Origin of the sequence: Streptomyces tendae, assembly GCF_014650435.1 — a bacterium.
GTDB classification, from domain to species: Bacteria; Actinomycetota; Actinomycetes; order Streptomycetales; family Streptomycetaceae; genus Streptomyces; species Streptomyces tendae.
On sequence record NZ_BMUY01000014.1, the window covers coordinates 57672 to 114010 of the forward strand.

At 71.8% G+C, this 56339-nt stretch carries 50 protein-coding genes, 1 pseudogene and 1 riboswitch (2 of these 52 cut by a window edge); of the genes and pseudogenes, 18 read left to right on the forward strand and 33 right to left on the reverse strand.

Going from position 1 to position 56339, the window contains the following annotated elements:
• On the forward strand, window positions 1-1350 hold the final stretch of the coding sequence (locus IE258_RS31125; RefSeq protein WP_189749086.1) for a glycoside hydrolase family 3 C-terminal domain-containing protein. Its footprint begins 1494 nt before the window's first position; 1350 of the gene's 2844 nt are visible here — the last part of the coding sequence; the start codon falls outside the window, past its left edge; its stop codon occupies window positions 1348-1350.
• A 114-nt stretch (window positions 1351-1464) separates the two neighbouring features.
• Here IE258_RS31125 and IE258_RS31130 read toward each other — a convergent pair whose 3' ends face one another.
• Window positions 1465-2133, reverse strand: coding sequence for a hypothetical protein (locus IE258_RS31130; RefSeq protein WP_189749087.1), 669 nt, complete (start codon window positions 2131-2133; stop codon window positions 1465-1467).
• A 289-nt stretch (window positions 2134-2422) separates the two neighbouring features.
• Here IE258_RS31130 and IE258_RS31135 point away from each other — a divergent pair, with 289 nt between their 5' ends.
• On the forward strand, window positions 2423-2836 hold the full coding sequence (locus IE258_RS31135) for a cytidine/deoxycytidylate deaminase family protein (protein WP_189749089.1): 414 nt from the start codon (window positions 2423-2425) through the stop codon (window positions 2834-2836).
• A gap of 10 nt (window positions 2837-2846) precedes the next feature.
• Here the strand turns inward: IE258_RS31135 and IE258_RS31140 are convergent, their stop codons facing one another.
• From IE258_RS31140 to IE258_RS31150, 3 genes are all read right to left on the reverse strand, one after another.
• On the reverse strand, window positions 2847-4292 hold the full coding sequence (locus IE258_RS31140; RefSeq protein WP_189749090.1) for an aldehyde dehydrogenase family protein: 1446 nt from the start codon (window positions 4290-4292) through the stop codon (window positions 2847-2849).
• Between the two features lie 306 nt (window positions 4293-4598).
• Complete coding sequence (locus IE258_RS31145) at window positions 4599-6263, reverse strand: PucR family transcriptional regulator (protein WP_189749092.1); 1665 nt, start codon at window positions 6261-6263, stop codon at window positions 4599-4601.
• Between the two features lie 152 nt (window positions 6264-6415).
• Window positions 6416-8551 (reverse strand): ATP-binding protein, encoded by a 2136-nt coding sequence (locus IE258_RS31150; RefSeq protein WP_159329313.1) that lies wholly within the window; start codon window positions 8549-8551, stop codon window positions 6416-6418.
• A 294-nt stretch (window positions 8552-8845) separates the two neighbouring features.
• Here IE258_RS31150 and gabT point away from each other — a divergent pair, with 294 nt between their 5' ends.
• Window positions 8846-10180, forward strand: coding sequence for a 4-aminobutyrate--2-oxoglutarate transaminase (gene gabT / locus IE258_RS31155; RefSeq protein WP_189749093.1), 1335 nt, complete (start codon window positions 8846-8848; stop codon window positions 10178-10180).
• Window positions 10181-10622: 442 nt separating this feature from the next.
• On the opposite strand, the gene IE258_RS31160 is transcribed toward gabT, so the two are convergent.
• Window positions 10623-11456, reverse strand: coding sequence for a tetratricopeptide repeat protein (locus IE258_RS31160; protein WP_229892521.1), 834 nt, complete (start codon window positions 11454-11456; stop codon window positions 10623-10625).
• A gap of 44 nt (window positions 11457-11500) precedes the next feature.
• Between IE258_RS31160 and IE258_RS31165 the strand changes: the two genes are divergently transcribed.
• Complete coding sequence (locus IE258_RS31165) at window positions 11501-12205, forward strand: phosphatase PAP2 family protein (RefSeq protein WP_189749094.1); 705 nt, start codon at window positions 11501-11503, stop codon at window positions 12203-12205.
• Here IE258_RS31165 and IE258_RS31170 read toward each other — a convergent pair.
• From IE258_RS31170 to IE258_RS31205, 8 genes are all read right to left on the reverse strand, one after another.
• Window positions 12144-13961 carry a chitinase gene (locus IE258_RS31170; RefSeq protein WP_189749202.1) on the reverse strand — a complete coding sequence of 606 codons (1818 nt, stop codon included), beginning with the start codon at window positions 13959-13961 and terminating at the stop codon, window positions 12144-12146. The genes IE258_RS31165 and IE258_RS31170 overlap by 62 nt on opposite strands.
• A 112-nt stretch (window positions 13962-14073) precedes the next feature.
• Entirely contained in the window at window positions 14074-14532 is a 459-nt protein-coding gene (locus IE258_RS31175; RefSeq protein ID WP_189749095.1) for a hypothetical protein, read from the reverse strand.
• A 122-nt stretch (window positions 14533-14654) separates the two neighbouring features.
• Window positions 14655-16082 (reverse strand): NAD(P)/FAD-dependent oxidoreductase, encoded by a 1428-nt coding sequence (locus IE258_RS31180; RefSeq protein WP_189749097.1) that lies wholly within the window; start codon window positions 16080-16082, stop codon window positions 14655-14657.
• A 35-nt stretch (window positions 16083-16117) separates the two neighbouring features.
• On the reverse strand, window positions 16118-16930 hold the full coding sequence (locus IE258_RS31185) for an ABC transporter permease (RefSeq protein ID WP_189749098.1): 813 nt from the start codon (window positions 16928-16930) through the stop codon (window positions 16118-16120).
• Window positions 16931-17860: an ABC transporter permease gene (locus IE258_RS31190; protein ID WP_189749100.1), complete on the reverse strand. Its 930-nt coding sequence runs from the start codon at window positions 17858-17860 to the stop codon at window positions 16931-16933. It abuts the gene before it with no gap.
• Window positions 17860-19044 (reverse strand): ABC transporter ATP-binding protein, encoded by a 1185-nt coding sequence (locus IE258_RS31195; RefSeq protein WP_189749102.1) that lies wholly within the window; start codon window positions 19042-19044, stop codon window positions 17860-17862. Before IE258_RS31195 ends, IE258_RS31190 begins: the two co-directional genes overlap by 1 nt.
• Window positions 19045-19049: 5 nt before the next feature.
• Window positions 19050-20297, reverse strand: a complete 1248-nt coding sequence (locus IE258_RS31200; RefSeq protein ID WP_189749103.1) for an ABC transporter substrate-binding protein — start codon at window positions 20295-20297, stop codon at window positions 19050-19052.
• 55 nt (window positions 20298-20352) lie between these two features.
• Window positions 20353-21888 (reverse strand): gamma-aminobutyraldehyde dehydrogenase, encoded by a 1536-nt coding sequence (locus IE258_RS31205; protein WP_189749105.1) that lies wholly within the window; start codon window positions 21886-21888, stop codon window positions 20353-20355.
• A gap of 178 nt (window positions 21889-22066) precedes the next feature.
• On the opposite strand from IE258_RS31205, the gene ybiA reads away from it, so the two are divergent.
• Window positions 22067-22708 carry a riboflavin biosynthesis intermediates N-glycosidase gene (ybiA, locus tag IE258_RS31210; RefSeq protein ID WP_373309957.1) on the forward strand — a complete coding sequence of 214 codons (642 nt, stop codon included), beginning with the start codon at window positions 22067-22069 and terminating at the stop codon, window positions 22706-22708.
• A gap of 81 nt (window positions 22709-22789) precedes the next feature.
• Here ybiA and IE258_RS31215 read toward each other — a convergent pair whose 3' ends face one another.
• Window positions 22790-23239 (reverse strand): DUF4190 domain-containing protein, encoded by a 450-nt coding sequence (locus IE258_RS31215; RefSeq protein WP_159329325.1) that lies wholly within the window; start codon window positions 23237-23239, stop codon window positions 22790-22792.
• Between the two features lie 58 nt (window positions 23240-23297).
• The gene (locus tag IE258_RS31220; RefSeq protein WP_189749108.1) at window positions 23298-23978 is read right to left on the reverse strand and encodes a DUF4190 domain-containing protein; all 681 of its coding nucleotides are present in this window, start codon (window positions 23976-23978) and stop codon (window positions 23298-23300) included.
• 161 nt (window positions 23979-24139) lie between these two features.
• On the opposite strand from IE258_RS31220, the gene IE258_RS31225 reads away from it, so the two are divergent.
• From IE258_RS31225 to IE258_RS31235, 3 genes are all read left to right on the forward strand, one after another.
• Window positions 24140-25201, forward strand: a complete 1062-nt coding sequence (locus IE258_RS31225; protein ID WP_229892522.1) for an adenosine deaminase — start codon at window positions 24140-24142, stop codon at window positions 25199-25201.
• A 29-nt stretch (window positions 25202-25230) separates the two neighbouring features.
• Complete coding sequence (locus IE258_RS31230) at window positions 25231-25941, forward strand: glycerophosphodiester phosphodiesterase (protein ID WP_189749109.1); 711 nt, start codon at window positions 25231-25233, stop codon at window positions 25939-25941.
• 171 nt (window positions 25942-26112) lie between these two features.
• Entirely contained in the window at window positions 26113-27273 is a 1161-nt protein-coding gene (locus tag IE258_RS31235) for a serine hydrolase domain-containing protein (RefSeq protein WP_189749110.1), read from the forward strand.
• On the opposite strand, the gene IE258_RS31240 is transcribed toward IE258_RS31235, so the two are convergent.
• The 3 genes from IE258_RS31240 to IE258_RS31250 form a co-directional block, all read right to left on the reverse strand.
• Window positions 27251-27808 (reverse strand): HXXEE domain-containing protein, encoded by a 558-nt coding sequence (locus IE258_RS31240; protein ID WP_189749112.1) that lies wholly within the window; start codon window positions 27806-27808, stop codon window positions 27251-27253. The genes IE258_RS31235 and IE258_RS31240 overlap by 23 nt on opposite strands.
• A gap of 12 nt (window positions 27809-27820) precedes the next feature.
• Window positions 27821-29020 (reverse strand): polyamine ABC transporter substrate-binding protein, encoded by a 1200-nt coding sequence (locus IE258_RS31245; RefSeq protein ID WP_189749113.1) that lies wholly within the window; start codon window positions 29018-29020, stop codon window positions 27821-27823.
• Window positions 29021-29192: 172 nt separating this feature from the next.
• On the reverse strand, window positions 29193-30632 hold the full coding sequence (locus IE258_RS31250; RefSeq protein ID WP_159329331.1) for a gamma-aminobutyraldehyde dehydrogenase: 1440 nt from the start codon (window positions 30630-30632) through the stop codon (window positions 29193-29195).
• A gap of 165 nt (window positions 30633-30797) precedes the next feature.
• Between IE258_RS31250 and IE258_RS31255 the strand changes: the two genes are divergently transcribed.
• From IE258_RS31255 to IE258_RS31285, 7 genes are all read left to right on the forward strand, one after another.
• Window positions 30798-31313: an Lrp/AsnC family transcriptional regulator gene (locus IE258_RS31255; RefSeq protein WP_123626431.1), complete on the forward strand. Its 516-nt coding sequence runs from the start codon at window positions 30798-30800 to the stop codon at window positions 31311-31313.
• A 2-nt stretch (window positions 31314-31315) separates the two neighbouring features.
• Window positions 31316-32689 (forward strand): aspartate aminotransferase family protein, encoded by a 1374-nt coding sequence (locus IE258_RS31260; RefSeq protein WP_189749115.1) that lies wholly within the window; start codon window positions 31316-31318, stop codon window positions 32687-32689.
• A gap of 205 nt (window positions 32690-32894) precedes the next feature.
• A complete protein-coding gene (locus IE258_RS31265) occupies window positions 32895-33671 on the forward strand; it encodes an ABC transporter ATP-binding protein (RefSeq protein ID WP_159329333.1) in 777 nt (258 codons plus the stop codon).
• Window positions 33653-35104 carry a hypothetical protein gene (locus tag IE258_RS31270; protein WP_189749117.1) on the forward strand — a complete coding sequence of 484 codons (1452 nt, stop codon included), beginning with the start codon at window positions 33653-33655 and terminating at the stop codon, window positions 35102-35104. Before IE258_RS31265 ends, IE258_RS31270 begins: the two co-directional genes overlap by 19 nt.
• A gap of 107 nt (window positions 35105-35211) precedes the next feature.
• Window positions 35212-35619, forward strand: a complete 408-nt coding sequence (locus IE258_RS31275) for a VOC family protein (protein ID WP_189749119.1) — start codon at window positions 35212-35214, stop codon at window positions 35617-35619.
• A gap of 26 nt (window positions 35620-35645) precedes the next feature.
• On the forward strand, window positions 35646-36830 hold the full coding sequence (locus tag IE258_RS31280; RefSeq protein WP_189749121.1) for an LOG family protein: 1185 nt from the start codon (window positions 35646-35648) through the stop codon (window positions 36828-36830).
• Between the two features lie 156 nt (window positions 36831-36986).
• Complete coding sequence (locus IE258_RS31285) at window positions 36987-37691, forward strand: LAETG motif-containing sortase-dependent surface protein (protein ID WP_189749122.1); 705 nt, start codon at window positions 36987-36989, stop codon at window positions 37689-37691.
• A gap of 63 nt (window positions 37692-37754) precedes the next feature.
• Here the strand turns inward: IE258_RS31285 and IE258_RS31290 are convergent, their stop codons facing one another.
• The 10 genes from IE258_RS31290 to rpsB all read right to left on the reverse strand — a co-directional run bounded on the left by IE258_RS31290 (window position 37755) and on the right by rpsB (window position 48659).
• Window positions 37755-38555, reverse strand: a complete 801-nt coding sequence (locus tag IE258_RS31290) for a maleylpyruvate isomerase N-terminal domain-containing protein (protein ID WP_189749123.1) — start codon at window positions 38553-38555, stop codon at window positions 37755-37757.
• Between the two features lie 24 nt (window positions 38556-38579).
• A complete protein-coding gene (locus IE258_RS31295; RefSeq protein WP_189749125.1) occupies window positions 38580-39626 on the reverse strand; it encodes an ABC transporter ATP-binding protein in 1047 nt (348 codons plus the stop codon).
• A 55-nt stretch (window positions 39627-39681) separates the two neighbouring features.
• A complete protein-coding gene (locus IE258_RS31300) occupies window positions 39682-41283 on the reverse strand; it encodes an ABC transporter permease (protein WP_189749203.1) in 1602 nt (533 codons plus the stop codon).
• A gap of 92 nt (window positions 41284-41375) precedes the next feature.
• Entirely contained in the window at window positions 41376-42461 is a 1086-nt protein-coding gene (locus tag IE258_RS31305; RefSeq protein WP_189749126.1) for a thiamine ABC transporter substrate-binding protein, read from the reverse strand.
• A gap of 79 nt (window positions 42462-42540) precedes the next feature.
• Window positions 42541-42646, reverse strand: a riboswitch (TPP riboswitch).
• A gap of 68 nt (window positions 42647-42714) precedes the next feature.
• The gene (gene rlmN / locus IE258_RS31310) at window positions 42715-43821 is read right to left on the reverse strand and encodes a dual-specificity RNA methyltransferase RlmN (RefSeq protein WP_127894606.1); all 1107 of its coding nucleotides are present in this window, start codon (window positions 43819-43821) and stop codon (window positions 42715-42717) included.
• Window positions 43822-43933: 112 nt separating this feature from the next.
• Window positions 43934-45112 carry a phosphatidate cytidylyltransferase gene (locus tag IE258_RS31315; protein ID WP_159329340.1) on the reverse strand — a complete coding sequence of 393 codons (1179 nt, stop codon included), beginning with the start codon at window positions 45110-45112 and terminating at the stop codon, window positions 43934-43936.
• Window positions 45112-45669, reverse strand: coding sequence for a ribosome recycling factor (gene frr, locus IE258_RS31320; protein WP_059300879.1), 558 nt, complete (start codon window positions 45667-45669; stop codon window positions 45112-45114). The genes IE258_RS31315 and frr overlap by 1 nt, the downstream gene beginning before the upstream one ends.
• A gap of 178 nt (window positions 45670-45847) precedes the next feature.
• Window positions 45848-46606, reverse strand: a complete 759-nt coding sequence (gene pyrH, locus IE258_RS31325) for a UMP kinase (RefSeq protein WP_054100839.1) — start codon at window positions 46604-46606, stop codon at window positions 45848-45850.
• A 206-nt stretch (window positions 46607-46812) separates the two neighbouring features.
• Entirely contained in the window at window positions 46813-47649 is an 837-nt protein-coding gene (gene tsf / locus IE258_RS31330) for a translation elongation factor Ts (RefSeq protein ID WP_189749127.1), read from the reverse strand.
• A gap of 95 nt (window positions 47650-47744) precedes the next feature.
• Window positions 47745-48659, reverse strand: a complete 915-nt coding sequence (gene rpsB / locus IE258_RS31335) for a 30S ribosomal protein S2 (protein WP_127894602.1) — start codon at window positions 48657-48659, stop codon at window positions 47745-47747.
• 270 nt (window positions 48660-48929) lie between these two features.
• Here rpsB and IE258_RS31340 point away from each other — a divergent pair, with 270 nt between their 5' ends.
• A complete protein-coding gene (locus IE258_RS31340) occupies window positions 48930-49601 on the forward strand; it encodes a murein hydrolase activator EnvC family protein (RefSeq protein ID WP_189749128.1) in 672 nt (223 codons plus the stop codon).
• Here the strand turns inward: IE258_RS31340 and IE258_RS31345 are convergent.
• From IE258_RS31345 to IE258_RS31360, 4 genes and pseudogenes are all read right to left on the reverse strand, one after another.
• A complete protein-coding gene (locus IE258_RS31345) occupies window positions 49555-50112 on the reverse strand; it encodes a TetR/AcrR family transcriptional regulator (RefSeq protein ID WP_159329367.1) in 558 nt (185 codons plus the stop codon). The two genes, IE258_RS31340 and IE258_RS31345, sit on opposite strands and share 47 nt — an antisense overlap.
• A gap of 129 nt (window positions 50113-50241) precedes the next feature.
• Entirely contained in the window at window positions 50242-51084 is an 843-nt protein-coding gene (gene whiG / locus IE258_RS31350; RefSeq protein WP_087807011.1) for an RNA polymerase sigma factor WhiG, read from the reverse strand.
• Between the two features lie 282 nt (window positions 51085-51366).
• Window positions 51367-52659 carry a DNA-processing protein DprA gene (gene dprA, locus IE258_RS31355; RefSeq protein WP_373309958.1) on the reverse strand — a complete coding sequence of 431 codons (1293 nt, stop codon included), beginning with the start codon at window positions 52657-52659 and terminating at the stop codon, window positions 51367-51369.
• Window positions 52656-53300: pseudogene (locus tag IE258_RS31360) on the reverse strand (ATP-binding protein); the annotation flags it as partial. The gene dprA and the pseudogene IE258_RS31360, both read right to left, overlap by 4 nt.
• 37 nt (window positions 53301-53337) lie before the next feature.
• Between IE258_RS31360 and IE258_RS31365 the strand changes: the two are divergent.
• Both IE258_RS31365 and IE258_RS31370 read left to right on the forward strand, forming a co-directional pair.
• The gene (locus IE258_RS31365) at window positions 53338-54405 is read left to right on the forward strand and encodes a hypothetical protein (protein ID WP_189749129.1); all 1068 of its coding nucleotides are present in this window, start codon (window positions 53338-53340) and stop codon (window positions 54403-54405) included.
• A 78-nt stretch (window positions 54406-54483) separates the two neighbouring features.
• Window positions 54484-56124 (forward strand): recombinase family protein, encoded by a 1641-nt coding sequence (locus IE258_RS31370; protein WP_189749130.1) that lies wholly within the window; start codon window positions 54484-54486, stop codon window positions 56122-56124.
• Between the two features lie 92 nt (window positions 56125-56216).
• Here IE258_RS31370 and IE258_RS42200 read toward each other — a convergent pair whose 3' ends face one another.
• Window positions 56217-56339 carry the 3' portion of a DUF7848 domain-containing protein gene (locus IE258_RS42200; RefSeq protein ID WP_444545805.1) on the reverse strand. The gene runs 84 nt beyond the window's last position, so 123 of the gene's 207 nt are visible here — the last part of the coding sequence; its start codon lies beyond the right edge, outside the window — the gene reads right to left on this strand; its stop codon occupies window positions 56217-56219.

Genomic DNA, 56339 nt, shown 5'->3' on the forward strand with positions numbered 1-56339 from the left:
GGGGGCTGGATCGTGCAGGAGTCCTTCCGGCTGGAGCCCCATGACGACGGTCACCTCCTGAGGCACGTGGGAACGGGTCGTCCCGTCCAGGTCGCCGCCGACGGCGTGAAGGTTGCCGCTCCGGACGCCGGGGACACGGAGGCCGAGGTCTTCGAACTGGTCGTCGCCGAGCGCGGCGGGGACGCGGTGGCACGGGTGGCGGCAGGGGCGGACGTGGTCGTCGTGGTCGCGGGCAACGACCCGCACATCAACGGCCGGGAGACCGAGGACCGTACGACGCTGCGGCTGCCCGCCCACCAGGAACGGCTGCTGCGCGCGGCCCGCGCCGCCAACCCGGCGACCGTGCTGGCGCTGGTGTCCGCCTACCCGTACGCGGTCGATGCCGAGACGCTCCCGGCGGTGCTGTGGACCGCGCACGGCGGGCAGGCGGCCGGCACCGCGCTGGCCCGGGTCCTCGCCGGGGACGTCTCCCCCGCGGGCCGGCTCCCGCAGACCTGGTACGCGGACGACGCCGACCTGCCCGACCTGCTCGACTACGACGTGATCGGCGGCCGCCAGACCTACCTGTACTTCGAGGGGACGCCGCTGTTCCCGTTCGGGCACGGCCTGTCCTACGCGTCGTTCGGGTACGGGGACCTCACGGCTCAGGTGCGGGACGGAGCGGTGGCCGTGTCCTTCACGGTCACCAACACCGGGGAGGTGACCGCCGACGAGGTGGCCCAGCTCTACGTCCGCGCCGAGACCCCGTCGGTCCCGCGCCCGCGCCGCGAGCTGGTGGCCCACCGGCGGCTCACCCTGGCCCCGGGGGCGTCGGACCGGGTCTCCTTCGAGGTCCCGCTGTCCGCCTTCGCGTTCTGGGACGTCGCGCACGACCGGTGGCGGCTGGAGCCAGGGCCGTACGCCCTGCTGGTGGGTGCCTCCAGCGAGGACGTGCGCCTGTCGACGACCGTCACGCTCGACGGCGAGCCCGCCGTGCCGCGCCCGGTCGGCGCACGGGGCGTGGAGGCGGCCGACTTCGACGAGCAGAGCGGCACGGAGATCGTCGACCGGACGAAGGTCGTGGGCGACGCGGTCACGGCGGTCGCCGGACGGACGGGCGAACTGCTCTACCGCGACTGCGACTTCGGTACCGGGGTGACCGGGGTGACCGTGTCGGTCGCGGGGGCGGGCTCGGTCGAGGTCGCGCTGGACGGGGGCGCGTGGACGGCGCCGCTGTCGCCGGACGCGCCGACCGCGGGACCGTACGACTACGTGGACCTGGGCGCCGCCTTCACCGCCGCAGGCGTCCACGATCTCCGCATCAGGCTGCGCGGCTCTCTGCGGCTCGCGCACGTCGGCTTCTCCGGTTGAGGGTCCGGAGGAGTCCGGCACGGGGGCGGGGCCCGGCACCGGTGACTACCGGTACCGGGCCCCCGACTCGCCGCCCGGACCGGTTGCGGATTCCGGTTCCGGTTCCGGTTCCGGTCAGGAGTGCTTCATGATCTGGTAACTGATACGCCGACGCGTCTGCTTGCTGATCCGCTGGGCCACGCCGGACAGCCACCGCTCCAGGTCCTCTGTCTGCGGCTTGCCCCGCACCTTCTCCGCCATGAACCGGCCGGACTTGTCATTGAGCGTCCAGACACCGCCGATGCGGTACAACTCGCCGCTGACGCGGCCCTTGGGATTGCTCGTGGTCCTGCCGGTCACCTGGTCGAAATGGGCCGCGATCGTGGGGTGGCCCATGTTCTCCAGGCCGCCGGACAGGTCGTCGGCGGTCAGCCCAGGCTGCTTCGTCCGCATGCCGGCGAGCAGCCGGTCGAGCTGGTCCCTGGGGATGAGCGAGGCGACGTCCTCACTGCCCAGGGAGATCTCCCCGTCCTCCGTCACGGCGTACTGCCACTTCGCACCCTCGGGGCTGTTGTCGAGGTCCCGGCCGCTGAACTCGCTCAGCGGCACCCACAGGGGGTTCAGCCGTACGTCGCCCTTGTCGTCGATCTCGTGGTCCTTGGTCTTCTTCGGCGGCACCGCCAGCCCGGCCGCGTGGTCGAGCTCCGCGGAGGAAGCACGCTGGACCGGGTGCGCCCGGCCACTTGGGCCGCTGGAGACCACGCGGGCCACGGCCTGGTTTCCGGCGAACCGCTGCAAGTTCATGGCGACGTCGGTGGACATGGGCGGGTTGCCCGGTGCCCGTGCCGCTTCGGCCTGCCTTTCCTCCCTTCGTATCAAGGAGGCGGGAAGCGCTTCGTCGGGCTTGGTTTTCCGGGCGTGTGCCAACGATCCGGTCCTTTGGCATGGGGCAATTTGGCGTACGATCCCGCAGGCGCGTGCCGATCAACCGAACAGCAGGGCAACACCACACGGCCGGCAACGGAACTTGCGCGCGCGGGCCCGGCCGACGGCCCCGGCCCGACACCGCCCGACAGCTGACAAGGCGCAGACGATGACCTCGCAGACGCACCCCGTCGACCACGAACTCATCGAGGCCGCGGCGCACGTGGCCCGTAGCCGGTGCCGGGGCGACAACCACACCATGGCGGCCGCGGCCCGCGCCCGGGACGGGCGGATCGTCACGGCGGTCAACGCCTACCACTTCACCGGCGGCCCCTGCGCCGAGCTGGTCGTCGTCGGCGCGGCGGCCGCGCAGGGCGTGTACGAGCTGGAGACGATCGTCGCCGTCGGCGACCGCGAGCGCGGGGTCGTCCCGCCGTGCGGCCGGTGCCGTCAGGTGCTGCTCGACTACTTCCCCGGGCTCAGGGTGATCGTCGGGGACGGGGACCGGGTGCGTGCGGTCCCCGTCGCGGACCTGCTGCCCGAGACGTACGTCTGGGCGGACCACCAGCTCGACGCCGGGTGAGACCGGAACGTCAGAGGGCGAGTCCGGTGAGGACCAGCACCCGCTCGTAGGTGTAGTCGTCCATCGCGAACCGCACGCCCTCGCGACCGACGCCGGACTGCTTGGCGCCGCCGTACGGCATCTGGTCGGCACGGTAGGAGGGGACGTCGCCGACGACCACGCCGCCGACCTCCAGGGCGCGGTGGGCCCGGAAGGCGGCCTGCAGGTCGTGGGTGAACACGCCTGCCTGGAGGCCGTACTTGGAGTCGTTGACGGCGGCGAACGCCTCGGCCTCGCCGGCCACCTTCTGCACGCTGAGGACCGGGCCGAAGACCTCCTCGTGGGCGAGCGTGGTGTCGGCGGGCAGCTCGGTGAGGACGGTCGGGGCGTAGGAGGCGCCGTCGCGCTTGCCACCGGTGAGGAGCTTCGCGCCCGCGTCGACGGCCTCCCGCACCCACGTCTCCACGCGCTCGGCGGCGGCCTCGCTGACCAGCGGGCCGACGTCCGTCGCGTCGTCGTTCGGGTCGCCGGTGACCTGGGCCTCGACGGCGGCGACGATACGGGGCAGCAGCCGGTCGTACACGGCGGCGTCGGCGATCACGCGCTGCACGGAGATGCAGGACTGGCCGCCCTGGTAGTTGGAGAAGGTCGCGATGCGCGCCGCGGCCCGGTCCAGGTCCTCGTCGCTCGCCCAGTCGGCGAGGACGACGGCCGCGCCGTTGCCGCCCAGCTCCAGCGTGCAGTGCTTGCGGGGCACCGAGTCCATGATCGCGTAGCCGACGGTCTCGGAGCCGGTGAAGGAGATGACCGGGAGGCGCTCGTCCTGGACCAGGGCGGGCATGCGGTCGTTCGGGACCGGGAGGATGCTCCAGGAGCCGGCGGGCAGCTCGGTCTCGGCGAGCAGCTCGCCGAGGATCAGGCCGGAGAGGGGCGTTGCGGGGGCCGGCTTGAGGATGATGGGCGCGCCGGCGGCGATCGCGGGGGCGATCTTGTGGGCGCACAGGTTCAGCGGGAAGTTGAAGGGCGCGATGCCGAGGACGACGCCCTTGGGGAAGCGGCGGGTGAGGGCCAGCCGACCCTGGCCGCCCGCGTCGGTGTCCAGGCGCTGGGCCTCGCCGCCGTTGAAGCGGCGGGCCTCCTCGGCGGCGAAGCGGAAGACGGAGACCGCGCGGCCGACCTCGCCGCGGGCCCACTTGATCGGCTTGCCGTTCTCGGCGGAGATCAGGCGGGCGATCTCCTCGGTGCGCTCCACCAGACGGCGGCTGACGTGGTCCAGGGCGGCGGCCCGTACGTGGGCGGGGGTGGCGGCGAACTCGTCCCGTACGGCGTACGCGGCGGCCACGGCCTCCTCGACCTGGGCGTCGGTGGGCAGGCTCACCGTGCCGACGGTGGTGCCGTCCCAGGGGGACGTGACGTCGAAGTCGGACTCGCCGGTGGCCTGGCGGCCGGCGAGCCAGAAGGCGTGGGTGGAAGTCATGTCGAGTCCCGGCCCTTCCGCGTTGGGGTGGTGTGTGGTGTGTGTACGCCGTGCGGGGTCCACGGTAGGGCGGGGTGAGGTGGCCCGTGTTTGTCCGGGGTGTCGTGGTGGGGGTGGGTTCTTCGACGGTGTGGCCAGGTGCGGGTGTGTGAGTGTGCGGGTGTGCGGGTGTTCCGGTTTTCGCTCCCGCCGCCCCTTCCCGTCCCGACCCCGGGGGGCTGCCGCCCCGGACCCCCGCTTCGGCCCTGGACGGGCCTCGTCCTCGAACGCCGGACGGGCTGAGTGGACCGCCGTCGGTGCCCGGGACTAGTCGGGGGCCGTCGCCTTCAGGGCCAGCCACAGCTCCATGCGGACGTCCGGGTCGTCCAGGGAGCGGCCGAGGATCTCCTCCACCCGGCGCATCCGGTAGCGCAGGGTGTGGCGGTGGACGCCGAGGTCGGCGGCGGCCGCGTCCCACTGGCCGTGCCGGGAGAGCCAGGCGCGCACGGAGGCGACCAGGTCGCCCCGGCCGGTGGCGTCGTGGTCGCGCAGCGCCCGCAGGAGGCCGTCGGCGAAGGCGCGCACCGCGTCGTCGGCGAGGAGCGGCAGCACCGAGCCGGCCGCCACGTGCTCGTGCTCCACGCAGACGCGGCCGCGCCGGCGGGCCACCGAAAGGGCCTGCTGGGCCTGCTTGTAGGCGGCGGACGCGGCGATGGGCCCGGACGGTGCCGACAGACCGACGACCAGGCTCTCCTCGTCGCCGCTCGCGAGGGACTCGGACGCCGGGCGGGCGGCCTCCAGCGCGGAGGCGTGCTCGACGCAGGCGGCGACGGCCGCGCCCCCGTCGGTGGCCAGCACCACCAGGCGTTCCCCGTCGGGCACGACCAGCACCGCCTCGCCGGCGCGGGCCGCCGCGGACTCCACCACTTCGACGAGCGCGCCGAGGGTGCCGAGGGGGTCGCCGCCGGTCTCCGGGGCCGCGTCACCGGCGGCGGTCTGTGCGGCGGCCGCGGCGGCCCTGTTCCTGGCCGCGGGCGACTCGGCGACGATCATCCGGAACGGCGCGTCCAGCAGGCCGCCGTACAGGTCCCCGGCGACCGTGCGGGCGTGGTCGGGTTCACCGGCCAGCAGCATGCGCAGCACGGCCGCGTCGATGCGCAGCCCGGCCTCGTGCAGGGAGCGGGAGCGTTCCGTGGTGAGGGTCAGCAGGGCGATGGCGGAGTGGACGGCGTACCGCTCGGCGGTGCCGAGGGCGGCGGCGGTGCCGACGGCGAGCGCGGAGCGGGGTCTGCGGGAGGTGCCCAGGGAGTGCAGCTCGACCCGGTCGGCGTTCTCGGGGTGCTCGGTGTTCCCCGCACCGCCGACCACCGACGAGGCCGGCGCGGGGCGCTCGCGCAGCCGCTGCACGTCCGCGGTGAGCCGCGCCGCCCTGCGGCCCGCCCACTCCGGGGCAGTGGCGACGACGGCGCCCGAGGCGTCGTACAGCGCCGCCCAGCCGTCGACCTGGGCGGCGAGCGCGGCCAGCAGTCCCTCGGGGCCGTCGGCCAGGGTCCGCCGGGTCAGCTCGCGCTGGGCGGCGAAGCCCGCGGTGACCGCGCGGTACTGGTCGGCGGCGATGGCGGCGGAGACGGCCTTGCTGATGGCGAGGAACGGGGTACGGCGCGGCACCTCCAGCAGGGGCAGGCCCTCCTGCCGGGCCGCCGCCACCAGCGCCTCGGGGACGTCGTCGTAGTTGACCCCGACGGCGAAGCCGAGACCCACCACTCCGGCGCCCGCGAGCCGCTTCACGTACCGCTGCATCGCCTCGGGGTCCTCGGCGTCCAGCTTGAGGGCGGTGATCAGCAGCAGCTCCCCGCCCTCCATGTAGGGCACGGGGTCGGCGAGTTCGCTGACGTGGGCCCAGCGCACCGGCACGTCGAGGCGGTCCTCGCCGGCGCGCACGGTCAGCTTGAGCGCCGAGTGGTGGACGAGCGAGGCGAGCGTGGGGGGCATGGGGCCTGGGCCTTCGGGTCTGCGTCGGGGTGTGAGGCTGACTGCGGGGTCGGTGTGGAGCAGCTGTGATCTTTTGGCCGCCGCGTATGAACGACCTGTGTCGATTCTGCCTCACTGTACGGTCCCGGGTGTCGGCCCGGGCCCCGTACGGCTCACCCGCGCAGATCCACCAGCAGCGGCGGCGCGTGCTCCCCCTTGACGCTGGTCAGCGACAGCACCGCGTGCCCGGCCGGCACGGCGTGCGCCAGCTCGGACGCCGACCAGCGTTCCCGCTCGACCTGCCGCACGGTCACCGCGCGCGCGGTGGGCGCCTTGCCGGTGATCACCCGGCGGAGCATGTGCACGGCCTTGCCCGCCGGGGTCTCGGCGATGATCTGCCGGTCGGTGACGTCGCGGGCCTCGGTCCACTCCTTGCCCCACACCTCGGCGAAGTCCTGCCCGTCCCAGGGGGTGAGTCCGGACAGCGCCATCCGGCACCCGATGGCCCCGAGCAGCGGCCCGCGCAAGGGGCGCGGTACGTCGTCCAGGGTGCGCAGGGTCAGGACCACGCCGGCACCGGCCGAGCGCAGCCGCTGCACGCCCCGTACCGCCTCCGGTGTCACCACGCCGCTGGCGTCGTCCAGCACCAGGCAGGCGAACAGCGACCGGTCCTCCCGTACCGAGACGCTCGCGGTGAACTGGGCGAGCACCAGCCGCGCCAGCATCCGGGAGGCGTCGGCGTGACCGCGCTGGGGCAGGTCGATGCGGACCCGCACCGGGTGGTCGAGGGCCTTGAGGGAGAAGGGGCGCGACTGCCCTGAGGTGTCGAAGAAGGGGGCGAAGGCGGGGCGGTCCAGGAGCGCCACCCGGTCGGCCAGGACACCGCCCAGGTCCCCGGGCCGGTCCAGCTGCCGCTCGCGTGCGTCCAGTTCGCGCAGCAGGGAGTCCTGCCCGGCCGCCCGGAGCCCCTCGCGCAGTTCGGCCAGCGGTCCGGGGGCGCCCTCCAGCAGCTGCCGCAGCTCCGGCACGCCGGGGAAGCGGCCGTGGACCGCGCGGAAGGGGCCGAGGAGCTGGGCGAGGACGGTGGTGGAGCGCCGGGTGTCACCGCCCTGGTGCTGCTCGGTGAGGTCGCCGACCAGGGCCTCGGCGAGCACGACGGCGGCCTCGTCGGGGTCGGTGGTGCCGCCGTACAGGTCGAGGTCGTACACGGAGTCCGGGTGGCCGATGCGGACGACGACGTCGTAGGCGTCTGCCGGGCCGAGGTCCGCGCCCGCCGCGCCGACCACGACGACCGCGGCGCGGCCGGCCAGCGCGTGCAGGCACAGTGACTCGGTGAGCGGGCGCACCAGGCTGCCGGTCTTGCCGGAGCCCGCGGGTCCGACGGCCAGCAGGGAGGTGCCGAGCAGGTCGGGGCCGAGGGCGAGACCGGCGCCGCGGTAGGCGTAGGGGTTGCGGGTGTCGTCGGCGGCCGTGCCGATGCGCACCTGGCCGGTGACGAGGTCGTGCCGGGCCTGCCGGACGGGCAGGTCGCGGGCGCCGGAGGGGTGCGGGCAGGCGCCCGCACCCTGGCTGAGCACCGCGCCGGTGAAGGTGGCCAGGCTGTGCCGCCCGCGCTGCACGCCCTGCCAGGCGCGGGCGATGCGGGCGTGGTCCACGTCCCGCATGAGCCCGGAGCGGGCGTCGGCGGCCAGCCGTTCGGCGGCGTCGTGGGCCCCCGCGGCGCGCAGCGCGGGCCATGCGGCGGGGTCCTCCTCGGGGGCGGGCGGGGGCACCGCGCCGGGCACGGCACGGCGCCAGGCGGGCGGGCCGTAGCGCCGCCAGATCTCGCTCCAGCGTCCCAGTCGTCCGACGCCGACCATGATGATGCCGGCGATCAGGACGTAGTAGGCGTAGACGACCACGACCGAGGTGAAGCTGTGGGGCTCGGCCCAGGAGTCCGGGATCATCGCGTAGAGGGGCAGCAGCCACCAGCCGCCCAGGTAGCCGTTCCACAGCAGTGACCAGATCAGCCAGCCGACCAGGAAGGCGATCACCGCGCCGCTCAGCAGCTGGCGGCCCGGCACCCGCTCGGGCTCCTCCTCGGGCCGCGGCCGGTGTCCGAACCGCCACACCCCGGGCAGGGCCTGCGGGCGCGGGGTGCGCAGCCACGTCAGGAAGGCCGGACCGTCCGGGGCTCCCGGTGCCCGCGCCGGCCGGGGCGGCACCGTGGGGGCCTCGGGGGGCTTCGCGGGCACCTCCGGAGGTCCCGCCGGACGCGGCACCGGATTCGCATGCGTGCCCCGCGCGTCCCGGGTCCCGTCGCCGTCCATCGCCCTTGCCCCCTGACCTGCCGCTCCGTCCGCCATCAGCGAGCCAATCTAACGCCCTCCCAGGGGGAGTTCACCGCTTACGCGGCCGGGCCCGCGTCGACGTGTCCATATGTCGTCGTTCCCGGCACCTGTCCATGTCGGACAAGCGGCCGTTCGGACAACGCCCACATGGAGCATGCCCACCCCGCACCGCCGGTCCTAGCCTGCGAGAAAAGAAGGCAAGCGTCCGTAAGATCCCGCGGATCCCGCAGGCACACCAGGTCCCGCGGATCCGGCACGACCCCAGGAGCCCCCATGACCGCACTTCCGCAGGAGCGCCGCGTCGTCACCGCCATTCCCGGCCCGAAGTCGCAGGAGCTGCAGGCCCGCCGTACGGCCGTGGTCGCGCAGGGTGTGGGCTCCACGCTGCCGGTCTTCGTCGCGCGGGCCGGCGGCGGTGTCATCGAGGACGTCGACGGCAACCGGCTGATCGACTTCGGTTCCGGCATCGCGGTGACCTCCGTCGGCGCCTCCGCCGAGGCCGTCGTACGCAAGGCGTCCGCGCAGCTCGCCGACTTCACCCACACCTGTTTCATGGTCACGCCGTACGAGGGCTACGTCGCCGTCGCCGAGGCGCTGGCCGAGCTGACGCCGGGCGACCACGCGAAGAAGTCCGCCCTGTTCAACAGCGGTGCCGAGGCCGTGGAGAACGCGGTCAAGATCGCCCGTGCGTACACCAAGCGGCAGGCCGTCGTCGTCTTCGACCACGGGTACCACGGCCGGACCAACCTGACGATGGCGCTGACCGCGAAGAACATGCCGTACAAGCACGGCTTCGGCCCGTTCGCGCCCGAGGTGTACCGGGTGCCGGTCGCCTACGGCTACCGCTGGCCGACCGGCGCGGAGAACGCCGGCCCGGAGGCGGCCGCCCAGGCGATCGACCAGATCACCAAGCAGGTGGGCGCCGAGAACGTGGCCGCGATCGTCATCGAGCCGGTACTCGGCGAGGGCGGGTTCATCGAGCCGGCCAAGGGCTTCCTGCCCGCGATCAGCGAGTTCGCCAAGGACAACGGCATCGTCTTCGTCGCGGACGAGATCCAGTCCGGCTTCTGCCGCACCGGTCAGTGGTTCGCCTGCGAGGACGAGGGCATCGTCCCGGACCTGATCACGACGGCGAAGGGCATCGCGGGCGGTCTGCCGCTGTCCGCCGTCACCGGCCGCGCCGAGATCATGGACGCCGCGCACTCCGGCGGCCTCGGCGGCACCTACGGCGGCAACCCGGTGGCCTGCGCGGGCGCGCTCGGGGCCATCGAGACGATGAAGGAACTCGACCTCAACGCCCGGGCGAAGAACATCGAGGCGGTCATGAAGTCCCGCCTGGCCGCCATGGCCGAGAAGTTCGACGTCATCGGCGACGTCCGGGGCCGCGGCGCGATGATCGCGATCGAGCTGGTCAAGGACCGCGACACCAAGGAGCCGAACCCGGAGGCGACCGCCGCGCTCGCCAAGGCCTGCCACCAGGAGGGCCTGCTGGTCCTGACCTGTGGCACCTACGGCAACGTGCTGCGCTTCCTGCCCCCGCTGGTGATCGACGAGGACCTGCTGAACGAGGGCCTCGACATCATCGAGCAGGCATTCACTCGCCTCTGAGGCAGGCATTCACCCGCGTCTGAGGCAGGCCGTCACCCGCCCCTGAGCACGAGTGCCGAACGCCCATCCGAGCCGGGTTTCGCACGTCTGGCGGGGCCACCGGCAGAGCGTGTGAAGAAGGTGTGCGGGGTGGATGTCAGGACGCCGATGTCCCTGTCCTGAGCGCACCCCCTGCCGTAGGTTCTACGCAGATGAGAGATACACCCGCCCACAGGGGACTGTGGGCGGATCATCAGGACGAGGCTTCCCCGGCTTCGACCTGGTCGTGCCTCGCGCACACAACCGGAGCCCACGGGTTCCGGCTTCCTCACCGATCGGACGGTCGCCCGCCCCAAACCCCCCGGGGCGCGCGGCGTTCCGGTCAGGACGGCCGCCTCGGCACTCGGGACGGTGGTTCACCGAAGGGCCGACACACTCCCCCCTTGTGCCGGCCCTTCGGTGTTCACTCCCCCGGTTCTCCTCGGGATTCCTCGCCCGGTTCCTCCCCGGTGACACGGGCCAGCAGGGCACGGGCCTCGGCGGTGCGCGGATGGGCCGGGTGCAACTGCCGTTCGCAGTCGGCCAGCGCACGCCGTACGGCGTCCTCCGCCTCCGCGCGGCGTCCCAGGCCGTACAGGGCCTCGGCGGTGACCAGGTCCGGGTACCCGCCGGCGTAGCGGGGCGGCCGGGGCGGGCTCCGGCGGACCTCCGCCAGCGCCTCCTCGTAGCGGCCCTGCCCGTTCAGGCTGCGCGCCAGCGTGGTGTTCAGGACACCGGCGGCGGGTCCGTTCGCCCGGGACAGGTTGCCGCGGGCCACGGCCTCCGCCTCCTCGTGGCGGGCCAGCCCGCACAGGACGACGGCCAGGTGCCCCAGGGTGTTGACCTCCAGCGCCGCCACCGGGGCGCGGTGGGCGATCTGGTTCAGCTCGCGCAGGACGCCGTTCGCCTCGGTCTCCGCCTCCGCGTACCGCCGCAGGCCGGACAGGGCGACCACGCGGTTGCTGCGCGCGATCAGTCGCAGCATCTGCGAGTTGAGGCCGACCGGCTCCAGTTCCGCGATCAGCGTGTCCAGTTCGTCCAGCGCCTCGGTCATCCGGCCGTGCATGACGGCCGCTCCCGTGGCCAGCACCCTCGCCTCCCAGTGCGGCGGGCGCCTGCGCCAGGGGCGCCGCGGGAGCGCGGCCAGCGTCCGGGCCTCGGCCTCGACCTCCTCGTACCGGCCCTCACTGGTCATCGCCCTCAGCCGGGTGAAGGTCTCTTCCCACTGGCTGTCCCGTGCCGTTCGTATGGTGGTCACGGGCGGTGAGACTACGCGACGGCGGGCCTGCGAAGCTGTGCGTCATGCCGGTCTCCGCCCCGCTTCGCGCCCTGTCCGCCCTCGTCGGGCTGCCCCTGCTCCTCTTCGCGCTGATCACTTGGCAGGTCCTCGCCGACGGCCCGCTGGTCGGGGTGGACGAGCGGCTGAGCGGGGCGCTCGTCCACCCGGACCGGCTCTCCGAGCTGCTGTCCGACCTCGGCAACGTGCAGGTGGCCGTGCCCGTCCTGGTCGTGGCGCTGGCGTACGTGGCGTGGCACGGGCGCGCCACGGGTGCGGACCTCTGGTGGCTGCCGCCCCTGGCCGGGGCGCTGGCGATGGTGTTGGTGCCGGCGCTGGTCGCGCCGCTGAAGGAGTGGACCGACCGCCCCGGCACCCCGGCGGTGCCGCCGGCCACCGGCTACTACCCCTCGGGTCACACCGCCACGGCGGTGGTCGCCTACGGCACGGCGGCGCTGCTGCTGCTCGGGCGGCTGCGCTCGCCGGCCGTCCGCCGGGCGCTGGTGGTGCTGTGCGCCGTGCTGGTCCTCGGCACCTCTTACGGGCTGGTACGACGGGGCTACCACTGGCCGCTGGACGTGGTCGCGAGCTGGTGCCTGGGAGTGGTGCTGCTGACCGGGGTCCGGCTGGTGGACCGCCGGACCCCACCCGGCCGGACCCCGCGGGGCGTCAGCCGAAGTACGCGTCGAAGTTCTTCTGGAACTCCCAGTTCGAGTAACGGTCCCAGTTGATCGACCACGTCATCAGGCCCCGCAGGTCGGGCCAGGTGCCGTGGGTGGCGTAGGAGCCGCAGTCGGTCTTCTTGGTCAGGCAGTTGAGCGCCTTGTTGACCTCGGCCGACGAGACGTGGCCGTTGCCGGCCTGGGTGGAGGCGGGCATGCCGATCGCGACCTGGTCCGGGCGCAGCGGCGGGAAGACGTTGCTCGCGTCGCCCGCGACCGGGAAGCCGGTGAGCAGCATGTCGGTCATGGCGATGTGGAAGTCGGCGCCGCCCATGGAGTGGTACTGGTTGTCCAGGCCCATGATCGAGCCGGAGTTGTAGTCCTGGACGTGCAGCAGCGTCAGGTCGTCGCGCAGGGCGTGGATGACGGGCAGGTAGGCGCCGGCCCGCGGGTCCTGGCCGCCCCACTTGCCGGTTCCGTAGTACTGGTAGCCGAGCTGGACGAAGAAGGTCTCCGGGGCCATGGTCAGCACGAAGTCGTCGCCGTACTTGGCCTTGAGGGTCTTCACGGCCGAGATGAGGTTGACGATGACCGGGGTCTTGGGGTTCTTGAAGTCCGTGTCGTCGGCGTTCAGGGAGAGCGAGTGGCCCTCGAAGTCGATGTCGAGGCCGTCCAGGCCGTACTCGTCGATGATCGCGGAGACGGAGGAGACGAACTTGTCGCGGGCGGCGGTGCTGGTGAGCTGCACCTGGCCGTTCTGGCCGCCGATGGAGATCAGCACCTTCTTGCCGGCCGCCTGCTTGGCCTTGATCGCGGCCTTGAACTCGGCGTCGCTCTCCACGTTCGGGCACTCGGCGACCGGGCAGCGCTCGAAGCGGATGTCTCCGGAGGTGACCGAGGTGGGTTCGCCGAAGGCCAGGTCGATGACGTCCCAGCTGTCGGGCACGTCGGCCATGCGCGTGTAGCCGGAGCCGTTGGCGAAGCTGGCGTGGAGGTAGCCGACCAGGGCGTGGGCCGGGAGGCCGGAGGAGCCGCCGCCGTCGTCCGGGCGCTGGGCGGTGGTCGCCGTGACCGTGGCCGAACGCGCCGACTCGCCCGCGTCGTTGACCGCGGTGACCTGGAAGGAGTACGCCGTCGACGGGGTCAGGCCGGACACGGTGGTGGAGGTGCCGGTGACCGTGCTGACCCTGGTGCCGTCGCGGTAGACGGCGTATCCCGTCGCGCCCGGTACCGGTGACCAGGACAGGGCGACGGCGGAGGAGGTCACCGAGCCGGTCTTGAGGCCGCCGGGGACTGCCGGGGGCTGCTGCGTCTCACCGCCGGGGCCGGTGAGGGAGATGTCGTCGGCGTGGTAGGCGCCGGTGCCGTACCAGCCGTGGGTGTAGATCGTGACCTTGGTGGTCGAGGGGCCGGTGCGGAAGGTGGTGGTCAGCTGCTGCCAGTCGGGGGCGGACTGGGCCCAGGTGGAGACGTCGGTGGTGCCGGTGCCGCTCGCGCCGAGGTAGACGTAGGTGCCCTGGACGTATCCGGAGAGCGTGTACTGCGAGTCCGGTTTCACGGACACCGTCTGTGCGCAGCGGGCGTTGTCGGCGCCGGCCGGGGTGGCCTTCAGGGCGGTCGCGCCGCTGTGCACGGGCGAGGTCACGGTGGTGCCCGCGGTACAGGTCCAGCCGTCGAGCGCGGACTCGAAGCCGCCGTTGCGGGCGAGGTCCGCGTCGGCCGCACGGGCGGCCGACGTGAGCGCGGTCAGGCCGGACGCGGCGAGGGCCGCGGCCGTGAGCAGGGTGACGAGGGGGCGACGGGCGAGAGGTCTGGCGCGTTCCAGACGTGCGCGTTCCACAAGTGCCTCCGGACATGGGGGAGATGGGGAGGGTGGAGCGCGCCCAATTTGGTCCAGACCAATTCGGTTGTCAACCCCTTGCGCACCTCACCGCCCGTTACCCGTCGTCCTCCTGCACCGCGAGGGCCGCCGCCGCCTCGTGCATCGCCAGCTCCAGGAGCGAGGGGTCGGTGAGGGTGCCGGTCCCGTCCGGCGGGATCAGCCAGCGGGTTCCTCCGGACGACAGTCCGCCGGGGTACGGCACCACGATCCAGGTGCCGAGCCCGGCGGTCCTGATGCCGGTGCCGACCCAGCGGGCCGCCGTGCCGGCCGGCACGAAGAAGCCCGTGCGCGCGTCGCCGAAGTCGGCGAGCACCGGGCCTGGCTGGTCCAGGACGCGGGAGAGCACGTCCAGGGTCGGATAGCCGAGCCTGCTCGGCAGGATGAGCACGTCCCATGCCTTGCCGGCGGGCAGCAGCGCGACGCCCGAAGGGTCGCGCTCCCAGTCCCGGCGGCAGGACTCGGGATCCGGTGCGACGGATGCCAGCCACGCGACCGCCGTCTTCGCACCAGGCATGTGAAACCTCCCTTTCACTCGTCGACGCGGGGTGCGTCACGAGGGAGAGGGAGGTCTCCCGGCGGCATTACGCGGGTTGCGGTACCTCGTAGGGGTGAACCGGGTCACATGGGCAGCGGTCCCTAGCTGTCGAAGCCGAGCCCCAGGCGGTCCATCGTCCGCAGCCACAGGTTGCGCCGGCCGCCCTGCGCGTCGGCGCGGGCCAGCGACCACTTGGTGAGCGCGATGCCGGTCCAGGCGAAGGGCTCGGGCGGGAACGGCAGCGGCTTCCTGCGCACCATCTCCAGTGCGGTGCGCTCGGTGCGCTCCCCCGCCAGCAGGTCCAGCATCACCTCGGCGCCGAACCGGGTGGCGCCCACACCGAGGCCGGTGTACCCGGCCGCGTAGGCGACCTTGCCCTGGTGCGCGGTGCCGAAGAACGCCGAGAAGCGCGAGCAGGTGTCGATGGCGCCGCCCCAGGCGTGGGTGAAACGGACGCCCTCCAGCTGCGGGAAGCAGGTGAAGAAGTGCCCGGCGAGCTTGGCGTAGGTCTCGGGCCGGTCGTCGTACTCGGCGCGCACCCGGCCGCCGTACGGGTAGACCGCGTCGTAGCCGCCCCACAGGATCCGGTGGTCGGCCGAGAGACGGAAGTAGTGGAACTGGTTGGCGCTGTCCCCGAGCCCCTGCCGGTTCTTCCAGCCGATCGAGGCGAGCTGCTCCTGGCTGAGCGGCTCGGTCATCAGGGCGTAGTCGTAGACCGGGACGGTGTACGAGCGCACCCTGCGGACCAGGTTCGGGAAGACGTTGGTGCCGAGCGCGACCGTGCGGGCGCGGACCCCGCCGTACGGGGTGCGTACGGCCATGCCGGCGCCGTACGGCCTGAGGGTGAGCGCCGGGGTGTGCTCGTAGACGCGCACGCCGAGGGCGAGGCAGGCGCGCTTGAGGCCCCAGGCCAGCTTGGCGGGGTTGACCATCGCCACGCCCCGCCGGTCCCACAGGCCGGCCCGGAAGGTCGGTGAGTCGACCTGCTCCCGTACGGCCTCGGCGTCCAGGTACTCGATGCCCTCGGCGAGGCCCTTGGCGCGGATCTCCCCGTACCACTCCTCCAGTTCCCGGGCCTGGTAGGGCTCGGTGGCGACGTCGATCTCGCCGGTGCGCTCGAATTCGCAGTCGAGGTCGTGGCGGGCGACCGCCTCCTCGATCGCGTCGAGGTTGCGGGCGCCCAGCTCTTCCAGCTTGTGGATCTCGTCCGGCCAGCGGGTGAGGCCGTTGGACAGTCCGTGGGTGAGGGAGGCGGCGCAGAAGCCGCCGTTGCGGCCGGAGGCGGCCCAGCCCACCTCGCGGCCCTCGACCAGCACCACGTCCCGCCCCGGGTCGCGCTCCTTGGCGATCAGCGCGGTCCACAGTCCGCTGTAGCCGCCGCCGACGACCAGCAGGTCGCAGGTCTCGGCGCCGGTGAGGGCGGCCTCGGGGCGAGGGCGGCCCGGGTCGTCCAGCCAGTACGGGACGAGCTGGGCGTCGGAAAGGGATTTCGTCCAGTCGTTGCTGCGGCTCATGGCGCCAGGGGCCATGATTTCAACTCCCTACGAAGACAAACCGAGGTGCTTTATGCCTTGCGGCGGTTTCGGCGGTTGCCGATGACCATGGAGGCCAGGACGAAGAGTACGGCGATGACGAACATGGCCGTACCGATGACGTTGATCTGGACGGGCGTTCCGCGCTGGGCCGATCCCCACACGAACATGGGGAAGGTGACGGTGGAGCCCGCGTTGAAATTGGTGATGATGAAATCGTCGAAGGACAGCGCGAAGGCGAGCAGCGCGCCGGCCGCGATACCGGGCGCGGCGATCGGCAGGGTGACCCGGAGGAAGGTCTGGAAGGGGCCGGCGTACAGGTCCTGCGCCGCCTGCTCCAGGCGCGGGTCCATCGACATCACGCGCGCCTTGACGGCCGTCACGACGAAGCTGAGGCAGAACATGATGTGGGCGATCAGGATCGTCCAGAAGCCGAGCTGAGCACCCATGTTGAGGAAGAGGGTGAGCAGCGAGGCGGCCATCACGACCTCGGGCATCGCCATCGGCAGGAAGATCAGCGAGTTGATCGCACCCCGCGCGCGGAAGCGGTAGCGGACCAGCGCGAAGGCGATCGCGGTGCCGAGGGCGGTGGCGCCCAGCGTCGCCCACAGGGCGATCTGGAGGCTGAGCGAGAGGGAACCGCACAGCCCGGCGACCCCGCACGGGTCCTTCCAGGCGTCCGTGGAGAACTGCTGCCATTCGTAGTTGAAGCGCCCGTTCGGTTTGTTGAACGAGAACACCGTGACGACGACATTGGGCAGCAGAAGGTACGCGAGTGTCAGCAGTCCGGCGATCACGACCAGATTGCGCTTGAACCAGTTCTTGAAGGAGGTGACGAAGACCATTTAAACCAGATCCTCCGTCCCGGACTTGCGGATGTAGAAGGTGACCATGGCAAGGATCGCGGCCATGAGGACGAACGAGAGCGCGGCCGCCGTCGGATAGTCCAGAACTCTCAGGAACTGCGACTGGATGACGTTTCCGATCATTCCGGTGTCCGCCGAGCCCAGCAGGGAGGCGTTGACGTAGTCGCCGGTGGCCGGGATGAAGGTCAGCAGCGTGCCGGAGACGACACCCGGCATCGACAGCGGGAAGGTGACCTTGCGGAAGACCGTGGACGGCTTCGCGTACAGGTCGCCCGCCGCCTCGTGCAGCCGGCCGTCGATGCGCTCCAGAGAGGTGTAGAGCGGCAAGATCATGAAGGGCAGGAAGTTGTAGGTCAGACCGCAGACCACCGCGAGCGGTGTGGCCAGCACGCGGTCGCCGGAGGTCCAGCCGAGCCAGCTGGTCACGTCCAGGACGTGCAGCGTGTTCAGGGCGCCGACCACCGGGCCGCCGTCGGCGAGGATCGTCTTCCAGGCCAGGGTGCGGATCAGGAAGCTGGTGAAGAACGGCGCGATCACCAGGATCATGATCAGGTTCCGCCAGCGGCCCGCGCGGAAGGCGATGAGGTAGGCGAGCGGGTAGCCGAGCAGCAGGCACAGCACGGTCGCGGAGGCGGCGTAGGCGACCGAGCGCAGGAACTGCGGCCAGTACTCGGACACCGCGTCCCAGTAGGTCACGAAGTGCCAGGTGACCTTGTAGCCCTCCTCCAGCGAGCCCGTCTGCACGGAGGTGGATGCCTGGTAGACCATCGGCGCCGCGAAGAAGACGACCAGCCAGAGGATGCCGGGCAGCAGCAGCCAGTACGGCGTCCAGCGGCCGCGTTTGCGCGGGGGCGTCTGCTCCGGCGCGGCCGGGGTGAGCGGCGGTGGCGCCTCGGTGAGGGTGGACATCAGGCGGCCTCGCCCTCGGCGACGCCCGCGTCGCCCATCGTCCCTGCAAGCACGGACTGGTCTGCGTCGAGCCCGAAGGTGTGCGCCGGGCTCCAGTGCAGGACGACCTCGGCGCCGGGTGCGAGGCGGGGGTCGCGGTCGATGTTCTGGGCGTAGACCTCGAACTCGGGGCAGGCGGCGCAGTCCACGACGTACTGGGTGGAGACGCCGATGAAACTGGTGTTGGCGATCCTGCCGGTGATGCGGTTGCGGCCCTCGGGAATGGCGCCCGCGTCGTCCGCGTGGGTGAGGCTGATCTTCTCGGGGCGGACCCCGACCAGGACCTTGCCGCCCGTCTTGGCCGGCGCGGAACACCGGGCGCCGGGCAGGACGAGCTTGTCGCCCGCGGCCTTCACGACGACGTCGTCGCCGCTGCGGCTGTCGACCTCGGCCTCGACGAGGTTGGAGGTGCCCAGGAAGTTGGCGACGAAGGTGGTCCGCGGGTTCTCGTACAGGTCGGCGGGGGCGCCCAGTTGCTCGACGCGGCCCGCGTTCATCACGGCGACCTGGTCGGCCATCGTCATGGCCTCCTCCTGGTCGTGGGTGACGTGCACGAAGGTGATGCCGACCTCGGTCTGGATGCGCTTGAGCTCCAGCTGCATCTGGCGGCGCAGCTTGAGGTCGAGGGCGCCGAGGGGTTCGTCGAGGAGCAGCACCTTGGGGTGGTTGATCAGGGCGCGGGCGACCGCGACGCGCTGCTGCTGGCCGCCGGAGAGCTGGTGCGGCTTCTTGCGTGCCTGCTCGCCGAGCTGCACCAGGTCGAGCATCTCGCCGACCTGCTTCTTCACGCTCTTGATGCCGCGCCGGCGCAGGCCGAAGGCGACGTTCTCGTAGATGTCGAGGTGCGGGAAGAGGGCGTAGGACTGGAAGACCGTGTTGACCGGCCGCTTGTAGGGCGGCAGCGCGGTCACGTCCTGGTCGCCGAGGTGGACGGTGCCGCCGCTCGGCTCCTCCAGTCCGGCGATCATGCGCAGGGTGGTGGTCTTGCCGCAGCCGGAGGCGCCGAGCAGGGCGAAGAAGGAACCCTGCGGCACGGTCAGGTCGAGCGGGTGCACGGCGGTGAAGGAGCCGTAGGTCTTGCTGATGCCGGCGAGGCGGACGTCGCCGCCGCCGTCCGTCTGGTTCTTCGTCGTGTTGGTCGTCATCGTCGTCACGCCCCGGTGAGCTTCGCGAACTTCTCTTCGTATGCCGTCTCTTCCTTCGAACTCAGGGAGCGGAAGGAGTGCGACTTTGCCTGCATGGCCTGGTCGGGAATGATCAGCGGGTTGTTCGCCGCGTCCTCGTCGATCTTCGCCAGGTCGTCCTTCACGCCGTCGACGGGGCAGACGAAGTTGATGTAGGCGGCGAGTTCCGCGGCCGGGCCCGGTTCGTAGTAGTAGTCGATGAGCCGTTCGGCGTTCGTCTTGTGCCGTGCCTTGTTGGGGATCAGCATGTTGTCGCTCGACGTGACGTAGCCGCTGTCCGGGATGACGAAGTCGATGTCCGGGTTGTCGGCCTTGAGCTGGACCACGTCGCCGGCCCAGGCCAGACAGGCCGCGAAGTCGCCCTTGCTGAGGTCGGACGTGTAGTCGTTGCCGGTGAAGCGGCGTATCTGGCCGCGGTCGACGCCCTTCTGGAGCCGGGCGATCCCCGCGTCGTAGTCGTCGTCGGTGAAGCGGGCCGGGTCCTTGCCCATGTCGAGCAGCGTCATGCCCATGGTGTCGCGCATCTCGGTGAGGAAGCCGACCCGGCCCTTGAGCTTCGGGTTGTCGAGCAGGTCGGAGACGGTCTTCACCTCGATGCCGTCCAGGGCCTTCTTGTTGTAGGCGATGACGGCGGAGATGCCCTGCCAGGGGTAGGAGTAGGCCCGGCCGGGGTCCCAGTCGGGGGTGCGGAACTGGGGCGACAGGTTGGCGAAGGCGTGCGGCAGGTTGGCCGGGTCCAGTTTCTGGACCCACCCGAGGCGGATCAGGCGGGCGGCCAGCCAGTCGGTGAGGACGATGATGTCGCGGCCGGTCTCCTGGCCCGCGGCGAGCTGCGGCTGGATCTTGCCGAAGAACTCGCTGTTGTCGTTGATGTCCTCGGTGTACGTGACCTTGACGCCGGTGCGCTTGGTGAACGCCTCCAGCGTGGGGTGGCGCCGGCCGCTCTCGTCGACGTCCATGTACTCGGTCCAGTTGGAGAAGCGGACCTGCTTCTCCTCCTTGGAGTGGTCCTCGGCGGAGACGCCGCCCTCGGTCTTCCCGGCCGCCGGGATGCCGCAGCCGCTCAGCAGGCCGAGTCCGCCGACCGCGAGCGCGCCGCCCGTGGAGGCGCGCAGCAGCGAACGGCGGGTGAGGGCGGCCCTGCCGCTCCTGAGTGAGCGCCGCATGGCGGCCACTTGGGCCGGGGACAGGCGGTCTGGCTCGTACTGCTCCATGCGCGTGGTTGCCCTTTCGGGTGAGTCGGCCGTGGTCGGCGGCCTTTCGTCGTGACTACCGGTCCCCGAAGACGGTGCGGTGCCAGTCCTTGGCCGCCACCGCGGTGTTGTCGAACATGACGTGCTTGACCTGCGTGTACTCCTCGAAGGAGTAGGCGGACATGTCCTTGCCGAAGCCGGACGCCTTGTACCCGCCGTGCGGCATCTCGCTGATGATCGGGATGTGGTCGTTGACCCACACGCAGCCCGCCTTGATCTCGCGGGTGGCGCGGTTGGCCCGGTACACGTCCCGGCTCCAGGCGGAGGCGGCGAGCCCGTACGGCGTGTCGTTGGCCAGCCGGATGCCCTCGTCGTCGGTGTCGAAGGGCAGCACGACCAGGACCGGGCCGAAGATCTCGGACTGGACCACCTCGCTGTCCTGGGCGGCGTCCGCGATCAGGGTGGGCCGGTAGTAGGCGCCGTCCTTGAGGTCGTCCTGCGGGACCTCGCCGCCGGTCACCACGCGCGCGTAGGAACGCGCCCGGTCGACGAAGGCGGCGACGCGGTCGCGCTGGACGTGGCTGACCAGCGGGCCGAGGTCGGTGCCGGGGGCGAAGGGGTCGCCGACGCGGACGGTGTCCATGAGGGCGGCGGTCTTCTCGACGAACGCCTCGTAGAGCGGCCGCTGCACGTACGCGCGCGTGGCGGCCGTGCAGTCCTGGCCGGTGTTGATGAGCGCGCCCGCGACCGCGCCGTGGACGGCGGCGTCGAGATCGGCGTCGTCGAAGACGAGGAAGGGGGCCTTGCCGCCCAACTCCAGGTGGAGGCGCTTGACGGTGGCGGTGGCGACCTCGGCGACGCGCTTGCCTACGGCGGTGGACCCGGTGAAGGAGGTCATCGCCACGTCGGGGTGGGCGACGAGGTGCTCGCCGGCCTCCCGTCCGGTGCCGCTGACGATGTTGATCACGCCGTCCGGGATGCCGGCCTCGGTCGCCGCCTGGGCGAACATCAGGGAGGTCAGCGGGGTGATCTCGGCGGGCTTCAGCACGATGGTGTTGCCCGCGGCGATCGCCGGGAGGATCTTCCAGGCGGCCATCTGGAGGGGGTAGTTCCAGGGCGCGATCGACCCGACGACGCCGATGGGCTCGCGGCGGACGTACGAGGTGTGGTCGCCGGAGTACTCCCCCGCCGACTGCCCCTGGAGGTGGCGGGCGGCGCCGGCGAAGAAGGCCGCGTTGTCGACCGTGCCCGGCACGTCGAACTCGCGGGTCAGCTTCAGCGGCTTGCCGCACTGCAGGGACTCGGCGCGGGCGAAGTCCTCGGCGCGCTCCGCGAGGACGGCGGCGAACCGGTGCAGGGCGTCGGAGCGCTCGCCCGGGGTGGCGCCGGCCCAGCCGGGGAACGCCGCTCGCGCGGCGGCGACGGCGGCGTCGACGTCGTCGGGGCCGGCGAGTTCATAGGTCAGGACGTCCTCGCCGGTCGCCGGGTCGACGACGGTGTGCGTGCGTCCGGAGGTGCCCTTCGTGAGACGGCCCGCGATGTACTGGGCCCCGTCCGCGAAGCGGTCCTGGGCCGGGAATCGGTCCTGGGTGGCGTTGCCCGGGTTGTGCATGTCGGCTCTCCTCGGTCTCCCCGTGGCGGGGGCCGGCGTGGCTCAGGCTCGATGTGAGTGCCGATCCTGACAGAGCACTAGGGCTCCAACAAGTGATTCCGTTGTTGCCATTTGGTTACGCGACGGAATCTGTCGACCAGGTGTCGAGTCGCCACGGAAAAGGGCGGACGGAGTGTCAGTGGCGCGTGCCACACTCGCGTGCATGGACAAGATCACGGGGGCGGAGCAGATCCCGGAGGCGCGGAGGAGCAGGACGGTGGCGGACGGCATCGACAGCCGGGAGGCGCTGGTCGCGCGGGTCCGGGCGGGCGCGCGGATCAAGTACCTGTGCTTCTGGGGGCACCGGCCGCTCCCGGACGGCAGCATCGGGCCGAGCTGTCTGAGCCAGTGGTGGCCGTCGCCGTTCACCGTGGACGCGGTGGAGTACGCGACGGCCGAGCACTGGATGATGGCCGGCAAGGCCCGGCTCTTCGCGGACGCGGAGGCCGAGCGGCGGGTGCTGGCGGCCGCTCATCCCGCCGGGGCGAAGAAGGCCGGCCGGCTCGTGCGCAGTTTCGACGAGGCGGTGTGGGAGCGGGAGCGGTTCCGGATCGTGGTCGAGGGCAGCGTCCACAAGTTCGCCTCGGACCCGGCGCTGCGGGCGTTCCTGCTGGGCACGGGCGGGAGAGTGCTGGTGGAGGCGAGCCCCGTGGACCGGGTGTGGGGCATCGGCCTGGCCGCGGACGACGAGGCGGCCCAGGACCCCGAGCGCTGGCGGGGGCCCAACCTGCTGGGCTTCGCGCTGATGGCGGCCCGGGAGCGGCTGCGCGCGGGCGACTGAGAGGACGGCGGCGAGGGGCGTCGCCGTGAGGGGGGCGTCGCGTGAGGAGGCGGCCCGGGGCCGCCCCTCACGGCGACTGGCTCAGGCGAGGCTCATCAGGCTCGCGAAGGCGAGGAAGCCGAGCAGCGGCAGGATCACCGTGGCCGTGATGCCGAGCACGAGTCCGGCGGTCGCGGAGCCCTTGTTGGTGGCCTCGCCCCGGGTGGCCTTCCCCCGGCCGATCGCGCCGAAGATGATCCCGAGGATGCCCAGGATCACGCCGAAGAACCAGAGGAAGAAGGTCAGGCTGCACACCACGCCGATGATGCCCAGCACCAGTCCCGTGGTCCCCATGCCGTTGCTCGGCTGCATCGGCATGCCGTAGCCGGGCCCCTGCGGGTAACCGACCGGCGGAGCCGCCGGGTACCCGGCCCCCTGGTTCGGGTACCCGTACCCGGGCGCGGACTGCGGGTACGCGTAGCCACCCGCGGGCGGCTGGCCCGGCTGCGGCGGCTGGCCGTAACCCCCGGGTCCGGGATTGGAGTACGACATGAACTGCTCTCCCCTCGTTGGAACTTGACATCGTAGAGGCAGCGCTGCGGGGCGCGGCTCAGCGTTCCACGGTCACGGAGACCGGCGCGGGGCGCGAGGCGCCGTAGTAGGGGTCGTCGTAGTCCGAGTCCTCGTTGATCGCCGCGGTGATCCCGACGGCGATCAGCACGATCACGGCGACACCGAGGACGATGCCGATGATGCCCATGACGAACCCGGCCTGCGCCTGCCCGTGGTTGGTGGCCAGGCCGCTCTCCGCCTTCCGGCGGCCCTTGACCCCGAAGACCACGGCGAGGATGCCGAGGACCAGGGAGACCACGCCGTACAGGCAGAACAGCGCGCAGGCGAGGATGCCCAGCACCATCGACGCGGTGCCGAGCCCGTTCTGCGGGGGCATCTGCATACCGGGCCAGCCGTAGCCCTGGCCGTACCCGGGGTAGCCGTACCCGCCCGGGACACCGGCGCCGCCGGGTGCGATGGGCGGCGGGGGCACCGCGGGGTCGGGGCCGGTGAAGCCGGCGCCGGGCATCGACGTGACCGTGGCCTGGTCGTGCACGCCGGGCGGCGGCTGCCAGGGCGGCGGCACGTCGGAGGCGGGCGGCCGGGGCGGCTCCTGCGGCATCTGCGGCTGCCCGGCACCGGCACCGGCGCTCTTGTCCAGCGACGGCCCGCTCTCCGGGGGCGCCCAGGGGTCGTGGTCGCCGGAGGATGCCCCGTCCGGTCTCGTCGCGTCCGTCATCGTGTTCTGTCCCCCCGGTTCGTTCGTGCCCGCCATGCTACGGTCCCGGGCCGCCGGGCGTCAGACCGGCCTACGATGATCCCCGAACGACCGATCAGCCGATCACCCGCGCCCCACGGCCGCCCCGCGGCCGGGTGGGGCGCCGCCCCGGGGAGGAACCCATGACCGAGCACCTCGTCGACCCCGACGTCCCGCGTGACCTGCACGCCTTCATCGCCGGACTGCCGAAGGCCGAACTGCACGTCCACCACGTCGGCTCCGCCTCCCCGCGCATCGTCTCCGAGCTGGCCGCGCGCCACCCCGACTCCAAGGTCCCCACCGATCCCGAGGCCCTGGTCGACTACTTCACGTTCACGGACTTCGCGCACTTCATCGACGTGTACCTGTCCGTGGTCGACCTGATCCGCACCCCGGAGGACGTCCGGCTGCTGACGTACGAGGTGGCCCGGGACATGGCCCGGCAGCAGGTGCGCTACGCCGAGCTGACCATCACGCCGTTCTCCTCCACCCGGCGCGGCATCGACGAGGGCGCCTTCATGGACGCGATCGAGGACGCCCGCAAGGCGGCGGAGGCCGAGTTCGGGACGGTACTGCGCTGGTGCTTCGACATTCCGGGCGAGGCCGGTCTGGAGTCCGCCGAGGAGACGACGCGGCTGGCCACCGACGACCGGCTGCGCCCGGAGGGCCTGGTCTCCTTCGGGCTCGGCGGACCCGAGATCGGGGTGGCCCGCCCGCAGTTCAAGCCCTACTTCGACCGGGCGATCGCCGCGGGCCTGCACTCGGTGCCGCACGCCGGTGAGACGACCGGACCGCAGACCGTGTGGGACGCCCTCACCGAGCTGCGCGCCGAACGCATCGGGCACGGCACCAGTTCCGCCCAGGACCCGAAGCTCCTCGCCCACCTCGCCGAGCGGCGCATCCCGCTGGAGGTGTGCCCGACCTCGAACATCGCCACCCGCGCGGTGCGCACCCTGGACGAGCACCCGATCAAGGAGTTCACCCGCGCCGGCGTCCTGGTGACGATCAACTCCGACGACCCGCCGATGTTCGGCACCGACCTCAACAACGAGTACGCGGTCGCGGCCCGCCTCCTCGGCCTCGACGAGCGCGGCCTCGCCGACCTCGCGAAGAACGGGGTCGAGGCGTCCTTCCTCGACGCACCGGGCAAGGCTCGGATCGCCGACGAGATCGACACGTACACCGCCGCTTGGCTCGCCTCCTGAGAAGCTCGCCCACCGAGAGTTGCCCCGCCATGGACACCCCGCGCCCCCTGACCGCCGTCGCCCACCGCGGCGACCCCTACCGGCACCGCGAGAACACGCTCGCCTCGCTGCGTTCCGCCCTGGAGCGCGGCGCGGACGCCGTCGAGACCGACGTACGCCTCACCCGGGACGGCGTGCCGGTGCTGCTGCACGACGAGACGCTCAAGCGGCTGTGGCAGCACGAGCGGCCGCTGCGCTCCCTGTCGGCCGAGGAGGTGCGCGGGCTGACGGCCGGCCGGGTGCCTACGCTCGCCGAGGCGCTGGCCGCGACCGACGGGCGGCTGATGCTGGACCTGCCGGGCGGGCCGGACGAGCGGGCGGTGCGGCGCATCGTGGACATCGTCGGCGAGTGCGGGGCGCGGGACCGGGTGTACTACACGGCGGGCGCCGCCGCCATGCTCGCCGTGCGGGCCGCCGACCCCGCCGCCGAGATCGCCATGACCTGGACCACGGCGGCCCCGCCCCGGCCCGCGCTGCTGGCGGCGGTGCGGCCGCGGTGGCTCAACTACCGCTTCGGACTGGTGGACCGGGCCCTGGCCGAACGCGTCCACCGCGACGGTTTCCTGCTCTCCGTCTGGACCCCCGACACCCGCCGCACCATGCGCCGCCTGCGCGCCCTGGGCGTCGACTCGATCACCACCAACCGCATCGACGTGCTGTGCGCCCTGCGCGACGGCAACGGGGCCGTTCCGGTCCCGTAGGGGACGACCGTCCCGTACGGGACGACCCCCACAACTCCCGGTCTTCGTAGGGACGTTCCCCCGAGTCCGGCCAGGGGCGGGCACCCTACTCGGCGACGATCCGACACGGGGCGCGGCGCACAAGGATGATCACGTTCCTTCCGCCGCAACCGCCTTCACCTGGAGCAGTCGATGCGTGCCCGTAGCCATGCAGTTCTCGCCGCCTCGGTCGTCCTCGCCCTGGCCACCGGCCCGCTGGCGGCCCCCGCCTTCGCCGCGCCGCCCACCCCGGCCTCCCGCTTCGCCGATCAGCGGGGGCCGGCCGAGGAAGCGTTGCGCACCGCCATCGCGGGACTGCCGAACCAGTACGCCACCGCCGCCCTCGTGCGGGTCGGCACCACCGGCGGGGACTGGCACGGCAGCGCGGGGGTGCGCGACCTGGCCAGTGGCCGGCCGGCCCACCCCGATGCCCGCTTCCGAGCCGGTTCGGTCACGAAGGTCGTCACCGCGGCCACCGTCCTGCGCCTCGCCGCACAGGACGAGATCGACCTGGACGCGCCCGTCCAGGGCTACCTCCCCGACCTGTTCACGCCGGACTTCGAGCAGCCGATCAGCGTGCGCCACCTGCTGAACCACACCAGCGGCATCAAGCCGGGCGACGGGCTCGGCGACGACTTCGCGGAGCTGTACGCGCACCGGTACGACACCCTGACCCCGCAGCAGGTCGCGGCGTCGGCGATCGCCAAGGGACCGGAGGACTTCGTCCCGGGGACCCGACAGCAGTACCTGAACATCAACTACACGATCCTCGGCCTGCTGATCGAAAAGGTCACGGGACGCTCGTACGCCTCCGAGGCCACGCGTCTCGTCCTGCGCCCGGCCGGCATGCACCACACCTACTTCCCGGGCACCGATCCCCGCATCCGGGGCCCGCACAACCGGGGCTACCAGGCGGTGGAGGGGCCGGACGGCACGACGAGGCTGGTCGACGTGACCGAGTGGAACCAGGCGGACCGCTGGGCGGCGGGCGACATGATCTCCACCACCGCCGACCTGGAGAGGCTGCTCACCAAGCTGTTCCGGGGGAAGATCGTGCCGCAGCCCGAGCTGGAGGAGATGTTCACGACTCCGGCGGGCGTTACGGGCGCGACCATGAGCGCCGGGCTGGAGTACCAGGAGGCCGACGGCCAGGTCTTCTGGGGCAAGTCGGGGGGCCGCTACGGGTACAACGCCTTCATCGGCGGCACCCGCGACCTGAGTCGCACCCTGGTCTGCGCGGTCAACTCCACCGACGCCAAGGGCACGGGGCGCAATCCGGTCGTCGACGCGATCACCGCGGCCGCGCTGCAGTAGTCCCCGTCAGCCGCCGCGCCACCGCGTGCGCGCCGACCGTCACCGCGCCCGCGAAACCGAGCCCCACGGCGAGGTCGCGCGGGCGGGTGGCACGCAGCACACCGGCGCGGCGCAGCCTGTGGCGGGCCCAGAGGGTGAACGGGACCACGATCAGCGGCGAGGTCGCCGCCCCGGGCGTGTAGCCGCGCACCAGCCCCGCCTGCGCGAGGTGGACCAGGCCGTGCAGGCCGAACGCGTTGAGCGCGGTCTGGTACGTGGCCGAGCGGCCCCCGGTCAGCCGTCCGGCGACGGACGCGGAGGCCACGACCGCGGCCATCGTGCCGACCGCCACCGCGAACTCCCGCCCGTCGACCGACCCGGCCCGCCGCCACACGGCCTCCGGCACGCCCGGGTACCGCTCGCGCAGGGCGGGGAGGTTGCGCCGCCACCAGCCGGGCACGGTCGCCAGCTCTTCGAGGTCGTGCAGGGCCCAGGCGGCCAGCAGTCCCAGCGTGACCGCACCCTCGATCGCCTCATCACCTGATGAATTCATCACATGATCAGTCTGCTACACGCCCACGATCCCGTTCCACCGCTTCGCGAACTCCGCCCGCTCCCCCGCCGAGATGTCCCGCGCGATGGCGAGCCGTTCGCGCATCGCGGCGTCCGGGAAGATCAGCGGGTCCTCGGCCAGGGCCGCGGTCTCCGCGTCGTCGGAGGAGGCGAGCACGTCCTGGGCGGCCGGGACCGGGCAGACGTAGTTGACCCAGGCGGCCAGCTCGGCGGCGACCTCGGGCCGGTAGTAGTGGTCGATCAGCCGCTCGGCGTTGGCCTTGTGGCGGGCCAGGTCGGGGATCATCAGGGACTCCGCCCACAGCTCGGCGCCCTCCTCCGGGACGACGAACTCGATGTCCGGGTCGTCCGCCTGGAGTTGGATGACGTCGCCGGAGTATGCCTGGCAGGCGAGGACGTCGCCGCTGGAGAGGTCCTTGATGTAGTCGTTGCCGGTGAAGCGGCGGATCTGGCCCCTGGCGACCTGCTTCTCCACCTGGTCGCAGATCAGGTGGAAGTCGTCCGTCCTCCAGTCGGTGATGTCCACGCCGTTGCCCTGCATCAGCAGCGCGAAGGCCTCGTCCATGCCCGACAGCAGGGTGACCCGGCCCTTGAGGTCGGCCGCCCACAGGTCGGACACGTGCCGGATCTCCCGGCCGAGCCGGCGCCGGTTGTAGGCGATGCCGGTGATGCCCGACTGCCAGGGCACGGTGAACCTCCGGCCGGGGTCGAAGGCGGGCGAACGCAGCAGCGGGTCCAGGTACTCGGTGACGTTCGGCTGCTGGGAGCGGTCCATCTCCTGCACCCAGCCCAGCCGTACGAACCGCCCGCACATCCAGTCGCTGATGACGATCAGGTCGCGGTCGGTGGGCTGGTGGTTCATCAGGGACGGGCTGATCTTGCCGAAGAACTCGTCGTTGTCGTTGATCTCCTCGATGTAGTCGACGGAGATGCCCGTCTCCCTCTCGAAAGCCTCCAGCGTGGGCCGCCGGCTCGGGTGCTTGTCGTCGGTGTCGATGTAGAGCGGCCAGTTGGCCCAGGTCAGCCGCCGTTGGGTGGCGGACCGGTCGGTCGCGGCCCGGTCTCCCGGGGCCACGTACGCCGCGGGGACACCGCAGCCGGCCAGGGTGCCGAGCGCACCGAGCGCGGCGGAACCGCCCAGGCCGCGCAGCAGGGTACGACGGGACAGCGAGGGCGTCTTCGGGAGCAGGGGCATGGCACGAGGATCCCGCCCCGCTTCCGCCCGGGACAATCGACGCTGCGTCGAGCGGGCCAGGCCAGGCCCGACACCCTGTCGAGCGCGGGGAGTTCAGTCCCAGGTACACACGCGCCGCGGCCCCGGACGGAGACCGGGGAGGTCCGTCCGGGGCCGCGCACACCGCGTGGGGTCACATGTCCAGCGACGTCATCACGTGCTTGATCCGCGTGTAGTCCTCGAAGCCGTAGCCCGACAGGTCCTTGCCGTAGCCGGACTTCTTGAATCCGCCGTGCGGCATCTCGGCGACCAGCGGGATGTGGGTGTTGATCCACACGCAGCCGAAGTCCAGCCTCTTGGACATCCGCATGGCGCGGCCGTGGTCCTTGGTCCACACCGAGGAGGCCAGCGCGTACTCGACGCCGTTGGCCCACTCGACGGCCTGGTCCTCGTCGCGGAAGGACTGGACGGTGATGACCGGCCCGAAGACCTCCTGCTGGATGATCTCGTCGTCCTGCTTGAGGCCGGAGACGACGGTCGGGGCGTAGAAGTAGCCCTTGTCGCCGACCCGGTGGCCGCCCGCCTCCACCTTGGCGTGCGCGGGCAGCCGCTCGATGAACCCGGAGACCTGCTTGAGCTGGTTCGGGTTGTTCAGCGGGCCGTAGAGCACGTCCTCGTCGTCCGGCTGCCCGGTCTTGATCTCGGACGCGGCCTTGGCGAGCGCGCTGACGAACTCGTCGTGGACCGACTCGTGGACCAGCACGCGGGTGGCCGCCGTGCAGTCCTGCCCGGCGTTGAAGTAGCCCGCCTCGGAGATGCCCTCGACGGCCTTGGGGATGTCGGTGTCCTCGAAGACCACGACCGGCGCCTTGCCACCCAGCTCCAGGTGGACCCGCTTGAGGTCCTTCGACGCCGACTCGGCGACCGACATGCCGGCCCGCACGGAGCCGGTGATGGAGGCCATCGCCGGGGTCTCGTGCTCGACCATCAGGCGGCCGGTGTCGCGGTCGCCGCAGACGACGTTGAAGACGCCCTTGGGGACGATCGAGCCGATGATGTCGGCCATCAGGGCCGTGGAGGCGGGGGTGGTGTCGGAGGGCTTGAGGACGACGGTGTTGCCCGCGGCGAGGGCCGGGGCGAACTTCCACACGGCCATCATCATCGGGTAGTTCCACGGCGCGACCTGCGCGCAGACACCGATCGGCTCGCGGCGCACGAAGGAGGTCAGCCCCTCCATGTACTCGCCGGCGCCGCGTCCTTCGAGCATTCGCGCCGCGCCCGCGAAGAAGCGGATCTGGTCGACCATCGGCGGGATCTCCTCGGAGCGGGTGAGCCCGATGGGCTTGCCCGTGTTCTCCACCTCGGCCGCGATCAGCTCCTCGGCCCGCTCCTCGAACGCGTCCGCGATCTTCAGCAGGGCCTTCTGCCGCTCGGCCGGAACCAGGTCCCGCCAGGCCGGGAAGGCCGCCGCGGCGGCCGCCATCGCGGCGTCCACGTCCGCCTCCCGGGAGAGGGGGGCGGTCGCGTACGCCTCGCCCGTGGCGGGGTTGACCACTTCCGTGGTCCGTCCGTCGGCGGCGTCCCGGAACTCACCGTCGATGTAATTGCGCAGACGACGCAGCTCGGTGCTCACTGCCGGCCCTCCAAGTTCGGGTGTCCAGTAACTGAGACACCCACCCTAGACGCAGTCCCGACGTTTTCAACACCCCCGCTCCCCTCAGGGTTGCGATATCCGCAGCCTGAAGCGATCGAAACAACGAATTTCATCGATCCGGCCTTGCGAAACTGTCGATACGTCGTGCACAGTGAAGCCGTGGCCAGTCGAAGCGCAGACCAGAAGGACTCCCGCGAGTCCAGGAACGGCGGTCCCCAGTTGGACGCCGTCTCCCTCGCCATCATCGAGCAGCTCCAGGAGGACGGCCGCCGGCCGTACGCCGCCATCGGCAAGGCCGTGGGCCTGTCGGAGGCGGCCGTGCGCCAGCGCGTCCAGAAGCTGCTCGACCAGGGCGTGATGCAGATCGTCGCCGTCACGGACCCGCTCACCGTGGGCTTCCGGCGCCAGGCGATGGTCGGCGTCAACGTGGAGGGCGACGTGGAGTCCGTCGCCGAGGCGCTGGCGGCCATGTCCGAGTGCGAGTACGTGGTGATGACCGCGGGCTCCTTCGACCTGATGGTGGAGGTCGTCTGCGAGGACGACGACCACCTCCTGGAGGTCATCAACCGACGCGTCCGGGCCGTCCCCGGCGTGCGCTCCACCGAGAGCTTCGTCTACCTCAAGCTCAAGAAGCAGACCTATATGTGGGGAACCCGATAATCGTGAGCACCGACAGCCCCAAGGACCTCAGCAAGGCCGCGTACGACCACCTGTGGATGCACTTCACCCGCATGTCGTCGTACGAGAACGCCCCCGTCCCCACCATCGTCCGCGGTGAGGGCACCCACATCTACGACGACAAGGGCAAGCGCTACCTCGACGGCCTCGCCGGCCTGTTCGTGGTCCAGGCCGGACACGGCCGCCAGGAGCTCGCGGAGACCGCCTCGAAGCAGGCGCAGGAGCTCGCCTTCTTCCCGGTCTGGTCCTACGCCCACCCCAAGGCCGTCGAGCTGGCCGAGCGTCTGGCGAACGAGGCTCCCGGCGACCTCAACAAGGTCTTCTTCACCACCGGCGGCGGCGAGGCGGTGGAGACCGCCTGGAAGCTGGCCAAGCAGTACTTCAAGCTGACCGGCAAGCCCACCAAGTACAAGGTGATCTCCCGCGCGGTGGCCTACCACGGCACCCCGCAGGGCGCCCTGTCCATCACCGGCCTGCCCGCCCTGAAGGCCCCCTTCGAGCCGCTGGTCCCCGGCGCGCACAAGGTGCCGAACACCAACATCTACCGCGCCCCGATCCACGGCGACGACCCCGAGGCGTACGGCCGCTGGGCCGCCGACCAGATCGAGCAGCAGATCCTCTTCGAGGGCCCGGAGACCGTCGCGGCCGTCTTCCTGGAGCCCGTGCAGAACGCGGGCGGCTGCTTCCCGCCCCCGCCCGGGTACTTCCAGCGGGTGCGCGAGATCTGCGACCAGTACGACGTGCTGCTCGTCTCGGACGAGGTCATCTGCGCCTTCGGCCGCCTCGGCACGACCTTCGCCTGCGACAAGTTCGGCTACGTCCCGGACATGATCACCTGCGCCAAGGGCATGACCTCGGGCTACTCCCCGATCGGCGCCTGCATCATCTCCGACCGCCTGGCCGAGCCGTTCTACAAGGGCGACAACACCTTCCTGCACGGCTACACCTTCGGCGGCCACCCGGTCTCCGCCGCGGTCGGCATCGCCAACCTCGACCTGTTCGAGCGCGAGGGCCTCAACCAGCACGTGCTGGACAACGAGGGCGCCTTCCGCGCCGCCCTGGAGAAGCTGCACGACCTGCCGATCGTCGGCGACGTCCGCGGCAACGGCTTCTTCTACGGCATCGAGCTGGTCAAGGACAAGGCCACCAAGGAGTCCTTCAACGAGGAGGAGACCGAGCGGGTCCTGTACGGCTTCCTCTCCAAGAAGCTCTTCGAGAACGGCCTGTACTGCCGTGCGGACGACCGCGGCGACCCGGTCATCCAGCTCGCCCCGCCGCTGATCTCCAACCAGGAGACCTTCGACGAGATCGAGCAGATCCTGCGCGCCACACTGACGGAGGCGTGGACGAAGCTCTGATCGTCCCGATCATCCGCTGAGGTGATCATCACCGGCCCCGGAGCGGTCCGTTCGAGTGAGAACGGCGGCCCGGGGCCGCGTGCTGTCCGGCTTCCTCCACGGCGACTCCTTACGGTGCCCAGTGACCGATCGGCCCCGTCTTCGTTCCCCCGGAAGGGGGACGACACGACCGGGGAAATACGGATCAGAACCGAGGTGTACGCCCATGGAGGCCCCGCCGGACAACGACGTGCTCTGGGCCCGTGCCCTGCACTTCCAGCACCACGACGGCTCCCCCGCGCTGCAAGGCGTGTCGCTCGGCGTGCGCCAGGGCGAGATCCTCGCCGTGAGCGGCCCGCGCGGCAGCGGCAAGACCACCCTGCTGCGGTGCCTGTCCGGACTGGTCAAGCCGCAGGACGGCGAGGTGTGGTTCAACAGCGTGCCGGTGCACACCATGGGCCCCCTCGGCCGCGAACGGCTGCGCCGCGACCGCTTCGGCTGGATCGACCCCACGCCGGCACTCGTCCCGGAGCTGAACGCCTGGGAGAACGCCGCGCTCCCCCTCATGCTGCGCGGCACCGGCCGGCGCCGGGCCAAGACCGCCGCCCTGGAGTGGCTGGACCGCCTCGACGTCGGCGGCAAGGCGCGCAGGCGCCCGCACGAACTCCAGCAGGCCGAACGGCAGCGCGTCTGCATCGCCCGCGCGCTCGCCGTCGCCCCGGCGGTCCTCTTCGCCGACGAGCCGACGGCTCCCCTGCACCGCGCCGACCGCGCCCAGGTCCTGCGGACGCTCACCACGGCGGCCCGCTCGCACGGCATCACCGTCCTGCTCGCCACGCACGACGCGCAGACCGCCGCCCTGGCGGACCGCGCGGTGGCGCTCCTCGACGGACGGCGGGTGCGGACCGTGCACCTGCCGCCGCTCGCCGAGACCACGGTGGCCACGGGTGCCGCCGGGACTCCCGGAACGGAAGGCCGGGCGGCGTGCTCGCTCTCCGCCTGACCCGCACCGCCCACCTCGCCGTCCACCTGCGCCGCCTGCTGGTCGCGCTGGCCTCGGCGGGCACGGGCTTCCTGCTGCTGTGCGCCCTCGGCCACGCGCTGAGCCACCCCGACGCGCCCGGCGCCTCCGCCCTCCGCCTGGCCTGGTGCGCGGCGCCGCTGGCCGCCGCGGTGTACCTGGCGGTCGCCGTGGCCCGCACCGATCCCGGCACCCGGCCCCGCTCGGGGCTGTCGGCGATCGGGCTCGGGCCGGGCCGGCTGATGGCCGTCTCGGCGACGACCACGGCCCTGTCCGCCGCGCTCGGTTCGGTGGCGGCCCTGCTCGCCTTCCTGTACCTGCGCGGCAGCCTGACCGGCCGCCCGCCCTCGGACCGCGTCGCGGCCGACGCCCTGGCCGTCGGCCAGTCCCTCCCCGCCCCGGCCGTCCTGACGCTGCTGGTCCTCGTACCGGCCCTCGCCTCGGCGGCCGTGGCCCACACACTGCGGCCCCGCGATCCCCGGCCCACCACGGCCGCCGCACCTCGCGGCTACGGCCGCTTCGGCGCGTACGGCTGGGGCAAGGCCCGCGAAACCTTCGGCGCCTACGGCCGCTTCGGCGCCCGCACAGCTGTCGCTGGTCCTGCGGGCAGTCGTGCCGTCGCTGATGCTGCGGGCAGTCGTGCCGCTGGGGCGGCACGGGTGGGCGCAGGCGGCGCCCTGCAAACGCAGGCAAGTGCTCCCCACCCCCCGACCTCGGCGGACGGCACCACACAGACGCTGGACGCCGCTCCTCCGGCCCCGGCGGACATCCCGCAGACACCGGACACCGCCCCCGACACCCCGACGGAGCCAACCCCCCGCCCCCACAACACCACCGCCCTCCCCTGGGGCATCGCCGTACTCACCGCGGGCCTCACCGTCGAGACCTACACCGGCAGCGCGACCGGCGCCCCCGCCCCCGGCACCGCCCCCTCCGCCGGCGTGCTGATCGGCTGGGCCCTCACCGCCCTGGGCCTCGCCCTGGCCGGCCCCGGCCTCACCCACCTGTGCGGCCGCCTGCTCCAGGCCGCCCGCCCCGGCGCCCTGCGCCTCCTGGCCGGCCGCGTGCTCATGGAGGAGTCCCACCGCATCGGCCGCCCGCTCGGCGTCGTCGCCGCCGTCGCCGCCGCGGCCTACGTGACCGCGACCGTGTACGACGGGGACGGCCCCGCCTTCGGTCCGCTCGGCACCCTGGGCGCCGTCCTCGTGGCCGGCTGCACGGTGGCCACGCTGCTCACCGCGGCCGTCGAGGCCAGGCACGCCCGCGCCGACACCACGGGCGCCCTGCTGCGGCTCGGCGCGCCCCCGGCGACCCTGCGCGCCGCGGCCGCCGTACGCGCCGCCGCCCTGCTCGCCCTGTTCGGCCCGCTGGTCCTGGTCGTCGCCGTGCTGGCGGCGCTGCCGCTGGACAGCTGACCGGCGGAAAGTCTTTCGAGAAAGTTCGCGCAACGGCGATGAGTTCCGGGGCCGCCTAGCGTCTATCTACTCGAACGGCACGACATACGAAACCGGGAGAGGCCCCCATGTACCAGCAGATGATCTTCGTGAACCTGGCCACCAACGACCTCGACGCCGCGAAGAAGTTCTTCGCCGGACTGGGGTGGGAGATCAACGCCCAGTTCAGCGACGACAGCACCGCCTCGTTCCCGGTGAGCGACACCATCGTCGTGATGGTGCACACGCCCCAGAAGTACCGCGAGTTCACCAAGAAGGAGATCGCGGACTCGACGAAGACCAGCGAGGTGCTGATCGCGCTGAGCGCGGAGAGCCGCGAGAAGGTCGACGAGCTGGTCGAGAAGGCGGTCGCGGCAGGCGGCTCGGTCTCCGGCGAGACCCAGGACCACGGCTTCATGTACGGCCGGGCCTTCGACGACCTCGACGGCCACACCTTCGAGGTCGCGTGGATGGACCCGGCGGCCGTCCAGGGCTGATCCGGACGCGTGCCTAGCATGGGCGGGTGGATCAGACACCCGATCAGACACCCGCCCGGCGCAGGGCCCGATCACCGCACGGGTCGCCGTCCCTCTCCCGGTTCCAGTCCCACCACGCCTCCCACGACAGGGAGATCGAGAGCCTCGACGAGTTCGACCGCGTCGTCTCGTCGCCGGGCTCCCTCGCCCATCACCGCGTCCAGGCCGTCGACCTGACGGGCCGTACGGACGCCCTGCTCGCCGCCGACCCCACCGGCGCCGTCTTCCTCGGCTGCCCGATGGAACCCGGCGCCGCCGCCGGGGTGCGCGCCGCCGGCGCCCTGGTCTTCCCGCCGATACCAGGGCTCCCGTTCGACCCCTACCGGGGACGGGTCTACTCCCCCGACGAGTTGTACGCCCGCCTCGGCGAGGGCTACGAGGCGACGCCGGACGCGCTGGCCTACGACTGGTTCCAGCAGACCAGGGCCGACGGTGACGTCTTCGCCTCCATGCTGCGCGCCATCCATGACGACGCCGTCTCGGACGCGCTGGACGAACTCGTCGTCGGCAGCCGGGTGGTGGGCGTCATGGGCGGTCACGCCATGGCCCGCGGCACCGCGGAGTACGCGGGCGCCGCCCGCCTGGGCCGTGAGCTGGCCCTCGCCGGGCTCACGGTGGCCACCGGCGGCGGTCCGGGCGCGATGGAGGCGGCGAACCTCGGCGCGTACGCCGCCCCGTTCGACGACAACATGCTGGACGAGGCCCTGGTGCTGCTCGCCAAGGTGCCGTCGTTCGCGCCCTCGATCGCCGACTGGGCCGGGTCCGCGTTCGAGGTGCGGGCACGCTGGCCCCGGGGCGGCGACTCGATCGGCATCCCGACCTGGTTCTACGGCCACGAGCCGCCCAACGCCTTCGCCGCGCACATCGCCAAGTACTTCGCCAACGCCACCCGGGAGGACGGCCTGCTGGCCCGCTCCACCGCGGGCGTGGTGTTCCTGCCGGGCGCGGCCGGCACCCTGCAGGAGATCTTCGACAACGCGACGCCGAACTACTACGAGTCGCGCGGCGAGCCCACGCCGATGGTGCTCGTGGACCGGGAGCACTGGACCCGCACACTGCCGGCGTGGCCGCTGCTGCGGTCGCTCGCGAAGGGGCGGGCGATGGAGTCCCGAATCGCGCTGGTTGACCGAATCGACGAGGCTCCGGACGCGCTGAAACGTCTCGGCGGTTAATAAGACGGCAAAGTCAACGGCCTTGGCAGGCATATGCGTTGACACTTCTTACGCGTCGCTTATAGACCAGTGAGGCTCATGGGTGTGCTGATGCCGCGTCGTCGAGCGTCGGCACCCTCTCCACCCCCCGCATCCGCGCTCCCGTAAAGGACAAACGTGGCAGTCCTGTCCATAATCAGCCGCACGGCATCACGCCGTAGCGTCCGCGCCCTCGGCGTCGTCGCCGCCTCCGCGGCCCTGGCGCTCAGCGCCTCGGGCAACGCCCTCGCCTGCAACATCAACGAGTTCTCCGCCGAGGCCAAGTGCGACGGGGACAACGGTGTCATCACCGTCACCGACGTGGACCCGGCCGGCATCCCGGCCACCGTCACCGTCTCCCTGAAGAGCACCGGGGAGCAGGTCGGCCAGGAGACGGTCAAGGGCTCCAAGGAGGGCACCACCGTCTCCTTCGCCGTGGACTGGCAGCCGAACACGGAGTACCGCGTCCACGTCAAGGCCGACAAGTACGTCGACGAGTTCATCGAGCCGGACGTCAAGACCCCGTCGACCCCGTGCAAGACCGAGGACACCCCGAGCCCGACACCGTCGGAGAGCTCCTCGACCCCGTCCGACGAGACGGAGTCCCCGGCGCCCGAGCCGTCCACGTCGGCCCCCGCGCCGTCGCAGCCGGAGAGCACCGCCCCGGCGGCCGTCCCGAACGACAACGCCCCGTCCCCGGCGGCCGGTGACTCCAACCTCGCCGAGACCGGTGCCAACTCCAACACCGGCATGATCGCCGGTATCGCGGCGGCACTGGTCGTCGTCGGTGGCGGCGCCGTCTTCTTCGGCATGCGCCGTCGCGGCGCGAAGAGCGGCAGCTGATCTCCCGCGCACCGACGCGCTGATCGCGGTGGCCCGTCCCCTCCGGGGCGGGCCACCGTCGTGTCAGCCGAACGTCGCCTTCTCCAACCAGAGTTCGAGCAGCTTGCGGTCGCCGAGCAGCTCGAGTCCCGGCGCGTCCAGCGGCAGCCGGCCGTAGAAGGCCAGCAGCACGTCCGTGAGCGGGCCGCGCAGGGCCACCGTCGCCTTCTCGTGCCCGCGGCGCCAGGCGATGCCCTCGTCGGGCAGCTCGACCAGCCACTCGGCGTTCAGCTCGGCCGGGGTGTCGGTCGCGTGCAGGTGGAGGCTGCTGCCGGGGGCCCGCAGTTCGTTCGCCGCGGCGCCGGGCAGGGCCCGCTGCACGAACCGCACGATGTCCAGCCACTCGTCGATCGCGTCGGCCGCCACCTCGGGCGCGACCGCCCGGAGGGGCAGGCCCGCCGCGAGTGCCGCGTCGGCGCCGTGGACGACGAGTTCGTGGGCCATCCGCCGCGCCCAGAACCCCGCCGTGTCGACACCGGCCCACGACCACGCGCGCGCGTCCGGACCGGCCTCCCGCAGGGCGCCGACGACGACCTCGCCGGACTCCGCCAGCCACGCGTCCAGCGCCGCCGCGTCCCCGCTCGCCACGGGCCCCGTGGCTCCCGGGGCCCGGTCCAGCGGGACATTCTCCTCGGCGCGAGTGCCGACGATCAGCCCGGTCCAGCGCAGGGCCCGGCCCACGTGCCTGACCAGGTCCTCCAGGGTCCAGTCCGGGCAGGTCGGCACGGTGGCGGACAGATCCGCACCCGAAGTGACCACGGCCCTGAGTCCGCCCACCTGGTGGACGATTTCGTCGCAGTACCGGTCGTGCGCGAGGAGTGTCATGCCGTCACCCTAGGAGCGCGACGATCACTCCGGAACTCCTGATCGGCCGAGCACGACGACGTCCGCCGCGTCGAACTCCACCCCGACTGCGGCCCCGACCTCCGGCGCCGCCCGCAGCGCGCAGGCCGCCTCCAGCCGGGGCGCGTCCTCGGGCTGGAGGTGCACGGCGACGTGCGTGCCGCGGAAGGTCCGGGCGGTGACCGTGCAGCGCAGACCCTCGTCGGCGGGGAGGACACGGACCCCGGCCGGCCGCACGAGCACCGTCCGGGTGCCCTGCGGGGCGCCCTCGGGGACCGGCACCTTGCCCCACGGGGTGTCCGCCACCTGCCCGGCGACGGACGCCTCGACCACGTTGTCGAAGCCCAGGAAGCGGGCCACGAAGGCGTCCGCCGGCCGCTGCCACACCTCCAGCGGCGTCCCCGACTGCGCGATCCGCCCGTCCCGCATCACCACGACCCGGTCGGCGAGCGCGAACGCCTCGCCCTGGTCGTGCGTCACCGCGAGCACCGTCGTGCCCAACCGCCCGAACAGCTCCCGCAGTTCCACGACGAGTCGCTCCCGCAGCGACCGGTCCAGCTGGCCGAGCGGCTCGTCCAGCATCAGCAGCCGGGGCCTGGGCGCGAGAGCGCGGGCCAGCGCCACCCGCTGCTGCTCCCCGCCGGAGAGCGCGGCGACGGACCGGCGGGCGGCGCCCGGCAGCCCGACCAGCTCCAGCAGCTCCTCCACGCGGGCCTGCTGCTCCGTCCTGGACGCGCCGCGCATCCGCGGCCCGAAGGCGATGTTCCCGGCCACGTCACGCTGCGGGAACAGCTGGTGGTCCTGGAACATCAGCCCGACCTCGCGCCGGTGCGCGGGCACCCCGGACTGGTCCCGCCCGTCCAGCGTCACCCGCCCGGCGTCCAGCGGCTGGAGCCCTGCGACCGCTCGCAGCAGCGTGGACTTGCCGCTGCCGCTGGGCCCGAGCACGCACACCACCTCGTGCTCGGCGACCCCCAGGTCGACGGCGTCGAGCACGGCCCGGCCACCGAAGCGGACGGTGGCGCCTTCGAGGCTCAGCAGGCTCGAAGGCATGGACGGCTCCGACGGCATGGGCGGCTCCGACGGCCTGGACGGTTTGGACGCCATGTCAGAACTCCCCGCTCCGGTCGGTCCGCAGCCGCTCCAGCACCACCAGGGCCACCGCGCACACCAGCATCAGAATCGTCGAAAGGGCCATAGCCTGGCCGTAGTTCATGTCCCCGGGCCGCCCCAGCAGCCGGGCCACGGCGACCGGCAGCGTCGGGTGGTCCGGACGTGCGATGAACACCGTCGCGCCGAACTCGCCCAGCGACACCGCGAAGGCGAACCCGGCCGCGACCAGCAGCGCCCGCCGCACCATCGGCAGGTCCACCTCGCGCCACACCCGCCACGGCGACGCGCCGAGCACGGCCGCCGCCTCCCGCAGCCGCCCGTCCACCGCGCGCAGCACCGGCAGCATGGTCCGTACGACGAAGGGGACGCCCACCAGCGCCTGCGCGAGCGGCACCAGGATCCACGAGGACCTGAGGTCCAGCGGGGGCTCGTCCAGCGCGATCAGGAAACCGAAGCCGACCGTCACGGCCGACACCCCGAGCGGCAGCATCAGCAGCGCGTCGAACCCGCGCACGAAGCGGCCCGCGTCGCGCCGGGTGAGCGCGGTCGCGGCCAGCGCGCCGATCACCACGGCGATGGCGGTGGCGGCGACGGCGTACTGGAGGGAGTTGCCGATCGCCTCGATCGGCGGGACGAGGAAGGCACCGCCGTCCTCGCGGGTCAGCGCCCGGTAGTAGCCGAAGCCGGACGCGCCCAGCGACCGCTGGACCAGCACCGCGAGCGGCAGCACCAGCAGCACGGCGACGGTGCCCAGGACCCCGGCGAACAGCGTCCACTGCCCGGCCCCGCGCGGCCGGCGCGCCGTCGTGGCCGCGTCCACCAGCCTGAGCGCGCTCTCGCGCCGCCGTACCGTCCAGGCGTGCACGGCGAGGACGGCGACGACCGCCGCGAACTGGATCAGCGTCAGGACGGCGGCCGTGGACAGGTCGAAGACCTGTGAGGTCTGGCGGTAGATCTCCACCTCCAGGGTGGAGAAGGTGGGCCCGCCGAGGATCTGGACGACGCCGAAGGAGGTGAAGGTGAACAGGAAGACCATCAGCGCGGCGGCGGCCACGGCGGGCGCCAGCGCGGGCAGCGTGACCTGCCGCCAGGCCCGCAGCCGGGAGGCGCCGAGCATCCGCGCGGCCTCCTCCTGCCGCGGGTCGAGCTGCGCCCACAGTCCGCCGACGGTGCGGACGACGACGGCGTAGTTGAAGAAGACGTGGGCGAGCAGGATCGCCCACACCGTGGTGTCCAGGCGCAGGCCCCACAGTTCGTCGAGCAGCCCGCCGCGCCCGACCAGCGCCAGGAACGCCGTACCGACGACGACCGTCGGCAGCACGAACGGCACGGTCACCACCGCCCGCAGGACCTGCTTGCCGGGGAAGTCGAAGCGGGCGAAGACATATGCGCCGGGCAGTGCGACCAGCAGCGTGAGCGCGGTGGACGCCAGCGCCTGCCAGGTGGTGAACCACAGCACGTGCCGCACGTCGGACTGCGCGAGCACGTCCCCGATCCGCCCGAGCCGCCAGACCCCGTCGACCTCCAGACCGCGCGCGACGATGGCGGCGACGGGGTAGGCGAAGAACACCGCGAAGAACGCGACCGGCACGGCCATCAGGCCGAGCCGGGCCGCGCTCCCGCGGACGGTCCGGGCCGGCCGCACCGCCTGCTTCACCGCCTGCTTCACCGGCTGCGTCCCTTCGTGGCTCACTTCAGGACGAGCGAGGTCCACGACTTGACCCACTGGTCGCGGTTGTCGGCGATCTTCGCCGGGTCGAGGGTCTGCGGGTCCTTCGCCTGCGGCCCGAACTTCGAGAACACCTCGGGGACCTGCGCGCCCTCACGCACCGGGTAGACGAACATGTTCAGCGGCATGTCGTCCTGGAAGGGCTTGCTCAGCAGGAAGTCGAGGAGCGCCTTGCCGCCCTCGGGGTTCTTGGCGTTGCTGAGCAGGCCCGCGTACTCGACCTGCCGGAAGCAGGTGCCGTCGGCGACGCCCGTGGGGGCGGTGTCCGGCTGCGGGTCGGCGTAGACGACCTCGACGGGCGGGGAGGAGGCGTAGGAGACGACGAGGGGACGGTCGCCCTTGGCCTTCTTGCCGCCGGCCGAGCCGGAGAACTCCTCGTTGTACGCCTGCTCCCAGCTGTCGACGACCTTGACGCCGTTCGCCTTGAGCTTCTTCCAGTAGCCCTCCCAGCCCCCGTCGCCGTACTTGGCGGCGGTGCCGAGCAGGAAGCCGAGGCCCGGCGAGGAGCTGCCCGCGTTCTCGGTGACGAGCAGGTCCTTGTACTCGGGCTTGACCAGGTCGTCGAAGGACTTGGGCGGGGTCAGCCCGTGCTGGTCGAAGTACGCCTTGTCGTAGTTGACGCAGATGTCGCCGCTGTCGACGGGCGTGACCCGGTGCTTGTCCTGGTCGGCCCGGTACTCGGGCAGGACGAGGTCGGAGCCCTTCGCCTCGTACGGCTGGAACAGGCCGTTGTCGAGGGCGCGGGAGAGCAGGGTGTTGTCGACGCCGAAGAAGACGTCGCCCTGCGGGTTGTCCTTGGTGAGGATGGCCTTGTTGACGGCCTGTCCGGCGTCGCCGTCCTCCAGGACCTTGACCTTGTAGCCGGAGTTCTTCTCGAAGGCGGCGATCACGTCCTTCGACACGGCCCACGAATCGTGGCTGACCAGCGTCACGGTCTTGGAGCCGCCGGAGCCGCTGCCGTCGTCGGACGAGGATCCGCAGGCGGCCAGCGTGCCGACCATGCCGAGCCCGACGGCCAGGACACTGACCTTCTTGGTGATGCTCACTGAATTCCTCCTGGGTGACCAGGAGAAGACGCGGCCCCGCCCGGGACCCCTGGAGAGGATCCCGGGCAGGGCGCAACAGCTCGAGTGGTGACCGATCTCCCTACCCAGAATGACCTGGGCCAGGTTCGGAGGGTCTGCGGCCGGTGCCGCACTCTCAGCGCTGTGGCGCTCCCCTGTCGGAATATGAAGATGTGACGACTATGACGATGTACTGCGTGTGCTGGATGTACTACTGATACTTCCGCCGGTCAGGTTACCGCTCGCTCGCGGCGAGCTGACCACACGCCCCGTCGATCTCCTGCCCACGGGTGTCCCGGATCGTCACCGGCACACCGTGCGCCGCGATCGCCTCCACGAACGCCTTCTCGTCCTCGGGCCGGGACGCGGTCCACTTGGAGCCGGGCGTGGGGTTGAGCGGGATCAGGTTGACGTGCACGGGCCTGCCCTTGAGCAGCCGCCCGAGACGGTCGCCGCGCCATGCCTGGTCGTTGATGTCGCGGATCAGGGCGTACTCGATGGACAGCCGGCGCCCGGACGTCGCCGCGTACTCGAACCCGGCGTCGAGCACCTCGCGCACCTTCCACCGCGTGTTGACGGGGACGAGGGTGTCGCGCAGCTCGTCGTCGGGGGCGTGCAGGGAGATGGCGAGGCGGCACTTGAAGCCCTCGCCGGTGAAGCGGTGGATCGCGGGGACGAGACCGACCGTGGAGACGGTGATCCCGCGCTGGGAGAGCCCCAGTCCGTCGGGCTCGGGGTCGGTGAGCCGGCGGATGGCGCCCACGACCCGGTTGTAGTTGGCGAGGGGCTCGCCCATGCCCATGAACACGATGTTGCTGAGCCGGGCGGGGCCTCCCGGGACCTCTCCGTCCCTGAGCGCCCGCATGCCGTCCACGATCTGGTGCACGATCTCGGCGGTCGACAGGTTCCGGTCGAGGCCGGCCTGGCCGGTGGCACAGAACGGGCAGTTCATGCCGCAGCCGGCCTGGGAGCTGATGCACATGGTCACCCGGTCCGGGTAGCGCATGAGCACCGACTCGACGAGCGTCCCGTCGAACAGCTTCCACAGCGTCTTGCGCGTGGTCCCCTGGTCGGTCGACAGGTGCCGCACGACCGTCATCAGGTCGGGCAGCAGCGCCTCCCGCAGCCCCTCGCGCGAACCGGCGGGGATGTCGGTCCACTGCTCGGGGGCGTGCGCGTACCGCGCGAAGTAGTGCTGCGAGAGCTGCTTCGCACGGAACGGCTTCTCACCGATCGCGGCGACAGCCTCCTTGCGCTCGGCGGGCGTGAGGTCGGCAAGGTGCCGCGGCGGCTTCTTGGCTCCGCGCGGCGCGACAAATGTGAGTTCTCCGGGCTTAGGCATGGCCATACCAGTGTCGCAGACATACGGAGAGGGACCCGCCGCCCTGTGGACAACGGGTCCCTCTCCGAAGAACCAGCAGGTCAGACCCGAACCGAAGGGGTCACAGTCCGGATCAGCCCGAGCCCACGAAGATCACCAGCAGCAGCCACACCACCGGTGCCGTCGGCAGCAGCGAGTCGAGGCGGTCCATGATGCCGCCGTGGCCCGGCAGGAGGGTGCCCATGTCCTTGATGCCGAGGTCCCGCTTGATCATGGACTCGCCGAGGTCGCCCAGAGTGGCGCTGATCGCGACCACGAGGCCGAGCAGCAGGCCCTGCCACCAGGTGCCGTCGTCGATCAGGAACTGCATGCACAGCGCGCCCGCCACCATCGCGAACGCCACCGCCCCCAGCAGGCCCTCGCGGGTCTTGCCCGGGCTGATGCGCGGGGCGAGCTTCTTCTTGCCGAAGCGCCAGCCGACGGCGTAGGCCCCGGTGTCGCTGACGACCGTCAGTATCAGGAAGACCAGCACGCGCCAGGCGCCGTCGTCGGCCGCCAGCATCATGGCGACGAACGTGGCCAGGAACGGCACGTAGAACGCGGCGAACAGGCCCGCGGTGACGTCCCTGAGGTAGCCCTCGGGCGGCTCCGTCATGCGCCAGACCAGGACCGCGAGCGCAGTGAGGGCCATCGCGACCCACGCCCCCTCGGCCCCGCGCGCGTAGCCGGCGACCACCATCGCGGCGCCGCCGATCGCGAGCGGTACCAGGGGCGCCTTGATGTCCTTGCGCTCCTGAAGCCGCGAGGTCAGCTCCCACAGGCCCACCACGACGGCGACCGCGATGACGCCGACGAAGACGGCCTTGACGACGAACAGCGACGCGATGATCACCACGCCGAGTCCGACGCCCACCCCTATCGCGGCACCCAGGTCGCGCCCCGCGCTCTTCTTCTGCGGCGCCGGCTCGGGCTGCGCCGGCTGCGGGGCGTCGGGCATGGGCTCCGGATTCCGCGGCACCGCCGCATACGGCTGCGCCGACGTGCTCGGGTCGCGATACGGCTCGTCGCGAACGGGCTGGTCGTGGAACGGCTCGTCCCGGAACAAGGGACCGCTCAGCCGAGCGGTCCCCTGGTCGTCGTCCTGGTCTCCGCCGTGTTCGGGTACGTCGGGCACGATGGGCATGGGGCGAGTCTGCTGCGCGTAGTGCGCATCGTACGCGGGACCCGCCGGGCCGGCGCCCTGGACGGGTCCCTGGTCGGACGGCCCCCAGTACCCGGCTTGTGGCGGCGCTCCCCAGGAAGAGTCGTTCATCAGACCTCGAGCAGCTCCGCTTCCTTGTGCTTCAGGAGCTCGTCCACCTGTGCGACGTACTTGGCGGTGGTGTCGTCGAGCTCCTTCTCCGCACGGCGGCCCTCGTCCTCGCCGACCTCGCCGTCCTTGACCATCTTGTCGATGGCGTCCTTGGCCTTGCGGCGCACGGAGCGGATCGAGACCTTGGCGTCCTCGCCCTTGCTCTTGGCGACCTTGATGTACTCCCGGCGGCGCTCCTCGGTCAGCTCGGGGAACACCACCCGGATGATGTTGCCGTCGTTGCTCGGGTTGACGCCCAGGTCGGAGTCGCGGATCGCCTGCTCGATGTTGCGCAGGGCCGTCTTGTCGAAGGGGGTCACCACGGCCATGCGCGGCTCGGGCACGGAGAACGAGGCCAGCTGGTTGATCGGCGTCGGCGCGCCGTAGTAGTCGGCCACGATCTTGTTGAACATCGCCGGGTGCGCACGGCCGGTGCGGATCGCGGCGAAGTCCTCCTTGGCGACCACGACGGCCTTCTCCATCTTCTCCTCGGCCTCGAGGAGGGTCTCTTCGATCACCACTTGCTCCTGCGTGTCTTGAGTAGGCCCGGCTGCGGTACCCTGCGGGCCGCGGCCGGCTGCGTCGCGTTCTTCCTGCACGGTTCCCGACCGGCGGGACATTGTCCATCCCCCGGCCCGGTCCCGTCCCGTCCGTCCCCCGGACAGGTGGCGTCCGCGGACGGGGGGTGTTCTCCGGTCAGTCCCGGCTGCCCTGGTCACCCACAAGCGTGCCGATCTTCTCACCCTTGACGGCGCGGGCGATATTGCCCTCCTTCAACAGCTCGAAGACCACGATCGGGAGGCTGTTGTCGCGGCAGAGGGTGACGGCCGTGGCGTCGGCGACCTTCAGGTCGCGGGTGATGACCTCGCCGTAGCCGAGCGCGTCGAACTTCACGGCGTCCGGGTTGGTCTTCGGGTCGGAGTCGTAGACCCCGTCCACGCCGTTCTTGCCCATGAGCAGCGCCTCGGCGTCGATCTCGAGGGCGCGCTGGGCGGCGGTGGTGTCGGTGGAGAAGTACGGCATGCCCATACCGGCGCCGAAGATGACCACGCGGCCCTTCTCCAGGTGGCGCACGGCACGCAGCGGGATGTAGGGCTCGGCGACCTGGCCCATGGTGATGGCGGTCTGCACACGGCAGTCGACGCCCTCCTTCTCCAGGAAGTCCTGGAGGGCCAGGCAGTTCATCACGGTGCCGAGCATGCCCATGTAGTCGGAGCGGGCGCGGTCCATGCCGCGCACCTGCAGCTCGGCGCCGCGGAAGAAGTTGCCGCCGCCGATAACGATCGCGATCTGCGCGCCGTCGCGGACGACGGCCGCGATCTCGCGGGCGATGGCGTGCACCACGTCGGGGTCGACGCCCAGGCCCCCACCGCCGGAGAAGGCCTCTCCGGACAGCTTCAGCATGAAGCGGCCGCTCACTTTGCCGTCGTCGCTCTTCTCGGCCTTGGTGGTCATGGAGATCTCGCCTCTTTTACGTGGGTCACACACACGAAGAAGGCCACTGCCGGTGGGGGCGTGTTTCGCATCCCATACGCGGCAATGGCCTCCTCGTCAGATCTGCTGTCGCCCGCCGCCACGCGCGCGTGCGCAACGGCATACGCGAACGGCGCCGACGACTGCTGTCGACCCTACCGGGGTCGCGCGTCCGTCGCGGTACGGACTCAGATGCCGACCTTGATGCGCGAGAAGCGCTTCAGGCTGACACCGGCCTCTTCCAGCACCTTCTGGACGGACTTCTTGTTGTCCAGGGCGTAGGGCTGGCCGAGCAGGGTGGCGTCCTTGAAGAAGCCGTTGAGGCGACCCTCGACGATCTTCGGCAGGGCGGCCTCGGGCTTGCCCTCGGCGCGGGTGGTCTCCTCGGCGACGCGGCGCTCGGTCTCGACGACCTCGGCCGGGACGTCCTCCTTGGAGAGGTACTTCGGCGCGAAGGCGGCGATGTGCTGGGCGACGCCCTTGGCGACCTCGGCGTTGGGCTTGTCCAGCTCGACGAGGACACCGATCTGCGGGGGCAGGTCGGGCATCGTGCGGTGCATGTACGCGGTCACGTAGCCGCCGGAGAACTGCGCGAAGCGGTCCAGGACGATCTTCTCGCCGAGGTTGGCGTTGGCCTCGTCCACGTACGCCTGGACGGTCTTGCCGGCCTCGATCTCGGAGGCGAGCAGCGCCTCGAGGTCGGCCGGAGCGGCCTTGGCGACGTGCTCGGCGATGGTCTTGGCGACGGTCTGGAACTTCTCGCCCTTGGCGACGAAGTCCGTCTCGCACTTCAGCTCGACGATCACACCCGAGGTGTTGTCGTCGGCGATGATCGAGACGACGGCGCCGTTCTCGGCAGAGCGGCCCTCGCGCTTGGCGACGCCCTTCTGGCCCTTGATGCGGAGCGCCTCGACGGCCTTCTCGACGTTGCCCTCGGCCTCGTCCAGCGCCTTCTTGCAGTCCATCATGCCGGCGCCGGTGAGCTCGCGGAGCTTCTTGACGTCGGCGGCGGTGTAGTTCGCCATGATTCCGGAATCTCTCTCGAAGTCTGAAGATCTACGGGCCGGACGGCGGGGGCTTCGTGGGCCCCCGCCGTCCGGCACCCGAAGGTGGTGAGGGGTCAGGCCTGCTCGGCGTCCGCGGCCGGGGCGGCCGGGGTCTCGGCGGGCGCCTCGGTGGCGGGGGCCTCGGCGGGGGCGGCCTCGGCAGCCGGAGCCTCGGCGGGCTTCTCGGCGGCCTCGGCGTCGTCCTTCTTCTCGGCCTTCTCGCCCTCGAGCAGGTCGCGCTCCCACTCGGCCAGCGGCTCGCCGGCGGCCTTCTCGCCCTTGGCGCCACCGGCGGCACCGGAGCGGGCGATGAGGCCCTCGGCGACGGCGTCGGCGATCACGCGGGTGAGCAGGGTGACGGAGCGGATCGCGTCGTCGTTGCCCGGGATCTTGTAGTCGACCTCGTCGGGGTCGCAGTTGGTGTCGAGGATGGCGACGACCGGGATGTTGAGCTTCCGGGCCTCGCCGACCGCGATGTGCTCCTTCTTGGTGTCCACGATCCAGACGGCGCTGGGCACCTTGGACATCTCGCGGATACCGCCGAGGGTCTTCTCCAGCTTGGCCTTCTCGCGGGAGAGGACCAGCAGCTCCTTCTTGGTGAGACCGGAGGCGGCCACGTCCTCGAAGTCGATCTGCTCGAGCTCCTTCAGGCGCTGCAGGCGCTTGTAGACGGTCGAGAAGTTGGTGAGCATGCCGCCCAGCCAGCGCTGGTTGACGTAGGGCATGCCGACGCGGGTGGCCTGCTCGGCGATGGCCTCCTGCGCCTGCTTCTTCGTGCCGACGAACATGACCGTGCCGCCGTGGGCGACGGTCTCCTTGACGAACTCGTAGGCGCGGTCGATGTACGACAGCGACTGGAGCAGGTCGATGATGTAGATGCCGTTGCGCTCCGTGAAGATGAAGCGCTTCATCTTCGGGTTCCAACGGCGGGTCTGGTGACCGAAGTGGACGCCGCTTTCCAGCAGCTCCCGCATCGTGACGACGGCCATGGCCGTATCTCCTTGGTTTTCTCGGTTGTGCCGCGCGAGCCGGACGGCTCCCGCGCCTGACGCCCGGATGCGCCTGCCACTAGGGACCGAGGGGCGCTGACACGAACCTTGTGAGGCCTCGTGTCGGGGCGTGCGAAGTCGACCCGGTGACCCGGATCGCCACCAGAAGTGTACGGGACCCGCGAGGTACCGGGTGACGCGGCTGTCCACAAGCGGAGCGCGGTCCACAGGGCCGGGCGGTGCCGGGCCGCGGTGCGGGACGGTGCTCCCATGCGAACGAGGCGATGGGTGCGCGCGGGCACCTGGCTGGTACTGCTGCTGACCGTCCTGGCCACGGGGCCGCCGCGCGCTGCTCCGGCGGTCTCGGGGGTTTCGGCGGTCTCGGCGGTCTCAGCGACGGACGCCGGCCGGAGGGCCCCGGACCCGGCGGTGCCGACGGTGGCCCGGCACTGGCCGGTCGGCACGCCTCCGGTGGTCCTGCGGGGCTGGGAGCCCCCGGCGACCCCGTACGGGCCGGGGCACCGCGGCGTGGACCTCGCCGCGGGAAGCGGAACCCCGGTACGGGCGGTGGCCGCGGGGCGGGTGTCGTTCGCGGGGCCGGTCGCGGGCCGCGGCGTGGTCTCGGTGGAACTGGCGGGGACCGGCACACCACCCCTGCGGACGACGTACGCCCCCGTCGAGGCGACCGTGCGCAAGGGCGACGAGGTCGCGGCCGGGGAGGTGCTCGGCACTGTGGAGCCGGCTGGCCCGCACTGTGCCGCCTGCCTGCACTGGGGCCTGCTGCGGGGCGAGGTCTATCTGAACCCTCTGTCCCTGCTCCCGCCGTGGCTGCTGGACACGGGTCCGTCGAGACTGCTGCCGGTCCTGGGCGTGCCGTTGCCCGGCCGCGCGGAGATCAGCCCCGCACGCCGCGCAACGCCATGGAGACCGCCGCCTCGGTGATCGCCGTCGGCTCCTCCGCAGCACCCAGCTCGATCCGCCGTACGGCGGCGTCGACGACGCCCTGGAGGAGCATCGCCGCCAGCCGCGGCTGGCCGTGCCCCATCTCGCCCAGCGCCTCGACGATCATCGCGATCAGCCCGCCGTGCGCGGCCCGGATCTTCTCCCGGGCGCCGGCGTCCAGCTCGCTCGCGGAGATGGCCACCACGGCCCGGTGCCGACGGTCCCCGACCAGGTCGAGCTGGGTGCGCACATACGCCTCGACCTTGGCCTCGGGGGCCGTCTCGCGCTCCATCGCGGCCTCGACCTCCGCGGCCCACACGGGGAAGTCGACGGCGCACAGCTCCTCGACCACCGCCGCCCGCGACCGGAAGTACTCGTAGACGGAGGACCTGGCGAGGCCCGTCCGTTCGGCGAGGGCGGGGAAGGTCAGCGCCTCCGTACCGCCGTCGGACAGCAGGGAGCGTGCCGCGTCCAGCAGGGCGGCACGCTGCATCGACCGGTGCTCGGCCACAGAGGCCGCTCGAATCCTTGGCACGTCACCACTTTACGGACGCGGCACCCCGTACGGGAGTCATCCACCCGGCCACACCACCGCCGGCCGGGTCACCGGTCGACGTCGGGCCACTGCCGCGGAGCCGGTTCAGCGGCCGAAACCCGCCAGCTTGGCGCGCAGTTGCAGGACCGACTTGGTGTGGATCTGACTGACCCTGCTCTCGGTCACACCCAGCACGTTCCCGATCTCGGCGAGCGTGAGGCCCTCGTAGTAGTACAGCGTGACCACGGTCTTCTCCCGCTCCGGCAGCGTGTTGATCGCCCGGGCCAGCAGCCGTCGCAGCTCCCGGTCCTCGGCGACCTCCACCGGGTTGTCGGCGGCGGTGTCCTCCAGCGTGTCCATCAGGCTCAGCCGGTCGCCGCCCTCGCTCCCGGCGTGCAGCAGCTCCTCCAGGGCCACCACGTTGGCCAGCGACAGCTGGCTGAAGACCGCGTGGAGGTCCTCCACCGCGATCCCCATCTCCGCCGCGACCTCGCTCTCCGAGGGGGTGCGGCGCAGGCGTGCCTCCAGCGTCGCGTAGGCGCGCTCCACGTTCCGCGCCTTCTGCCGCACCGAGCGCGGGATCCAGTCCAGTGCGCGCAGTTCGTCGATCATCGCGCCCCGGATCCGGGTGATCGCGTACGTCTCGAACTTGATCTCCCGGTCGACATCGAACTTCTCGATGGCGTCGATCAGCCCGAACACCCCGGAGGAGACGAAGTCGGCCTGCTCGACATTGGGCGGCAGGCCCACGCTGACGCGGCCCGCCACGTACTTCACCAGGGGCGAGTAGTGCAGGATCAGCTGTTCCCGCAGCCGCTCGTCGCCGGTCGCCTTGTACGACCGCCACAACTCGTCGAGCGTCGAGGGGGCGGATGGTCGCACGCTGCCACCGTCGCGGGCGGCTGGGGGGATCGCCGCCCGGTCGGACCCGGAGGTGTGCTGGGGCATTCGTCGCCTAGTGCCGTTCTGCCGTGATGTGGATCTGCCTGAGGCCGCCGGTCTGCTTTCTGGTTGTCGCCTGCTGTCGGCCGTCTGCGTGGGGGTCATCGTGAGCGTAGCGTGACTGGACCGTCGCGGTGTGCGAAGGAGGGGGCGGTGACCCTACGCAGATACGTTCCGCCGAACGCTCTACAGGGGGGACGGTGATCGCTCTGGGTGATCACTCGAATACCTCAACTGCCAGAATCCCCACGGGCGTCGGGGTTCCCCCGGACGGCCGAACACGGTGCGTCAGCACGGGCCGCGGCCGCCGCGAACCGAGATCATCGCCTGGCGTGTCAACTTCCAGCCGTCGCCGTGTCGTTCGACGTAACCGAGTGCTCGAAGCTCGTACAGCCTCGCGATCGCGTCGTCCTCGGTGGTCTGGGCCCGTTGTGCCACCTCCGCCGCCGTCGCCGTTCCCCGACCGGGGAGCCCGGCCAGCGCGTGGCGGGTCCGGGGTTCCAGGAGGTCGGTGGGCAGGACCGGGCCGCGCCGCTCCGGGGGCAGCTCGCCCATGTCGCCGACCAGTTCGACCACCTCGGCGGCGTCGCCGACGAGCACCGCGTCGCCGCGCAGCAACTCGTGCACCCCCGCGGAGAGGGCGCTGGTCGCGGGTCCCGGCACGCCCATCACGTGCCGGCCCAGCCGCCGGGCCGCCCGGGCGGTCACCAGCGAACCGCTGCGGTACGCGGCCTCGACGACCACGGTGCCCCGGGTGAGCGCGGCGATGACCCGGTTGCGCAGGATGAATCTGCTCGGCGTCGGATGGTCGCCCGGTGGCAGTTCGCCGACGACCAGGCCCTGCTCGGCGATCCTGTTGATCAGCGCGGTGTGCCCGGGAGGGTAGGGGCGGTCGACCCCGCAGGCGAGGACCGCCGCGGTGGCGCCGCCCGCCCCGAGGGCACCGCGATGGGCGGCGCCGTCGATCCCGTAGGCCCCGCCCGAGACCACGACCCAGCCGCGCTCGGCCAGCCCGGCGGCGAGGGTGGCGGCCATGTGGGCGCCGTACTCGGTGCAGGCGCGGGCGCCGACGACGGCCACCGACCTGAGCGCCCACATGCGCAGACTGGGCCCGCCCCGCACCCACAGCCCGAGCGGCCGGGCGTCACCGAGGTCGTCGAGCTGCCCCGGCCACTCCGCGGTCCCGGGGACCACGAACCGCGCCCCCGCGGACCGGGCGACGGCCAGGTCACGGCGGGGGTCGGCACGCCCCGCCCGGGCACAGAGCCCGGCCCACCGCTTCGCGCTCACCCCCGGCAGGGCGCGCCCGCCCTCGCGCAGGCGCCGCGCCACCTCCAGGATCCCCCGCTCCCGCACCCACCGGCCGCCGGTCTCGTCACCGGGCTCGAGCACCCGGGCGAGGAAGACCCGCGCCTGCAACTCACGGTCCCGGGGCACCTCACCGCCTGCCACCGCTTCCCCCTCGGGCTGATCCCGGTCGCCGAGGGAGACCGCCGCGTCGGGGAAGAGAGGGTCGCTCCCGGTCGGTCCGGCGTCCCTGTTCGGGGCGGTGTCCCCCGGCTGCCCGCCGTCGCCGCTCATGCCAGTGCTCCCAGGGCCATCGGCACGCCCCGCGGCACCCCGGTGCGCAGTTGCAGTGCCAGGGCGACGTCCCGGGCGTCGGGGCGGTCGTGGCCGACGAGGTCCGCGACGGTCCAGGCGACGCGCAGGACCCGGTCGAGTCCGCGGGCGGTGAGCACACCGCGTTCCAGACTGCGCTCCGCCTCTTCCAGCGCGCCGGGGGCGGCGCGCCAGCGGCTGCGCAGTTCCCGGCCGGGCACCTCGCTGTTCGACCGCCACGGGGTGCCCGCCAGGCGCGCGGCCGACCGCTCCCGAGCCGCGCGCACCCGGTCGGCGACGGTCGCGGTGCAGTCGCCCCGGGGACCGTCCCCCGCCAGCTGGCTGCGCGTGACCCGGTCCACCTCGACCCGCAGGTCGACCCGGTCGAGCAGCGGTCCTGAGAGTCTGGCCTGGTAGCGGCGGATCGCCGAGGGCGAGCACTCGCACGTCTCGTCGGTCTGCGAGAACCGCCCGCAGGGACAGGGGTTGGCGGCGAGCACCATCAGGAACCGCGCCGGGAAGCGCACCACGCCCGCGCTGCGCGCGATGACGACGTGCCCGGCCTCCAGCGGCTGGCGCAGGGCATCGAGCGCGTGGCTGCTGAACTCCGGGGTCTCATCCAACGAGCCGGACTTACTCCCCGATCGAAGGGGACTGACGATGGAACTCACCTGGCACAAGGACGCAGCCGGTAGCTACTACGCCACGCACGATGGCAAGCGCATCGCTACGGCACGCAAGAACGGCGCCGCATGGGAGGGAACCGTGACCGGTCTCGGCCACGGCTTCACCGGCCGTCGACTGACGGACGTCAAGGAGCTGGCACTCCGGCACGTCGAGCGCATCTACGGCGAGGGCGAGTGGACCCTCTTCCCCGCCCGTGACCTGAAGCCCGGCATGGTGCTCGGTTGCGACACCTGGAAGGACGGGGACCGGGAGGTCACCTCGGTCACGGTCGACACGGACGCTCAGTCGGTGGACGTCGAGCTCTCCTCCGAGTCGTCTCGCGAGCTCGGTTTCACCCTTGACCACACGTACGCCGTGGGCGAGTACGTGCGCGTCCGGCCGCAGGATGTGGAGATCGTCCGGGCCGAGCACCTGGCCGAGGGGGATGCCCTCTGGTTCTGGGAGGGCAAGGGCATCGTTACGGCCGTCGAGCCGCTCGGCAACAACCTCGGCCAGCTCCGGGTCACCACTCTGTTCAAGGGCGAGTACGACACGGTCACGGTCTACCCCGGTTCCACGTTCCAGCGTGTACCCAAGGTCGAGGAGTCGGCCCCCGTCCGCACGCTCGACGATCCCGCGGACGCTCAGGCGCTCGCCGAGGCCGAGGCGGACGAACGGGACGCCGTCACGGCCGAGGCAGGCGAGCGCTTCGCCCCCGAGGCGCTGGGCATGCAGACGATCAACCTCGCCCCGTTCGTCGCCATCGTCGACGTGATCGCCGGTACCGGCGTCCTGGTCTCTCCCCCGGCGAGCGAAGACCTGTCCCTGTCCGAGGGCGGCGCCACCCTGCATGACGCCTTGCTCGCCGACACCTTCCGTCGCCTCTCCTCGCTCGGCGTCGAGCCGCTCGAAGGGGAGGACGGCGGGCCGTCCCTCGAAGGGGTCACCGACGACGGCCGGAAGGTGTTCAGCCTCTACGTCTCGGACGCGATCACCACTGAGCCGGACTTCGAAGAGGTCGCCGCGTCCATCGAGGCACTGCGACAGGCGGCCGGTCTCTGACCCGCTCGGGGAGCGGGCGAACAGACGTCCGCTCCCCCTTCCGTACCCTGAACCTTCGGTAAGAGGAGAGAACACAGCATGGCAAGGGTCCTGGGAGCGCTGCGCCTGTCGCGAGCGTCCGACGAGTCGACCTCGGTCGTCCGGCAGAAGGTAGCCATCCAGCGATGGGCCGACAGCCGAGGCCACACGATCGTTGGTTGGGTCGAGGACGTGGACGTGTCCGGCGCCATCGCCCCGTGGGAGCGGCCGGGCCTCGGCCAGTGGCTCCCGTCCACCATCGGCAAGGACGTGAGCGCCGTAGAGGAGCGCCTCGCGTGGGAGCTCTCGCGAGCCGATGAGTGGGACGTCCTGTGCGGCATGAAGCTCGACCGCATCTCGCGTCGCGTCCTGCACATCGCACAGCTTGTGGAGTGGGCGGGGGAGCACGGCAAAGAGGTTGCGTCGGCAGAGGACGGCTTCGACGTGTCCTCGCCGATGGGCAAGATCCTCTTTCAGCTCATCGCAGCGTTCGCAGAGGGGGAGCTCGAAGCGATCAAGTTCCGGGCCAAGTCCTCGTACGCGCACTTGATGAAGTCCGGTCGGTGGCGTGGTGGCTTCGTGCCGTACGGCTACCGGGCCGAGAAGGATGCCGTAGGCGACGGATGGAAGCTGGTCCCCGACGACTACGGGACGGACACGGCGAGCGTCGTCCGGGAGATCGTTCGACGCATCGTCGACGAGGGGCAGGCGATCAACGCCGTATGCCGGTGGCTCAACGCAGAGAAGGTGCCGACGTCGCTCGACGCTCAGCGCATCCGCGCGGGCAAGGAGCCGAAGGGGTCGGTCTGGCGCGTCGGCAACCTTACGAAGATGCTCCGCTCTCACACGCTCCTCGGCCGAGTCGAGATGACCGAGGAGATACAGCTCCCGGACGGCACGAAGGAGAAGAGGACTCGTCTCGTACGGGACGCCGAAGGGCTCCCGCTCCAGCGGGCAGAGCCGATCCTCGGTAAGAGGGAGTGGGACGAACTACAGGCCAAGCTGAAGGAGAACTCTCGGCCGACCGCTGGGCACCGGTACGACAGGAGTCCGCTCCTGCGGGTGGCGTTCTGCGTGTGCGGCCGTCCCCTCTACCGGAACAACGGCCGAACCTGGATGTACTACCGGTGCAGCTCCCGGAACATCTCCGGTGCCGAGTGCGGACAGAACGAAGCGATCCGAGCCAAGCACCTGGAAGAGGCAGTGGAGGAGGCTTTCCTCCGTGCCGTGGGGCACGCTCAGATCATCCGGCGCACCTTCCGCCCCGGAGTCGACCACACGGCAGACGTGGCCGAGGTGACGCGCGCTCTGGCCGAGCTCCGCGAGGACCGCGAGGCAGGGCTCTACTCCTCCGAGCTCGGTAAGAAGGAGTACCGGGAGGAGTACCTCCGACTCGAAGCGAAGCGCGAGGCGCTCGCCGCCATGCCGGTCGTGCCGGACAGGTGGGAGGAGATCCCGACCGGCCAGACCTACGCGGACAAGTGGGCCGAGCTCTCCTCCCCGGCGGAGAAGAACAAGGAGCTGCGCGAGGCAGGCGTGAAGGCGATCGTTCACCGGGAGGAGCTCCCGAAGGCGCTCCCCTTGATGGAGCTCGGCGAGACCGAGGGGACCGTTCGCCACACCCTCGGCAGGGTCGAGCTCCTGCTTCCGCGGGATCTCTACACGCGCGTTCGTGGCCTCGCCGCCGAGCACTCGGCCTGATCCTCCCGACTACTCTCCGCTCAGCCGGCCGTCGACCCTGAGTGACCGAGACCTCGTCAGTCCATCGTGACTGGCGGGGTCTCTGCGTTCGCCTACTCGGCTCGCTCGACGAGGGCGAGTGACGTACACGACCGACGGAACGTCGCGTGTCCTGTGCGGCCGGTGTGCCCCATGCACTCGACGTCCACCCCCGCGCCGTCTGACGACGGCTCCGC

Excerpts from the sequence above, each read along its gene's own strand:
- rlmN (WP_127894606.1), bottom strand. The coding sequence starts at position 43,821 with ATGCCTAAGCCCGGAGAACTCACATTTGTCGCGCCGCGCGGAGCCAAG.
- IE258_RS31130 (WP_189749087.1), bottom strand. The coding sequence starts at position 2,133 with ATGAACTTGCAGCGGTTCGCCGGAAACCAGGCCGTGGCCCGCGTGGTC.
- IE258_RS31225 (WP_229892522.1), top strand. The coding sequence starts at position 24,140 with ATGACCGAGCACCTCGTCGACCCCGACGTCCCGCGTGACCTGCACGCC.
- IE258_RS31135 (WP_189749089.1), top strand. The coding sequence starts at position 2,423 with ATGACCTCGCAGACGCACCCCGTCGACCACGAACTCATCGAGGCCGCG.
- IE258_RS31220 (WP_189749108.1), bottom strand. The coding sequence starts at position 23,978 with ATGACGGACGCGACGAGACCGGACGGGGCATCCTCCGGCGACCACGAC.
- IE258_RS31190 (WP_189749100.1), bottom strand. The coding sequence starts at position 17,860 with ATGTCCACCCTCACCGAGGCGCCACCGCCGCTCACCCCGGCCGCGCCG.
- IE258_RS31150 (WP_159329313.1), bottom strand. The coding sequence starts at position 8,551 with ATGGACGGCGACGGGACCCGGGACGCGCGGGGCACGCATGCGAATCCG.
- IE258_RS31145 (WP_189749092.1), bottom strand. The coding sequence starts at position 6,263 with ATGCCCCCCACGCTCGCCTCGCTCGTCCACCACTCGGCGCTCAAGCTG.
- whiG (WP_087807011.1), bottom strand. The coding sequence starts at position 51,084 with ATGCCCCAGCACACCTCCGGGTCCGACCGGGCGGCGATCCCCCCAGCC.
- gabT (WP_189749093.1), top strand. The coding sequence starts at position 8,846 with ATGACCGCACTTCCGCAGGAGCGCCGCGTCGTCACCGCCATTCCCGGC.
- IE258_RS31295 (WP_189749125.1), bottom strand. The coding sequence starts at position 39,626 with ATGCCTTCGAGCCTGCTGAGCCTCGAAGGCGCCACCGTCCGCTTCGGT.
- IE258_RS31200 (WP_189749103.1), bottom strand. The coding sequence starts at position 20,297 with ATGGAGCAGTACGAGCCAGACCGCCTGTCCCCGGCCCAAGTGGCCGCC.
- IE258_RS31205 (WP_189749105.1), bottom strand. The coding sequence starts at position 21,888 with ATGCACAACCCGGGCAACGCCACCCAGGACCGATTCCCGGCCCAGGAC.
- tsf (WP_189749127.1), bottom strand. The coding sequence starts at position 47,649 with ATGGCGAACTACACCGCCGCCGACGTCAAGAAGCTCCGCGAGCTCACC.
- IE258_RS31315 (WP_159329340.1), bottom strand. The coding sequence starts at position 45,112 with ATGAACGACTCTTCCTGGGGAGCGCCGCCACAAGCCGGGTACTGGGGG.
- IE258_RS31365 (WP_189749129.1), top strand. The coding sequence starts at position 53,338 with ATGGAACTCACCTGGCACAAGGACGCAGCCGGTAGCTACTACGCCACG.
- IE258_RS31300 (WP_189749203.1), bottom strand. The coding sequence starts at position 41,283 with ATGGCCGTGCCGGTCGCGTTCTTCGCGGTGTTCTTCGCCTACCCCGTC.
- IE258_RS31340 (WP_189749128.1), top strand. The coding sequence starts at position 48,930 with ATGCGAACGAGGCGATGGGTGCGCGCGGGCACCTGGCTGGTACTGCTG.
- IE258_RS31245 (WP_189749113.1), bottom strand. The coding sequence starts at position 29,020 with ATGCCCCTGCTCCCGAAGACGCCCTCGCTGTCCCGTCGTACCCTGCTG.
- IE258_RS31215 (WP_159329325.1), bottom strand. The coding sequence starts at position 23,239 with ATGTCGTACTCCAATCCCGGACCCGGGGGTTACGGCCAGCCGCCGCAG.
- IE258_RS31265 (WP_159329333.1), top strand. The coding sequence starts at position 32,895 with ATGGAGGCCCCGCCGGACAACGACGTGCTCTGGGCCCGTGCCCTGCAC.
- dprA (WP_373309958.1), bottom strand. The coding sequence starts at position 52,659 with ATGAGCGGCGACGGCGGGCAGCCGGGGGACACCGCCCCGAACAGGGAC.
- IE258_RS31140 (WP_189749090.1), bottom strand. The coding sequence starts at position 4,292 with ATGACTTCCACCCACGCCTTCTGGCTCGCCGGCCGCCAGGCCACCGGC.
- IE258_RS31185 (WP_189749098.1), bottom strand. The coding sequence starts at position 16,930 with ATGGTCTTCGTCACCTCCTTCAAGAACTGGTTCAAGCGCAATCTGGTC.
- IE258_RS31180 (WP_189749097.1), bottom strand. The coding sequence starts at position 16,082 with ATGGCCCCTGGCGCCATGAGCCGCAGCAACGACTGGACGAAATCCCTT.
- pyrH (WP_054100839.1), bottom strand. The coding sequence starts at position 46,606 with ATGACCACCAAGGCCGAGAAGAGCGACGACGGCAAAGTGAGCGGCCGC.
- IE258_RS31195 (WP_189749102.1), bottom strand. The coding sequence starts at position 19,044 with ATGACGACCAACACGACGAAGAACCAGACGGACGGCGGCGGCGACGTC.
- IE258_RS31290 (WP_189749123.1), bottom strand. The coding sequence starts at position 38,555 with ATGACACTCCTCGCGCACGACCGGTACTGCGACGAAATCGTCCACCAG.
- IE258_RS31165 (WP_189749094.1), top strand. The coding sequence starts at position 11,501 with ATGCCGGTCTCCGCCCCGCTTCGCGCCCTGTCCGCCCTCGTCGGGCTG.
- IE258_RS31175 (WP_189749095.1), bottom strand. The coding sequence starts at position 14,532 with ATGCCTGGTGCGAAGACGGCGGTCGCGTGGCTGGCATCCGTCGCACCG.
- IE258_RS31275 (WP_189749119.1), top strand. The coding sequence starts at position 35,212 with ATGTACCAGCAGATGATCTTCGTGAACCTGGCCACCAACGACCTCGAC.
- IE258_RS31370 (WP_189749130.1), top strand. The coding sequence starts at position 54,484 with ATGGCAAGGGTCCTGGGAGCGCTGCGCCTGTCGCGAGCGTCCGACGAG.
- IE258_RS31235 (WP_189749110.1), top strand. The coding sequence starts at position 26,113 with ATGCGTGCCCGTAGCCATGCAGTTCTCGCCGCCTCGGTCGTCCTCGCC.
- rpsB (WP_127894602.1), bottom strand. The coding sequence starts at position 48,659 with ATGGCCGTCGTCACGATGCGGGAGCTGCTGGAAAGCGGCGTCCACTTC.
- IE258_RS31230 (WP_189749109.1), top strand. The coding sequence starts at position 25,231 with ATGGACACCCCGCGCCCCCTGACCGCCGTCGCCCACCGCGGCGACCCC.